The organism is Kineothrix sp. MB12-C1 (assembly GCF_030863805.1).
Classification (GTDB): Bacteria; Bacillota; Clostridia; order Lachnospirales; family Lachnospiraceae; genus Kineothrix.
The window spans coordinates 173,014-230,684 of the sequence record NZ_CP132957.1; the positions used below are offsets into that span (position 1 = coordinate 173,014).

The following is a 57,671-nucleotide window of genomic DNA, read 5'->3' on the forward strand; positions in this document are numbered from 1 at the left end:
GATAAGCCGCCGAGGAAAGATTATCATAGTCGGATAGGTCCTTAGCTTCTCGTATCCCTCGTAAGATTTCCTCTTCTGTCTGGGAATCGATCCATACCCGTTTTCTTTGTTTACCACTTACTCCTGCCTGCTGTTCCACAAGACGATAAATATATTCTCCTTCTCTTCCGGAGTCTGTACACACATATATAATATCTACCTCTTTGCGATTTAACAGCCCACTTACGATGGCAAACTGCTTCTTTACATTCTCAATCACTTCGTATTTGAATTCCCTGGGGATAAAAGGAAGCGTATGTAATGTCCATCTTTTATATTTTTCATCGTATGCCTCCGGGTAGCTCATCGTTACCAGATGGCCCACACACCATGTGATGATCGCTTCTTCAGATTCCATGTAGCCGTCTCTGTTGCTCATATTCAATTTTAATGCTTTTGCAAATTCTCGTGCCACACTAGGCTTTTCCGCAATATATAAACTTTTTCCCATGAAACTTTTAAAAACTATCCTCTCTTGCAACAAGCCCTTGCCATAAAGATGACAGGGCCTGTTATTATTCAAGTTATCCTACTTTAATTTGTAACTGTTACGTAACTTTATCCTATTAATTTGACTTCGGTAATTGTCTAAGCAATTCTTCCACTTTATCGGGAGGCATTGGTCTGCCCATAAAATATCCCTGAATATTATCACATTCTATCGACTGTAGATATTCGAACTGCTCCTTAGTTTCCACACCTTCCGCTACTGTCTCAAACCCCAGCTTTTTCACCATATAAATAATGGATTCCGTAATTATCTTTGAATTTTTATCGGAAACAACCGTATCGATGAATGTCTTGTCAATCTTCAGCGTATCAATCGGCAGCCCCTTCAAATAAGAAAGCGAGGAATATCCTGTCCCAAAATCATCGAGAGAAATACGGATACCATAATCGCGCAAAGCAATCAGCTTATTCGTAATCTCCTTAAGGTCATCGATAAGTACGCTTTCCGTAATCTCAAGCTCTACCTCGGACGGCTTTACATGGTAGCGCTGCAGCGTTTTTATCAATTTGCTGACAAAGTCTGAACGTTTATATTGAATGGACGATATATTCAGCGACAGAATCAATTTGTGCTGATATTTCTTCTTCCATTCTGCAAAAGTACGAACGCTTTCCTCAATCACCCATTCGCCAATCGGTACAATAGAACCATTCTTCTCCGCAATCGGTATAAATACAGATGGACTAATCATATTACCATCCTTGTCCCTCCAGCGAATCAATGCCTCTACACCGCGGAGGCCTCTATCCTTTGCATTATACTGCGGTTGAAAATACATCATAAAACTTCTGTCAAAGATAGCCTCTTTCAGCTTGTTCTCAATGCTGATATTCTGTCGAAAATCATCCACCATAGGCTCGTTAAAATATTGAATAGAATTCTTCCCCATGGCTTTTGAACGGAACATAACAATTTCGGCACAATTAATCAATTCCAGTGTTGTTTTCGTCGCTTCCGGATATTCCGCCACGCCCATACTAACCGTAATGCTAAGATCCAACGCATTACTGAGGGAAAAAGGCCATCGCAAACGCTCACGAATCATCCGGTATATATGTTCCACACTCCTTGAACCGCAAGGATCATAAACAGCAATACAATAAATATCACTATTAAAATGTGATACAATGACGTGGCTGCTCGAAAAACTATTGAGGAACTGACCGAATTGCTGTATGATTTCATCGCCGGTCACGATGCTGAACCCATCGTTGATTTTGCGAAAATCATCGATGTCTATGAACATAACTGCCACACACTTGCGCTCTTCTTCCGCTTTTCTGACAAAATCACCTAAAAGGCGGACAAAATAATTTCGATTATACAACCCTGTCATAATATCGTAGTAAGCCATATAGGTTAATTCTTCATGCTGATTCTTGAGTTTTGTTATATTTTGAAATCGGATTACTTTTTCTTTTGGTTCTTTCTTTTCATTATAAGTTACTACTGTCTCACATTTCACCCATAAGTTCTTTTCTTTCATGCGGACTACGGCACTTTCATTTCTGCGGCTTTTCTTTTCAAGAAACAGAAGTTCCTTCAACTTCAGTATATATTTATCTTCAATACAATCATATAATTGCTTAATATCCTTCTGTTCCTGTATTTCTATAGGAAAGAAAAGTTTCCAATTACCGAAAGTCCTTATAATATCATCTTCAAAACTACAATATAAAAACGCGCTGCTCGATGTATTACAGAGCATTTGAAACATCTTCTCATCGACACTTAATTTCTGGTCCATGGCACTTAGCAGTTCAAACTGATACTGTAATTCATCCATTTATAGTCACCCTTCCCAATACCTCTATGCCCTCTCATACCTCTCTTATTTTTTAGAAATATACCCCTGTGCTTTTAAAAGCTCTGCGCAAAGAACTGCACCCCCTGCAGCACCACGCACCGTATTATGCGATAAACCGACAAACTTCCAATCATAGACACTATCTTCTCTCAAACGTCCTACGCTTACCCCCATTCCATTTTCGTAGTCTACATCAGATGTAACCTGAGGACGATTATCCTCTTCCAGATATTGAATAAACTGGCTGGGTGCACTGGGAAGTTTTAATTCCTGAGGTACTCCTTTGAAATTAACGAGTTTTTCAATTAACTGCTCTTTTGTCGCTTTCTTCTTTAGCTTTACAAAAACAGCCGCTGTATGCCCATTTAAAACGGGTACACGGATACACTGGCAGGTAATAACAGGAGTGGTCGCCGGAACAATCTCTCCGTCCTTAATCTCTCCCCAGATTCTAAGAGGTTCTTTCTCACTCTTTTCTTCCTCTCCTCCGATGTAGGGAATGATATTGCCTACCATTTCCGGCCAATCCTGGAAGTTCTTGCCGGCACCTGAAATCGCCTGATAAGTCGTTGCTACTACTTCATAGGGCTCGAATTCCTGCCATGCAGTAAGAATCGGTGCATAACTTTGAATGGAGCAGTTAGGCTTTACTGCGATAAACCCTCTTGTTGTTCCTAATCTCTTTTTCTGGAACTCAATCACATTCATATGCTCCGGATTCACTTCCGGAATTACCATAGGAACATCCGGTGTCCATCTATGTGCACTGTTATTGGAAACTACAGGAGTCTCTGTCTGCGCATATTCTTCTTCTATTTTCTTAATCTCTTCTTTTGTCATATCTACTGCACTGAATACGAAATCAACGCCTGAAGCTACTTTTTCTACTTCATTTACATCCATTACCACAATATTTTTAACAGCTTCCGGCATCGGTGTAGTCATCTTCCATCTTCCACCTACAGCCTCTTCATAAGTCTTACCTGCAGATCTCGGACTCGCTGCGATTACCGTCACTTCAAACCATGGATGGCTCTCTAATAAAGAGATGAACCTCTGACCCACCATTCCGGTCCCGCCTAAAATACCAACTTTTAATCTGTCGCTCATTTTTATTCTCCTCATCTTTCTTAAGATTTATACTTGATTCTTTTATCCTAAAATTGTTATTCTTAACCTTTTATTTCCAAATCATTGACCTTAAACATATTATAATTCTTTATGCTATTTATTTCCACCTATAAACGAATAATTATTCTCGGAAACTACTTTTCTCCTTATACTTATTCATCCATCCACCTTTTTGACAGAAACTCGCGATTACTATCGAGCACTTTTTCCATTGCGTCTTTTCCCGGTGCCCCGATGGTCAGCCTTTTCTCCACACATGTCTTTAAGCTTATCGCGTCGTAAACATCATCTTCGAATACCGGGCTGATTTCCTTTAACTCCCCGATACTCAAGGCGTCAATACACGTATCTTTGTCGATACAATAAAGAACGAGGCGGCCTACAATTTCATGTGCATCGCGAAATGCCACACCTTTTCCTACCAGATAATCTGCTGCGTCCGTAGCATTTGTAAATCCATTCATCGCACTAACCGCCATCGACTCTCGATGAAACTTCATCGTCTTAAGCATACCGTTAAACAAAGCAAGACATCCCTTCACCGTATCAATTGCATCGAAAGTCAATTCCTTATCTTCTTGCATATCCTTATTGTAAGCAAGCGGAATCCCTTTCATCACGGTCAAGATAGAAACCAGGGAACCATACACTCTGCCAGTCTTTCCTCTGATCAGTTCTGCAATATCCGGGTTTTTTTTCTGAGGCATTATACTGCTTCCGGTAGAATATGCATCATCGATTTCTACAAAATGATATTCATTTGAATTCCAGATAATAATCTCTTCACAAAAGCGGCTTAAATGCATCATGATAGTGGAAAGTGCCGATAACAATTCAATCACATAATCTCTATCCGAAACAGAGTCCATACTGTTCAGAGTCGGTCCCTCGAAGCCCATAAGCGATGCGGTATAATTCCTGTCGAGAGGATACGTTGTTCCCGCTAAAGCACCGGATCCCAAAGGACAATAATTCATCCTCGCATAAATATCCTTCAACCGAAGGCTATCCCTTCGGAACATTTCAAAGTAAGCTCCCATATGATGGGCCAGCGTAATAGGCTGCGCTTTCTGCAAATGGGTAAAACCAGGCATATACGTATCTAAGTTATTATCCATGATAGTATGCAGTGTCGTCAAAAGTTCATAAACTTCTTCTGCAATATGAAGCACTTCCGCCCTTGTATAGAGCTTCATATCGAGCGCTACCTGATCATTACGGCTTCTTCCCGTATGAAGCTTCTTGCCCGCTTCACCGATTCTCTTAATCAGGTTGGCTTCTACAAAACTATGAATATCTTCGTATTCCTCTGTAATTGTAAGACTTCCTTCCTGTACATCATGTCTGATGCCGGTCAGTCCTTTCACAATGATATTCTTCTCTTCTTCTGTAAGAATACCTTGTTTTTCCAGCATCACCACATGTGCGATGCTCCCCTCTATATCTTCTTCAAAGAATTTTTTATCAAAGGAAATGGAGGCGTTGAAATTATATACAAGCTGATCCGTTTCCTTCGTAAAGCGTCCACCCCAAAGTTGTGCCATGGCATTCACCTCCATCGTCGTTAAATCTGTTTTTGATACTAACATATTTTCTTTATTTTTTCAATCTTTTCCGTCTTCAAGATAGCGTAAATTTACTGTAGGATTTAATTGGGTAGAGAATCCCCTTGATGTGTTTTAGATTTAACCTCTTTTCACAATATACCTACTTTCTATTCTTTTTACAATCCCCAAATGTGGTTTTTAAAATAAGCTATCTTTTTCACTTCTGGAAAGGGAATGCTATGAGTTATCCTTTCTACATAGCGTTGTTCCTCTGTCAGTCGCTTGCTTTCCGATCGAAACATCTCGCTGCTTAAATAGATTCTTTCTTCTGTACCCACTGCTATGGGCAACTCCTGCTTTTGCATTCTCACCAACTCCAACATATTTCCTTTGTTTGCTTTATAAATCCTTAGCTTTGCCATTTGGTGAACTCCATGCTTACTCCACCCTAATGGTCTGGAACTCATCCTGTCTGCGTAGATATGGCTCACATGTCCTTCTGCACTGCATCCCACTTGTGTTTCTTTATTTCTCAAACCCTGCATGATCCCATCCCAATGCCCTAGGATATAAGCCATACTACTTTCTACCTTTTTCCTTTGTGCTTCGTTTTCTGTTATATTCAGGATTTTTTCAAAGGTCTCGGATGCCATCCATTTCGCTCTCTTGTGTATGGCACCATACAGTTCACTTCTTGCATCCTCTGACGAATCCATTAAATGCGAAGTTGCTGCTGTGATATATTTCTGCATATGGAATTTATCCAGTACGAAGGTTGATCCGGCTATAAATTTACGTCCGCTTTTTATCCAGGCTGCACCATCTCCATTAATATAAATCTGTTTTATGGCATCCATGTCATAGGTGGCGCTGATATACTCATAAATCTCTCGCCAGAACTGTTCTACTCCTTTGCTTCCCTCATATATGCCCCCAAAGTACTTCGGATTGATCAGCTTAAACCTTTCGCTTTTAGGCGCTTCTGATTCCGCACCTTCATATACATAGGCTATTTTAGGCATACTGGTGTTGCTTCGAGGTTTCGTGATATCTCCCTTTTTCTCGAGATACTGCAATGACACATGATCTTCATCTGCATCAATATAAAGATAGGAAACCTGTTTTTTATTCTCTATTTTTTCTGGTTTTGTATGAAATTTCAGATCATGTATCTTATTTTTTACTGTCTGTTTGCTGACTTTTTCGGAAAGACTGGCTCTGATTCCTCCTTTGCGATAGCTACTGTCGACCGCTTCCTCAAGCATCTGCGCCTGTGCATCTTCTGTCATCCTTACATGGCTTTCTAATCCCATGATCCGATCTAGCAGATATTCACAGGCTCCAGTCTTCTTGTTCTTAAACAGTGTCTTGCAATATCTCACAGTTCCAAGGCTGGTAATCAGGGATGTTTCATCTCGTCTGCTTATGACCCAGTTTCTCCTTCTGTATCCGCTGTTTCTCAGTTCTTCATCCATACTTTCAAAAGTCTCCGCAATCATGTCCAGTCCTAACTGTACTACACTATCTGTAATTCCATAGATAAACTCTGCTTGTTGTTGAGGATCTTTCAAAAACTTTTCCAGAACTCCTGTTAAATTTTTTGCCCCATTTTCTTCAAACTGTTGTATACTTTTAATCATAGAGAGCACCTTCCTTTGTGTCCGATTTTTTCTTAGTCGTTAAAATCATAACACAAAGAGGCGTTCTCTTTTTATTCAATTAATATCCTACAAAAACTTTACCCTAGCCGTCTTCAACCATGCATAAAAATTACATACTTTGTCAAATTTCAACGGTATGCGGCACACCATTTCTCTTTCTTCATATAATAAGATATATCTAGCAGGAGGTCTTAATCAAAAATAACTTTATGAGCAATATAATCTTAGAATTAAAAGATATCTGTTATTCTTATCATAATTTAAATGGCGAAACTCCCGCCTTATCACATATATCCTTTCAAGTGAAGCAAGGGGAGTTTCTCGCAATTGTGGGACCGAGCGGATGCGGCAAATCTACTCTTTTATCGATTATCTTCGGCCTGCTGGCTCCGGAGAACGGCGAACTCATCTTTTCCGTTAATTCAGGAGAAATGCAGGCGGCAAGACACCAGACAGCAGGCATTTCTCCCCAGATCGGCTATATGCTTCAGCACGACCACCTTTTTGAATGGAGAACCATTTATCAGAACGTTATTCTCGGTTTGGAAATCAATAAACAACTCACCCCTGAGAAAATAGATCGGGTACTCGAACTTTTAAGGGATTATGATCTTTATAAATTTAAAGATAAAAAACCGAGCGAATTATCCGGCGGTATGAAGCAAAGAGCCGCTCTTATCCGTACTCTCGTTCTGGACCCTGAATTGCTTCTTTTAGATGAGCCATTCAGCGCACTCGACTATCAAACCCGCCTCTCCGTCTCTTCCGATATCTGTAATATTATTCGTTCTACCGGCAAGACAGCAATTCTAATTACCCACGATTTGTCAGAAGCTATCAGTCTTGCTGACCGCATACTCGTTATGTCAAAGCGTCCCGCTACCATTAAGTGTGATATCCCGATTCACCTGACGCTTTCCGATCATTCTCCCTTAGCTTCTAGAAACGCACCGGAATTCCGGGAATATTTCAATCAATTATGGAAGGAGATTTCCGATGAAACCTATACTCAGGACGCAAAAAACACTAAGTAATCAGGAGAAATATGAACGTTCTCATAAAAGACATCATTGTATCGTTACCTTGGCACGTATTCTTATTCTCGTTGTATTCCTCACTCTCTGGGAAGTTTCTGCCAGAAAAGGGTATATTGACTCTTTCTTTTTCAGCAGCCCGAGCAATGTGGCTCTTTGCTTTATAGATATGGTAAAGGATCTATCCTTTTTTTCTAATACCGGCATTACTTTACTCGAAACGATTATCAGCTTTGCTCTCGTTTTTATTATAGGAATCGTTTCGGCCACTATTTTGTGGTATTCCAAACGGTGTTCGAAAATCTTAGAGCCTTATCTCGTCATTTTAAATAGCTTACCGAAATCTGCTCTGGCACCTTTGTTCATCGTATGGCTCGGCACCGGAATAAACACCATTATTGTCGCAGGAATCTCTGTGGCGGTCTTCGGTTCCATTATCAATCTTTATACCGGTTTTAAACAAGTGGATGAAGAGAAAATTAAATTGATCTACACACTGGGAGGCAAAAAGAAAGATGCCTTTTTAAAGGTTGTCCTTCCCGGTTCCGTTCCTACTATTTTAAGTAATATGAAGGTGAATATCGGCCTTGCCCTTGTGGGCGTTATTATCGGCGAATTCCTCGCCGCAAGAAGAGGACTTGGATATCTGATCATATATGGTTCCCAGGTATTTAAGTTGAATCTGGTCATAACCTCTATTATTATCCTTTGCTTTATTGCAATGGGACTATACCAAATGATCCAGGGATTGGAACATTATTATAAGAAAAAAATATAATTTATAAAAAAGTACAGGTTAACGAAAAGAAATTTATAATTTTTATGAAAATATGTTGACAAAAGTATGGGGAAATAGTAAGTTAATAATGGTACAAAAAATTACACGTAAATAAAAGGAAAGGAGGACGAAGTTATGACGAATTTATACGATAAGTTTTTACTTGCTAATGCAGCAGGCGTACATCAATTAAATAGCCGTTCTAATGGAATTGCCTCCGGTAATATAGATTAGATGATTATTGATAATGAATTATCAATAATTAATCGTAAGATACTCATATTCTGTTTACTGATGCGGTTCAAATTTATTTGACCGCATTTTTTATTACTTTATTATGAGTTATTCACTGCTATTACCCCATTGCGTCTTTTATTAAAAGCCACGGCATTTCCTGCCGGGGCTTTTTTATGTAATAAAAAAATTCTTTTAGAATTCTTAATAAACATCCATGTATTATGAGGAGGAACATTATGGAACCAACGCAACACAAGAAACTATCAACCTATATCTTCGAGCATAAATTTACCTATCTTTTCGCTATCCTATGCATGATTATCAGCGTATCGTTGGATTTATTGTCTCCCCAACTCACTAAACGCATTATCGATGATGTCATTATCGGCGGCCAGACTTGGCAGCTTAAATATTTATTGACGGGTATCCTCATTATCGGTATCGGTCGGTGTATTTTTCAATATGTGAAGGAATATCTCTTCGATGTGGCCGGTATCCGTATTGCCGCCAAGATGCGGCGTCATCTCTTCGATCATATTCAGTCGCTGAGTGCCGATTTCTTCGAAAGAACCAATACCGGAGAACTTATGGCGCGTATTAAAGACGATATCGATCGAATTGGCGACGGTCTTACCTTCGTGGGAATGCTTATTATTGAAGTTGTAATACATACATCCATCGTCCTTTTTTGTATGTACAATTTGGATATGAGACTGGCCCTCCTCCCTACTGCCTTTATGATTGTTGCAGGAAGCATCGCTATTGCTATGGAGAAGAAGCTAGATTCTGTCTATGGGGCAATTATTGAAGAAAATGCTATTTTAAATACAGTAGCGGAAGAAAATCTGGCAGGTGTGCGTACCGTAAAGGCATTCGCCAGAGAAAAATTTGAAATCACTAAGTTTTTGTCTCATAACAAGAAATATTATGAACTTAACATGAAGCAATCCAAAATATTCGTTACATACTATCCTTATCTTTCTTTTATCACGAAGCTTCTTCCTCTCCTCGTTCTTTTATTCGGCGGTATGCTCGTTATGAAAGATGAGATTTCCCTCGGTTCTCTCGGTGCCTTCGTGGAGTACTCCATGAATATCGTATGGCCTATGGAAATGCTCGGATGGCTGACTAACAGCTTCTCTTCCGCTGTCGCCTCCAATCGCAAATTAAATAAGATTTATGAAGAATCCCCCTCTATTAGAGAAAAGGATACTCCTATCTCATTGGAGCAGGTGGCCGGAAAAATCGAATTTTCTCATGTCTCCTTTTCTAAAAAGGATGCCAATACTTCAGCGAATATCGATATTTTACAAGATATTTCCTTTTGTGTGGAGCCGGGAAAAACAATCGGTATCATGGGAGCTACCGGAGCCGGTAAAAGTTCTATCATCCATCTTCTTCAGCGTTTTTACGATGTTACAGATGGACAGATCCTTATTGATGGCACGGATATTCGGGATATGAATCTGAAACAGTTGAGGGGATGTATTTCCCTCGTTATGCAGGAGGTTTTCCTCTTTTCCGATACAATTAATGAAAATGTGAAGTTAGGAAAAAGAGATTTCCTCGACACTGCTGCTGTAAAAATGGCTTCCTTCGAAGCGCAAGCCAGTAATTTCATCGAGCGGATGGATAAACAATATGATACCGTTATCGGCGAACGCGGTGTAGGGCTTTCCGGCGGACAGAAACAGCGTATCAGTATCGCCAGAGCTCTCGCTAAAAAGAATCCTATTCTCGTTCTGGACGATTCCACCTCCGCCCTCGATATGGAGACGGAACAGATGATCCAACAAACATTAAAAGAACTGAATTCTACAACAAAACTAATTATTGCTCACCGCATCAGCTCTGTTGTCCATGCAGACGAAATCATCGTTCTTGAGAACGGAAGCATTAAAGAACGCGGTACCCATAAAACATTGCTCGCAGAAAAGGGACTTTACTATTCCACCTATGCAGCACAATATGAAGGAGGTGAACAAAATGCCCATTAATTCCTTTAAAGATGATGAACAAACGATAGAGGTCAACAAACTGAAGACGCTCACAAGGCTTCTTTCCTATCTCTTACAATATAAGAAAGAAATTTTACTCGTGCTTATGATTATGGCATATTGCGTATTTGTTTCTCTATTAAATCCCTTGATTATGGAATCGGCTATCGACAATTATATTTCTGTCGGTAATATGTCCGGGCTTTATCGACTTATAGCCCTTGCCCTTACTTTGAATATTTTAATGGTAGCCGGAATTAAGATCCGTATGTATATTATGGCAAAAGTATGTAACAATATCCTCGTTACCATACGCCAGGATTTATATAGCCATATTCAGACGCTCGATTTTCATTTTTTCGACAGCCGTCCTACCGGAAAGATACTCGCCCGTATTATCGGTGATATCAATTCTTTAAAAGATGTACTTTCCAACTGTGTCACCACATTAATTCCTGATTTTATAACGATACTTGCGGTAGTGATCATTATGTTCGTGAAGCATCCGGTATTGGCTGCTGCTTCCCTGATCAGTACCCCGCTTATGGGACTTGGGCTTTTTCTTATTCAATATCATTCCCATAAAAGATGGCAGATTTTTCGAAAAAAGTCTTCCAATCTGAATGCATTCGTACATGAAGACTTTTCAGGAATTCGTATTATCCAAAGTTTCACTGCGGAGGAGGAAACGAAGCAAACCTTTGGGGAACTTGTAAAAGAATACAAAGATGCCTTCATCTCTGCAATTCGCCTCAATGACGCCTTCGGTTCTGTTATCGACTTTTGTTGGGGTGTCGGTACGGTAATGCTTTATTTTACAGGTATTATTATTATCGGTACAGACAAAGTATCTATCGGTACCTTCATCGCTTTTGGTACGTATATTTCCATGTTCTGGCATCCCATTATGAACTTGAGTAATTTCTATACACAGCTTATTACGAATATTTCAGGAGCAGAGCGCGTGTTCGATATTATGGACACGAAAGCAGAAATTACAGATGCTTCTTCCGTTATCGACATTCCCTCTATCGAAGGCGAAGTACGTTTTGAACATGTTTCCTTCTCCTATGACGGAAGCACTAAAGTATTAGACGATGTGAGCTTCACTATTAAGCCCGGAGAAACGATCGCTCTTGTAGGCCCTACCGGAGCCGGTAAAACGACTATTGTCAACTTAATCAGCAGATTCTATGATGTACAGCAGGGAAATGTCTACGTTGATGGATATGATGTGAAAAAAGTCTCCATAGAGAGCCTTAGAAGACAGATGGGAATTATGACACAGGATAACTTTTTGTTCTCCGATAGCATAAAGGATAATATTCGCTATGGCAAGCTAGATGCATCCGATGAGGAGATTATAACTGCAGCGAAAGCTGTTCATGCCCATGAATTCATTTCAAAACTGGAGAAAGGCTATGATTACGAGTTGTCCGAAAGAGGTGGCGGGCTGTCCGGCGGACAAAAGCAGCTTCTCGCCTTTGCCAGAACAATGGTATCCATGCCTAAGATACTTATTTTGGATGAGGCCACTTCCAGTATCGATACACAGACGGAACTTCTCGTACAGGCGGGAATTGAAAACCTTTTGAAAGGAAGAACTTCTTTTGTTGTAGCACATCGCCTCTCTACCATCCAGAAAGCAGATCGTATTTTCTACGTGGATAGCGGACGTATTATCGAAGAGGGTTCCCCTGCTGAACTTATGAAGAAAAAGGGACATTATTATAATCTATACATGTCGCAGTATCACTACTAAAGCTACAGTTCAGACTTCGGCTAAACAGTAACCTATATGCACAATGCAGTATTCAAAACAGGAGGCCCTTTTCAGGCCTCCTGCTCTTCTTCATTCCAAGTGACAATCAGTAAGAGCATTCCCTCTTCTACTGTTATCTCTCCTTCTTCTCCTATAAATTCATTACTAATACCGATGGGATAATCATTGGTTACCGTTATCTGATCCAGCAAATATTTCATCCCTTTAATAGTTACCCCTTTTGCCTCTTTTCCAAGAGCAAACAAGGATAAATATCCATCCATACTTTTCGCAAACTTGACAGATTCATCCTTTATCACTGTTACCATTACGTTGGCATCCATCATATAGCCTTTTTTACCATTGTTCTTCAAATAACTGAGGCATTGAATATTGGCGATAGTATGCTCCAACCGTCCTCCCATCGCTCCATAAATTAAGAAGGTCTCATATCCCTTTTCGATACCTAGTTTAATGGCGGCCAAAGCATCCGTATCATCCTTTTCAGTATTTAACTCAATAACTTTTCCCGGATTCCTGCTTTTTATTTCTTCAATTTCCTCTTTCATACTCTCATCGATAGAATCCATATCTCCAATCAGAAAATCCGGTTCTATAGCAAGTAACTTACAATACAGATACCCTCCATCCACCGCAATGCATAAATCTTCTTTCTTTTTTTCTATCTCAGATAGGGTAAAATCTCCCGCTCCGATTATAATGCATCTTCCGTTTCCCAATCTGCTATCTCCTTTAATATGTTTTCTGCCATTGATAAGGCCCACCCCAATCGCCTATCATAATCGTCGTCATTCCAACCTCTGTAAAGCTTCTTGTCTCCAAATGATAGTTCATCTCTGCCTCAAAGGCATTCTTCTTCTGCACATTGCTATACATATAGCTGATCACATATTCCGTATGGGGATAATAACTTTCCGATTCCTTTGCCGGCTCGTAAGCAATTGCAGAGCGTTGTACACCGTCATCTTTCATCTGAGCTCCCCATACCGTAATGATACCGGCTGTATTTTCATTCGCCTTAAAATCCGGATATTCAAACGCCCACGCACCATTTTCCTGTCTCAAAATAACGTACTCTCTACTAACCGGAATATAGGTTGCACCTGTCCAATATTCCATCGTACCGTTGATAAAGGAATCACGGATTCCGGTATAAGTATCGGAAATGATAAATTCTTTCGCCGCTTCCAGATTCCCCGCATCGAACGCAAGGAACAGATCTGCAAAAATAGCTTGAACCTCCGCCTCTTTCTCCAAACAGAGAATTAAATTACTCCGGCTATCTGTCTCTATGAAGGAGTTCACCTGGTCCAGAATCGATTTATATTCTTTTAAGTGTTCCCTATTTATATGGAACTCCGGAACATCAACCATGGCAAATTGGGAAATAACCGTTTTTATTTCTTCCGAAGGATTCTGCGCATAAAGTTCAATAAGTTCCTTCATTATCTGTATATAAGAATTAAAAGTACCGAATTCAGCCTCTTCCCGTTCCTCTAAAAAGAAGGTTTTACTTTCGTCCTCTCTCAATTTACTCGTAATACGTTCATATACCGTGTGCATCAATGGAAGCGCATCCGCACTGTTACTATCCCGCTTCAATACCCCCAGAATCTTCTGGGCTGTTTCAAGCGTACACTGTCCGGCGTTAATTTCTGCCACCGCCTCATTTAAAATAGCAGTACAATAATATTGCAAAAGACCTTCATCCTGAGTGTTTTCCCATCCTTCCAGAAGCACTTGCTTCGCATGCATATTATCTTCAAGATCAAAGTAGGCCTTAGCCATATAACGATAAGCTTTTACAGAAGTGGAATCTATTTTCAACGCATTTTCATAGGAATCAATAGCTTCCCCATATGCTTCCTCCTGAGTATACCCTTCTCCCGCTTTTAACTCCCTATTCAGGCGAATAACCGGCAAATTCCAAATAATAGCGGCACCACCACCAATAACAGCCAATACACAAAGAAATAAGAACACTCGCTGCATCATGACAATTCGATGTCTTGCTTTTTTTCGTCTTGCCCTTTTCTCATTCACCGAAAGCCCTTGCATAGTTCTTCTTTCTTTTCCTGTATTAGTTTCTGCCCGTCTCATAACTTGCCCCCTATTTAATACCTGTACGATAAATTTTTCAACATTTTTCATACTACCATAGAAAACTTTCCTTGACAATGATATAATTTGGCTTATGAAGCGAACAATCTTATTAACGGACAAAAAAAATCATACGATAACTGCCGAATATGAAATCTTTCGCAGCAAAAGGAAAACATACTCTCTTTCCTTAAATGACAGCGGGATTTTACGGGTGCGTATCCCTATTCATGTAACTGATTATGAAGTGGAGCAAATTCTTCTCCAAAAGCAGTTTTGGATCACCGATAGAATTGCCGAATTTATGAAACAACAAAACAACCGGCCAAAGAATCACTTCACTCCAGAGCAACAGCTTGCCCTCGAAAAGCGTTATCGTCAGGCTGCCAGAGAATGGATTCCAAGCCGGGTCACCTATTATATGAATGCTTATCCCTATATTCTTCCTGCGCGGAATATGAAAATTACCATTCGAGACCAGAAAACACGCTGGGGGAGCTGTAGCAGTAAGGGGTCTCTATCCTTTAACTGGCGGCTCATGTTGGCACCACCCGGCATTCTCGATTATGTTATCGTACACGAACTCTGCCATCTTATACATATGAATCATTCTCAAGAATTCTGGAAATGTGTCGGAGATATTCTTCCCGACTATAAAGAACGCAGAAAATGGTTGAAAGACCATGGAAACGAATTAACGCTGTCCTAAGTTCACGGACAGCGTTAGTCATTATAATCGTCTTATTTAAATAGCTTCTCTTCTGCTTTTTTCTCTTCCTTTGAAAATCTCAGGAGTCTCTCTATCCTTGCGATTTCTCTTTACCTTATCGCCTTTTTGGTCCAGTGGCTTTTTACTGTTGCCCTTATCTGAGCGGCGTCTATCAGAAAAACCTTTATCTTTGATTCCTTCTCCGTTTCTTCTTCCGTCATTCCTGCGTCTGTTGTCGCCGCCTTTGCGAACGCCGAATCCAGAACCTTTCCTGCCGGAAAAACCACGCTCTTTTGAGCTGTATTTCTCGATTTTAATATCCTTAATATCATCACCCATCTTCATTTTCATAAAAGCTGCTGCTAATTCTAACGCACTATACTCGCCCTCAGCAAGTTTCTCTTCCAAAAATGCGACGGTTTTATCCATTTTTTTATTCTGCATCACGTCCAGTGCTTCATTCAGCACTTTCTGTGCTTTTACAGAAGTAATATCCGCTGCAGAAGGAATTGTTTTTTCTTTAATTTTAGTATGGCATATTCTTTCGATTTCACGTAGTTTAAACGATTCCCTGCCAACAACTAATGTAAAGGAACGGCCTGTTCTGCCCGCACGTCCTGTACGTCCGATTCTATGAACATAGTATTCGATATCATCCGGCACATCGTAATTGAATACAGCCTCAACATCATCTACATCGATTCCTCTGGCTGCTACGTCTGTAGCTATTAAGATATCAGTTCTGCCGCTTCTGAAAAGATTCATTACAGTATCTCGCTGGTGTTGGCTTAAATCTCCGTGAAGTCCTTCTGCTGCATAGCCTCTATCTTTCAAATGCTCTGTTAATTCATCTACCATTCGTTTCGTATTACAGAAAATAAGAGAGCGCTTCGGATGATAATAATCCATAAGGCGGCAAAGTACTTCTTCTTTATCTTTACGCTGTATTTGATAATATGCCTGTTTGATAAGAGGAATGGTCATTTCCTTCGGTGTTGTCTTCACATATTCTGCATCCGCATTCTGATATTCTCTCGTAATATCGAGAATAGGCTTTGGCATGGTCGCAGAGAAAAGAGCGGTCTGACGCTCCTTAGGCATATCCTTGAGAATCGTCTCGATATCCTCACGGAATCCCATGTTCAACATTTCATCTGCCTCATCAAGAACAATCATCTTTACCTGACTCGTCTTAATCGTGTGACGTCGCATATGATCCATCACTCTTCCGGGTGTTCCTACTACAATCTGAGTTCCACTGCTAAGAGCTCTGATCTGTCTGGAAATATCCTGTCCTCCGTATACGGGAAGTACCTTCACTCCATGCATATACTTAGCAAAACGTCTCATTTCCTCCGCTGCCTGGATTGCAAGTTCACGTGTGGGACAAAGTACAATTGCCTGTAATGCTTTATTATTCATATCAATGCTTTGAATTAAGGGAATTCCGAAAGCTGCCGTTTTACCAGTTCCTGTCTGTGCCTGGCCAATGATATCCTTGCCCATTAACATAACGGGGATTGCCTGTTCCTGGATAGGCGTCATATATTCAAATCCCATTTCTTCTACCGCACGGATGATTCTTTCATCAATTGCCGATTCCTTATAACTAACTTGATTTTCTGTACTACTCATTTAGCTCCTGTTCTGTCCGTATTGGACTTCTCTATTACATTTCACCATCATTTACTTTCGCAAAAAAAGACAACACTCGATTCAAAAGTGCTGTCTTCCAACTTACGAACTCTTTTACTATATCGCATTTTTTTTCTAAAGTCAAGTAATTTTAGAAAGTCACTTCACCATCCTGAGAAATCAACGATACGTTATTTATCCCCTTTAAACCATTCACTTCCCGGATGCACTCCGCTTCTTCTTTTACCTTTACTTCTATTACCATATTCAAGCTGTGCGCGTTCATATTTCTACTTTTTACCTTTATGTGGGAACTATACTCTTCGATAACTGACAAGATTTCTTCTTCACCATCAATATTATCGGAATCCACCACCAACATCATAGATACCTTTGCTACCGGAAGCCGTTCCAGCAATAGAATCAATGCGGTCAAGAGAAGAGATGTCACAATTGCTATTTCAAATAATCCTACACCGCATATAATACCTATACTTATCGACCAGAATAAAAACACCAAGTCCATTGGTTCCTTAATTGCCGTGCGAAATCTGACAATAGACAGCGCACCGACCATACCAAGAGATATTACTACACTCGATTGTATGGACAAAATAATAGCAGTAGTAATAACAGCCAGAGCCACTAAAGATATATTAAAGCTTTTGTTGTAAAAAGTCCTCTTTGTCGCTATTCTATAAATGGCAAAAATATAAACAGCAATTAGGCAGGCCACCCCGATTGAAAGAAGTACACCTCCAAAATTCATATTATCCGCCATCGATTGTACAAATGATTTTTTTAGCACGTCATTAAATCCCATTGCTTCTCATTCCCCCTATGTTATATTTTCTGCATAAATAATATTTTGAAAAAGTTTCCTGACGCAAATGCCCCGCTTGGAGGCTTCGATAAATATGGTCCGGCAAGTATTCATCGTACTTTACTTCCATTAAATGATAACCCGCCGGCATAACCGGCCTCGCGTACAGCTCGTCATCAAAAAAGCTATCCTTCCTATTGGAAGACCGAATATCTGTGTCAAAGGTAATTCGCACATTGCCATTTCGATAGGTATAAGGCTCTCTCTCATATTCTACAATTACCTTTGGCTCCAGCAGACGGGTACGCTGCTGTAAATAGAACTTTTTAAGCAGGGGAGGATCTGTTTTTTCAAAGGAAAATATCCGCCCTTTAAAAATGTCTTCGCATCGTTCCTTTGTCAGTTCACAGGATGTCTTGCGTATCTTTCCCCTCTCCTTCCTCTTTAACTCCAAAAGGATTCTGTCATCACTACCATTATAAATACGAATTCGGAATTTCTCTCTCGGACTGGTACCGTCTTCATTATCATAAAAGCAGGTATTCTTAATATCATCAAAATAAATACTTCTAATATTGTATCTTCCATCTTCTCTCACATAGGCATCGGGTGTGAGAAAGGGCCGTATACGACTACGAAGAAGGGCCATCTGAGATGAAGACACTACATACTTTATTTCCTGTCTATACTCCAGCGCCATCCTATTCTCCCCTTTCTTCCTGCCATATTCTTGTCGTCATATCCTTTTTGTATGTTCCATTCTCCATTTCCAGATCCGGAACTATTACTTTCTCATAAATCCCGCCATTGGAATGCCCTAAGATAACTTCCTCTCCCTTTTTCAGGTTGAAATTCACATTCATAAAACACTCTTCTCCGCTGTAATTCTTACAGCCCACCACAATTCGTTCCCCCGGTTCCAGTATCGTGACCTCCAGATAGTTCATATGTGATGTATTTTCTTTATCCATTAAGAAATAACCCGTTGTATTTATTTCCTGCTCTGAAATATTTCTCAAAGCGATATAGTCTCCTTCCTCGCTTTCCCTTATCTCTTCCAAAACAAGACCATTTCCGGACATCTTCGTGTAAAGCGATACGGTTACACTTCCATCTATTAACATCTTTTCATCAATAATAACTTTCTCTTTTGTCCAAATCGTTCCATTTATCTCCCAATGGGAAAATTCTCTTCCTTCCTGAACCATCGCAGAGAGAATAGTATTACACCCCGTGAAATATATTCCTGTAAATTCTGACTCCTTAAACTCTAGCGAGTTAATGAATACGCCATCTCCTGCATCCATATACACATGAAGATCGTAAGTATCGCCTAACTGCCATAACTCCTTAATGTTATTAATCAAGTTATCCGGAGTCACCTCTGCCCATGCGTTAATACAATCCATCTGCATTTCAAGGTAAACAGAACTGATTTCCGGTAAATCAGGATTATTGATACTCTCCTCAATATACTTTTCCATCTCATTTTTCCTTAAGGAATCCATTTCCTCAAGTACGCGCCTGACATTTTCTGCAGAAAAAGCACCATTTGCCAAATCACAAAGATAGCTGGCAAAATAAGCTCTGCAATCTTCCCTTTCCATCAGTGCTGTAAATAATGGAGCATAATTATTCTCCATTATTTTTACGAGCGTATCGTAGCTTTGGGATTCTTCCAATGTATCCCGCACGGAACCGAGCCCCATAGTTGTATCTACATCATACAGTAAGTATCGATATCTTCCGTCAAATACAGAATTCTCCAAATATTCCTCTTCTGCTGCCACATATCGATAGGCCTTCAAATTATTAAAGGGCCAGTCTTTATTAGCCAAATATACCTCAATACCATAATATTGCAAATAATTTCTTATATCAATATGATTTTTTAGCTCCTCAAATATGGAATCCTCGGTCAAATCGAGCATACTGTATTTATTATAAAGTTCTGTATATTCTTCGGCATATTTATTTGTAAGCTCATCGTCAGAATCAGTAATCATATTCATCTCACTGTCGCCGATTACTACCATTTCCCCATCGTATTTTCCATATTTCTGTTCAAAGTATTCCTTCTCATATGTAGAATGCATCCAATAAAGTCCCTGATAAACCCCATTGATATAAACAGACACAGGACGCACGCTCTGTGTATCCAAAAAACCGGCCTCTTTGGCAAGGGTCAATCCAAGCTCGTCCCTTATAAATCCTTCCGAACGATCATTTCCCGTATTACGTACTTTTAATCGCTTGTACTTTCCTATCACACTGTCATCTATTGACGAATGCAGATCGTCGAAGAAAGCATAGCGGAATTTATTCTGTATATCATACTCGCTTCTTGCATATAGTTGAAAGGACTTCTGCTCCGACTGTCTTGTGAAATTACCTGAAATTCGAATTCCTCCGTTCTGGGAAATAATCCTTTTCCCATCTTCGAACATCTCAATATAAACATCTCTCTCACTATCTCTTCCCCGAAGATTATAATTAGCCGGCGTATGATACTCAACTTCTTCCTCCGGATGTTCTAACAGCCAATCTTCCCGCAGCTTCCCCTCTACAAAGATACCTCTTTCCTGTCCATATAAATCATCCGCTTCAGCACTTACACTTATCACGAGTGTATTATAACGCTGGTCGATATTTTTTCCTACAAAATAAGTGTTTGTATAAATCTTTGACTGAGTCCCATCCTCGAAATCAATACAATATTTAAACACAGTGACTGTTTCCTCTTCCCCCGCCACTAAAGTGATAGGCTTCTTATATAAAAGAGTACCTTCTTTACCCTTTTGCGGTGTGGAGCCATCCATCGTGTATAAAATCTGCCCTTTCTCTCTCGTCATCAACACAAGCATTATATCATTCTCATAAAATCCACTTTTTATAGAAATACTGATTTCTGATACTTCCTCTTCTGCTTGCTCCTCATTCTCAGTCAGTATTTTATTTTCGCCTTGCATATCCATTATAAGGAAGAATACAAGTATAATCATAAGTAAGGCAGAGCATATATAAATCAAACTTTTCCCCTTAATAATAAAAACCCCTTTCTTTTATATAATTACCACCCCCACTTAGCCGCCCGTTCAAATTCTATTCCTTTCTTCCATATATTTCAATGCTATTTATGATAAATTAATTATTTTTTAATTATATTTTAGTATTTTCTCTTTTTTACTGCATAATTATTGTTTTCTTGATACACAAGATAACTTCCCAGTCCTATACTTTTAATCCTTAATAATATCCCATTTGATATGTGAATCATATACATTACTTAATGCATATTTATACTGATGATTCATTGACATACCACACCTCCTATGATAAATTTAACAATATGCTACTTTAAGGGGGTAAACTATGCTAGATACATTACAATCAATTGTCACTTCTCTTAACGGATTTTTATGGGGTCCTCCCATGATCATTTTATTAGTAGGAACTCATCTTTTCCTCACCATCCGTACGAGATGTATTCAGAGGAAAACTTTACTGGCCATTAAACTATCCGTAACAAAGGACGAAGACTCGACCGGAGACATTAGCCAATTCGGTGCTTTAACAACTGCTCTGGCCTCTACTATCGGTACCGGAAACATTATCGGCGTGGGTACAGCTATCGCCCTTGGCGGTCCGGGTGCCGTTCTATGGTGCTGGCTTACCGGCGTATTCGGTATCGCCACCAAATATGCGGAATCGCTAATCGCTGTTAAATATCGTGTACAAACGAAGGACGGGAAAATGCTGGGTGGTGCCATGTATGCTCTTGAACGCGGATTACATATGAAGTGGCTCGGCATCTTATTTGCTTTTTTCGCTGCTCTCGCTTCCTTCGGTATCGGAAGCGGTGTACAAGTCAATGCGATTGCGGAGGTAGTGGAAAACAACCTACATATCGACGGACTCATCGTAGGGATTTTAGTTGCCGCACTGACTACACTCGTTATTTTCGGCGGAGTAAAAAGTATAGCTAACGTATGCGAAAAACTCGTTCCTTTTATGGCTGTTTTCTATGTTCTCGGATGTATCATTATTTTATGCCTCAACTACGATTACATAATACCTGCGGTTAAGACCATTGTTGAACTCGCTTTTACAAAAGGTGCTGCTGCCGGGGGATTGGTCGGTTCCGGAATTATGACTGCCGCAAGATACGGTATTGCCAGAGGACTTTTTTCGAATGAATCAGGCATGGGTTCCGCACCTATCGTAGCAGCTGCCGCGCAGACGAGGAATCCTGTTCGACAAGCGCTTATTTCCTCTACGGGAACTTTCTGGGACACAGTAGTCGTATGCCTTATGACAGGACTCGTTTTAGTAAGCAGTATTATGAAAAATCCTTCTATCGACGTATCCGGTATTGATAACGGTGGACAGCTTACTACACTCGCATTTAACCAGATTCCGATTTTAGGTCCGATTATTCTTGTATTCGGTATTATTACCTTCGCCTATTCTACAATTTTAGGCTGGTCTTATTATGGCGAACGCTGTACTGAATATCTTTTCGGCAAGGCAGCTCGTATTCCCTACCGGATTCTTTATATTATAGTTCTTGTTGTCGGCCCGATTATTAGCCTTAATCTCGTCTGGGATATCGCAGACACATTGAATGCCTTGATGGCCATTCCTAACTTAATTGCCGTTCTTTTATTATCCGGTGTTATAAAAAAGGAGACTGACCATTATTTGAAGCATTTGGATGAAAAAGATAATAGCGAAATCCCTATTGTAAATAAATAATTGTTTTAAGGAGAATTTATATGACTAGTAATGAAATAAAAATCTTAATTTCTATGTCTCTTTATATGTTAGGTATTATCGGTATCGGTTTGTTTTTCATGAAAAGAGCGAATAAAAATAGTGAAAACTATTTCCTGGGCGGTCGTTCTCTCGGCCCTTGGGTCGCTGCTATGAGCGCAGAGGCCTCCGATATGAGCGGATGGCTTCTAATGGGTCTTCCCGGCGTTGCCTATTTCACCGGAATTGCTGATGCTGCCTGGACAGCTATCGGCCTCGCTCTCGGTACTTACATCAATTGGCTCATCGTAGCTAAGAGATTGCGTCGTTATTCATCTATTACCAACGATGCTATTACACTCCCCGACTTTTTCAGCTCCCGTTACCATGAAAGCAAGAAAGTTATTATGACGATTTCTTCTCTTTTCATCCTTATTTTCTTTACCGTTTATGCCTCGAGCTGTTTTGTAACTTGCGGAAAACTTTTCTCCAAGTTATTCGGAACTTCTTACCAATCAATGATGATTTTAGGAGCTATATTCGTTATTGTTTATACCTTCCTTGGCGGTTTTCTTGCCGAAAGTGTTTCTGACTTTGTTCAAGCCTTTGTTATGATATTCGCCCTTTCAGCGATACTGGTTCTCGGTGTTGTAAATGCAGGCGGAATTGCTTCCGTAGTTACCAACGCACAAGCAATTGACGGTTTCTTCAATTTCTTTACTACAGCATCCCCTTCACTTGATACTGACGGAGTGCAGCAAGTTGCGAATGGTGCTGCTTTATTCGGCGAACCTGCTACCTATGGCTTCCTCACCATTATTTCTACTATGTCCTGGGGACTTGGTTATTTCGGTATGCCTCAGGTACTGCTTCGCTTCATGGCGATCCGCAAAGCAGAAGAACTGAAAAAGTCAAGGCGTATCGCCACTGTATGGGTACTTATCTCCCTTTTCTGTGCTGTTTCTATCGGTGTGATCGGACGAATTCTTTTCCCGGCCGAGACATCTTTATTGACGAGCAGTGGCGCGGAAAATATTTTTGTCGTATTATCCCAGAGTTTGCTTCCCCCTCTGTTAGCAGGCATCGTTATGGCAGGGATCCTTGCCGCAACTATTAGCTCTTCGGATTCTTATTTGCTGATTGCAGCTTCGGCCTTTTCTAAGAATATCTATCAGAGCATTCTGAAAAGGGACGCTACCGATAAGCAGGTCATGAAAATATCGCGCATTATCCTCATTGTTATATCCGTAATCGGTATGATAATTGCTCTGGATGAAAACAGTGTTATATTTAAAGTGGTTTCCTTTGCCTGGGCCGGCTTCGGAGCAACTTTTGGCCCCTTGCTCTTATTCAGCCTCTTCTGGAGACGTACTACGAAGGAAGGAGCTATCGCAGGTATGCTTTCCGGAGGAATCATGGTGTTTTTCTGGAACTTGATAGTGAAGCCTTTTGGAAAGTCGATCGGGGGTACCTTAGGTGGCATTCTCGGAATCTACGAATTACTGCCGGCATTCTTAATCTCCTGCGCATTTATTATTATTTTCTCCCTTTTAAGCAAAGGACCTTCCGGAGAAATAATTAAAGAGTTTGAGTTGGCACGAAAAAAAGACTGAGGTCGGTGCATCTTTATTTGTCTTTAATGATTGCATTATAATTGAATTGTATTTTGCACTTATAGATATATTAGCTTACGATATTATTGTATATAAATCGAAAGAAAGAGGATATATGCGGCCACTGCGAGCCCTTATATATCCTCTTTTTATATCCTTTTAATATTTATTATGAATGTTGAGTAATTGATTGTTGGTTGTCGAAAGCCTTACCTCTGTCACATTGGTTTTCTTTCCGGTGCGCGCGGCTTGTATTTTCTAAATGAAACCGGAAAGATATTGGCAAGGAACGGGGCGGCAGCTAGGTACATCCTTGTACCAATCTGCCTAAACACCGCCTCCATGCGGTGTTTGCCCTGCCTGCCCTATGATTTCATTAAGAAAATCTGGCGCCGCTTGCCGACGGAAAGAAAACCAACATGTCAGAGGTAAGGCTATTTCTACATATCGAATAAGAAAGTTTCTGTTTCTCATCATTCTCTAAATAATTTAAGGGAGAATATAAGAAAGAAATAGTGAATAGTCGGCTATTCTATAACGTAAATTATGCCTTCACGGTCCGAATATGGTACGAAAAGGGAGAACGCAGCACCATAGCACTTCTTAGTGTGTACTTCAAAGAAACAGTAAGGTGAGGCATGGATGCCGAGCCAGCCCCGCCACGACAGGACGTCGTGTCAGGGGCGCTTACGTCCATTTCCGACTACCTTTTGTACACACATAGAAGTTCTTGGTGCGAAGTGTTCTTTCATACCACGTTCGGACCGTGAAGGCAGTCACAACCTTTATCCAGTTTAATCTTTACCAATACCTCTATATAGAAAAAGACCCGCCTCCATCAAGCTGTTACATCCAACAACTGACAGAAGCGAGTCTTTTCTTTATTTATATATGCGCACCACCGCATATATAATTCTTATTTGTAATTTACAATCTTGCCAAAGTCCGGTTTAAGAGCAGCTCCGCCTACAAGGCCGCCGTCGATATCAGGCTGTGTAAATAATTCAGGTGCGCTTGCTGCTGATACAGAACCGCCATACTGAATACGGATTGCTGCTGCAGTAGCATCATCATAGATCTCTGCAATGCAGTCACGGATTGCTTTACATACTTCCTGAGCCTGCTCAGTAGTTGCAACCTTACCTGTACCAATTGCCCAGATAGGCTCGTAAGCGATAACTGCCTCTGCTGCCTGCTCTGCCGTTACATTTAAGAAAGCAATCTTAATCTGCTGACGAATCCAGTCAATCGTGATGCCCTGTTCTCTCTGCGTCAAACTTTCACCACAGCAAACTATAGGTGTAATACCATGCTCAAATGCTTTTAATACCTTTTTATTTACAATTTCATCTGTCTCAGCAAAGTATTCTCTTCTTTCGGAGTGTCCGATAATTACATATTTTACTCCAACATCAGTTAACATCTTAGGAGAAATCTCACCTGTGAAAGCACCGCTCTCTTCATAGTACATATTCTCTGCACCGATATTGATATTAGAGCCTTTAGCCGCCTCCATCGCCGGAATGATGTCAATTGCAGGCACACAAAATACTACGTCTGCATCTTCTGTTGCTACTAAAGGTTTTAATGTATTTACTAATTCTACCGCTTCACTGGGAGTCATATTCATCTTCCAGTTTCCTGCAATAATTTTCTTTCTTGCCATTTTTATAATCTCCTGTTAATACGAACTTATCGCTCGCCTTTTATTATTTGTCGTTAGCTGCAGCAACACCCGGAAGTTCTTTTCCTTCGAGGAACTCTAAGGATGCACCGCCGCCTGTAGAAATATGTGTCATTTTATCGCCGAAACCTAACTGATTAACTGCTGCTGCAGAGTCACCACCGCCGATAATCGTTGTTGCATCTGTCTCAGCGAGAGATTTTGCCACTGCAATTGTGCCTTTTGCTAGAACCGGATTCTCGAATACACCCATAGGTCCGTTCCAAACAACTGTCTTAGCGGATTTCACAGCTTCTGCATAAACTTCTGCTGTCTTTGTTCCAATATCAAGACCTTCCATATCAGCAGGAATGTTCTCAGAATCCACTACGGATACTTCGATTTCTGCATCGATAGGATTGGGGAAGGATGCTGCAATTGTTGTATCTTCAGGAAGAAGAAGCTTCTTGCCAAGCTTTTCTGCTTTTTCCATCATTTCCTTACAATAATCGAGTTTCTCCAAGTCTACTAAAGAATTCCCTACTTCATAGCCTTTTGCTTTTAAGAAGGTAAATGCCATACCTCCACCGATAATAAGTGTATCACATTTCTCCAACAGGTTGGAAATAACATTGAGTTTATCCGCAACCTTAGCTCCGCCAAGAATCGCAACGAAAGGTCTCTCCGGAGATTCCACTGCGTTTCCTAAGAAATCAATTTCTTTCTGCATTAAGTAACCAACTACTGCAGTATCTACAAGCTCTGCTACACCTACGTTGGAGCAATGTGCTCTGTGTGCCGTACCAAAAGCATCGTTAACGAAAACATCACAAATAGAAGCTAATTCCTTAGAGAAAGCTTCTCCATTTTTCGTTTCTTCTATTCTGTAACGTGTATTCTCAAGTAAAATTACATCGCCATCATTCATTGCTTCCACTGCTGCTTTTGCATTAGGGCCTACTACTTCAGCGTCCGCCGCAAATTTCACTTCCTGTCCGAGCAATTCAGATAACTTTACAGCAACCGGAGCCAAAGACAGTTCCGGTTTCGCTTCTCCCTTCGGTTTGCCAAGGTGAGAGCAAAGAATTACTTTTCCACCGTCAGCGACCAATTTCTTAATCGTAGGAAGAGCTGCTGTCAAACGGTTCGTATCCGTAATAACGCCACCCTTAAGAGGAACGTTAAAGTCGCATCTGCAAAGTACGCGTTTGCCTTTTACGTTAATATCATCCACCGATTTTTTGTTTAATCCCATATTTATTTCCTCCATTTTAAGTTATAAAAATGTAATAAGGTCCGGTCCATAAGACCGGACCCTTATAGGTCTTCAATACCTTAAATAACGAACGATTAGCCTAATTCAGCGAAGTATTTGATTGTACGAACCATCTGCGATACATAGCTGTTCTCATTGTCATACCAGGAAACAACCTGAACAAGGTTATTGGAACCAACCATTGTCTGAGTAGCATCGAATAAAGATCCGAATGTGCTTCCAATAACGTCACTGGATACGATTTCGTCAGTTGTATAACCAAAAGATTCTGTAGCTGCTGCTTTCATAGCCGCATTGATTTCATCTTTTGTTACAGTTTTCTCTACTGTTGCAACTAAAATAGTTGTAGAACCTGTAGGTGTAGGTACACGCTGAGCGGAACCGATTAATTTGCCATTCAAATCAGGAATAACAAGGCCAATTGCTTTTGCAGCACCTGTGGAGTTAGGAACGATGTTGCAAGCGCCTGCACGGCTTCTTCTCTTATCGCCTTTTCTCTGAGGTCCGTCAAGGATCATCTGATCGCCTGTGTAAGCATGAACTGTTGTCATGATACCGGATTTGATTGTAGCAAGATCATTTAAAGCCTTTGCCATAGGAGCTAAGCAGTTTGTTGTACAAGAAGCTGCGGAGATAACCGTATCTTCTTTTGTCAATACTTCATGGTTTACATTGAAAACAACGGTAGGAAGATCATCTCCAGCCGGAGCGGAAATAACAACCTTCTTAGCGCCTGCTGCAATATGAGCAGATGCTTTGTCTTTGGATGTATAGAAACCTGTACATTCAAGAACTACGTCTACATCTAATTCGCCCCAAGGAAGTTCTGAAGCGTTAGCTTTTGCATAGATTGTAATTTTTTTACCGTTTACAGTAATGGAATCTTCACCATATTCTACAGCGCTTGCATATTTGTAATTACCCTGTGCTGTATCATATTTTAATAAATGAGCAAGCATCTCAGGACTTGTTAAGTCATTGATTGCTACCACTTCATATCCTTCTGCATCGAACATCTGTCTGAATGCAAGACGACCAATACGACCAAAACCATTAATTGCTACTTTTACTGCCATTTTAGATTCCTCCTAAAAATGTATTTGTTTATATTATTTTGCAACCAAAGTATCTGATTGTCAAAACTTTATCAGCAGATTCATTTTACCTAATTTGTCCAAATAATTCAAGTCGTAAATAAAAAATATTTCTTTTTTGTTTGTTTTTTTATAGTTTATTGGTATTTCCTTTCCACATCTTAGGAGAAATGCTAAATATAATATGGATATTCACTACCTTCACAGTTGCAATACAATTATCTCGTTGCCTTTTTCAAATATATCATATACACTTTATCTATAAACGAAAAGGAGGGACAAACTATGAGTATCTTGTCCGATTATCATCTTCATTCTTCTTTCTCAGGCGATTCCAATACTCCTATGGACGTTATGATCGAAAAAGGAATTTCCCTCGGCCTTAAAAATATGTGCTTTACCGAACATATGGATATCGATTACACCTATATAAAAGAAGAAGATATCGGTATGTTCGACTTAAATACCGATTCTTATCTTTTCGACTTGATTAAATATAGAGAAAAATATAAGGATCAAATCAATATTTACTTCGGCGTCGAACTCGGGCTGCAGCCTCACATCGCGAAAAAATTATCAAGCTATGTTAAAAGCTATGATTTTGATTTCGTTATCGGCTCTTCTCATATTTGCAATAAGAAAGATCCTTATTTCCCGCAATTCTATGAAGGCAGGTCCGAAGAGGAGGCTTACCGCGAATACTTCTCTTCCATCCTGGATAACCTTAAGGTCTTTCATAATTTTGATGTATATGGACATTTAGACTATGTAGTGCGCTATGGTCCTAATCGCGACAAGGATTATTCCTATGAAAAATATAAAGATATTCTGGATATCATCCTTATGCGCCTTATCGATATGGAAAAAGGGATTGAAATCAATACGGGAGGCGTCTCCTACGGTTTAAAAGAATTAAATCCATGCACCGGTATTATCAGGCGCTACCGGGAGCTTGGCGGAGAAATCATTACGATTGGTTCCGATGCCCATACACCGGAACGGATTACCAAAGCCTTTGATCGCGCTGCCAATATCTTAAAGGAGTGCGGATATCGATATTATTCGATATTTGCCGGGCGAATGCCTGAATACATCAAACTATAGCATATATGGAATTACCGCAGCTTATTTGCTTCACATGTAACTGTGAGGATACACTGAACAGTTAGGTTATTTTACAATCGTTCCGCCGCCCAGTACATAATTATCTTCATAAAATACCACAGCCTGTCCCGGCGTTATTGCCCGGACGGGCTCATCAAAGGTACATCTGACTTCATCTTCTCCCACTTTTTCTATCAGGCAGGGCGCTCCTTGGTGAGCATATCTGATTTTGGCCGTTACTTTCCTCGGCGCTGTTAAATCTTCCATCCCCATATAATTGATTTGATTGCAGATCAACTCTTTCGAAAAAACGTCTTCACTTTCACCAATCACCACTTCATTTGTTTCCGGGCGTATCTGCGTTACGAATACCGGGTGCCCCATAGAAAGGTTCAATCCTTTTCTTTGCCCTATCGTATAATGAGTGATTCCTTTATGCCGGCCAATAACTTCCCCTGTTACCGATACGAAGTTCCCTTCTCCCGGCACACATCCGTCCGCTTCTCTATCGATAAAGGCCGCATAATCATTATCAGGAATAAAACAAATCTCCTGACTATCCGGCTTGTGAGCTACCGGCATCCCCAAGTTCTTGGCAATTTGGCGGATTTCATCCTTAACATAAGCACCTACCGGCATTAACGTATGCGCAAGCTGGTACTGCGTCAGATTATACAGCGCATAGGTTTGATCCTTAGCTGCTGTCACCGAATTACAAATAGCATATCTTCCGTTCGTAAGCTTTGTTATCTGTGCATAATGTCCCGTAGCGATATAGTCTGCCCCGATATCCATACTTCTTTTTAACAAGGACTCCCACTTCACATAACGGTTACACGCAATACAGGGGTTAGGAGTCCTCCCGTGAAGATATTCCTCCACGAAATAGCTCATAACCCTATCTTTGAAATCTTGTTTAAAGTTCATGACATAATAAGGGATATCGAGAAACTGTGCCACCCTCCTGGCATCATCTACTGCACTGAGACCACAGCATCCGCCATTTTCCTCCACTTCCGCTTCATGCTCATCCTGCCAAATCTGCATGGTAACTCCGATTACGTCATAACCTTCTTCTTTTAACAAATAAGCCGCCACAGAGGAGTCCACTCCTCCCGACATGCCTACTACTACTTTCTTTTTCATGAATTAATATTCTTCCTCTTCTGCTTCTTCGTCTTCATGAATATCTGACTTAGGTGGCTCCAATCCCTCAATTTTAATATTATGCTTCTGCGCATAATCCCAAAGTGCTGCATGAATTGCTTCCTCCGCCAGTAAAGAGCAGTGCACCTTCACCGTCGGAAGTCCGTCAAGCGCTTCCATTACCGCCTTATTCGTAACTAATAAAGCTTCCTGAACTGTTTTGCCTTTTACAAGCTCCGTTGCCATACTGCTCGTAGCAACTGCCGCACCGCAACCGAAAGTTTTGAACTTGCAGTCATTGATAACCCCATTTTCGTCAATATCCAAATACATACGCATAATATCGCCACATTTTGCATTGCCTACCGTACCCACACCGCTGGCATTATCTATCTCGCCTACATTGCGTGGATTCTCAAAATGATCCATTACTTTTTCTGTATACATTATTTCATTCCTCCATATCTAATGGTAATCAAAATCCCTATTAAATACATGTAACAGTCCTATCCTCTCACTGTTACAAATACCTACAACCCGCTTCCGAATAATTCAGCTGTTTATTTTCCATGTTTTTTCATAAAATCCTCATACAGAGGAGACATAGCTCTTAATTTCTCCACAATGCCTTTCACTGTTTCTACTACTGTATCCATTTCTTCCTTCGTATTCTCTTCACTTACACTCAGCCGCAACGATCCGTGTGCGATTTCGTGAGGAAGTCCAATAGCAAGAAGTACATGAGAAGGATCGAGAGAACCGGAGGTACATGCAGAGCCGCTGGAAGCACAGATCCCCTTCATATCAAGCATTATTAAAAGAGATTCTCCTTCAATAAATCGGAAACTGTAATTCACATTATTAGGAAGGCGATTTACACTATCGCCATTTAGACGGCAATAAGGAATCTCCCGTGCGATCTTTTCTATGATATAATCACGAAGTTCCTTCTCCTTGGCTGTTCTTTCTTCCATATTGGCAAAAGCAAGCTCCACTGCCTTGCCGAGTCCTACAATGCCGGGTACGTTCTCTGTGCCCGCACGGCGTCCTCTCTCCTGCTGACCGCCATGAATCAAGGAGCGAATCTTCACTCCCGTACGAATATAAAGGAAGCCAATCCCTTTCGGCCCGTAAAACTTATGTCCGCTGGCACTTAACATATCTATGTTCATTTCATTTACATCGATCGGTACATGACCATAAGCCTGCACTGCATCTGTATGGAATAACACGCCGTGGGCCTTCGCAATCGCTCCGATCTCTTTAATAGGCTGTATCGTTCCGATTTCATTGTTAGCAAACATGATGGAAATAAGAATGGTATCCGGACGAATCGCTTTCTCCAACTCATCCAGCTTCAAAACGCCATTTTCATCCACACCCACATAGGTTACTTCATATCCCTTTTTCTCCAGGTACTGACACGTATGCAATACTGCATGGTGTTCTATTTGAGATGTAATAATGTGCTTTCCTTTTTTTTCATATGCCTCCGCCGTTGCGATCAACGCCCAGTTATCCGATTCCGAACCTCCTGCCGTAAAATAAATCTCATTCGTCTTTGCAGATAAGGTGCCGGATATCTGTTCCCTCGCCTTTGTTACTACTTCTTTCGACTGACTGCCAATGGAATAAATACTGCTCGGATTGCCATACCCTTCTGTAAAATAAGGTAGCATCGCAGTTACTACTTCCGGTGCTGTTTTCGTGGTGGCTGCATTATCTAAATATATGAAATCACCCATGATTATATCTCCTTTCACAAGTTGAAAGAAGCTGATTCTTTCAACTGTTCTACTCCTTTTTCAATTCCTAGTAACCCGCTACGGATTCAGTATTTTCACTATAGCACTCCTCTTATGTTCTGTCAATAAATCAAATTGCATATATTTATAAACAAATCAATTCATTAAGGTACTACATGAAGAAAAAGAATCCCCTCATCCTTGGAACTTTTATTTTGACCATTACCGGCTTTATTAGCCGTTTTATCGGCTTTTTCTACCGTATCTTCCTCTCGCGCGTATTCGGAGCCGAGGGCATGGGGCTTTACCAGCTCATTTCTCCCGTGCTCGCATTAACTTTCTCCGTCACAGTATCCGGCATGCAGACTGCTATTTCTAAGTTCGTAGCGAGCGAAACAAGCACCCGCGACTACAAGTCTTCGTTTCGTATTCTTCTCGTTGGATTCTTCATCGCCATGGCCCTTTCCTTCGGCTGTATGGCGTACATCTATACCTTCTCAGAAATGATTGCTGAGAAGCTGTTGTTCGAGCCGCGTACAGCGCCTCTACTTCGCATTATCTCTTTGTCCATTCCTATGGCTACCGTACATTCTTGTATTAACGGCTACTTCTACGGAATTCGTAAAACCTTCGTTCCTGCTATGACGCAGCTTGTAGAACAGGTAGTTCGCGTCGGAAGTATCTTTCTTCTATATGAAATCTTCAAGTCACACGGACAGACTCCTACGATCAGCTTCGCAGTAGCCGGGCTCGTTATCGGTGAAAGTGCCTCTATGATCGTATCCCTCGTAGCTATTTATCACCGGTTCTATGCGCTAACCAACACTTATGGTATCCTTTCCAAGGTAAGGCAGTCTTTTTATGTCTATTTTAATGATACCAGACGACTCCTTTCCCTTGCAATACCGCTTTCATTAAATCGTACAATCATTAACTTTCTTCAAAGTGTAGAGGCCATCTACATTCCGCAGAGACTACAGCTTTATGGCTACGATAACGCTAAGGCACTGAGTGTATACGGGGTCTTAATGGGAATGTCCCTTCCTCTCATTTTATTTCCCTCTGCCATTACTAACTCTATCTCCGTACTTCTGCTCCCTCTCGTATCGGAGGCCGATGCGGTAAACAATCAGAAGGCAATAAAAAAAGCAGTAAGAACTTCCATTAAATATTGTTTCTTATTGGGATTTTTATGCACCGGAATCTTTCTGGCATCCGGACGGTTTATGGGAATGCTCCTGTATGAAAGCCACCTCGCTGGAACTTTCATTCTCGTTTTAAGCTTTATCTGTCCCTTTATGTATGTAGCAAGTACCTTGAATAGCATTCTAAACGGACTCGGAAAAACAGGCCTTACTTTTACATACAGTATGCTCAGCCTTATCTTCCGTCTATTTTTTGTTTTCTTCTCCATTCCTGTTTTCGGCATCCAAGGATATTTGATCGGCCTTCTCGCAAGCCAGCTTCTGCAGACCTCTCTTTGTGTCTTCGCCGTAAGAAAATACTTAAGAGACTGATTTTAACAGTTGCTTAAATATTTTCCATATATTATAATTCGTATTATATGTGTAATATTTCGTAACTATTTAGCAGGTCTGCGCATTTGCTTCGCTGACCGCAAGAATTATTCGCATATTTGGAATGTTAATGAAGACTGCCGCCACCCGCGGCATGGGAGGTACTTGAATGTCATTTGAATTTGTACAGAAACTGCCGACCCCGGACGAAATCCGAAGCGAATTCCCCGTACCGGCGAGACTGAATGAACTGAAAAAAGAAAGAGATGCCCAAATCCGTGATGTGATTACAGGCAAAAGCAATAAATTTCTCGTTATTGTTGGCCCTTGCTCCGCAGACAATGAAGATGCTGTTTGCGAATATGTAAGTCAACTTTCTAAAGTAAATGAAAAAGTAAAGGACAAGCTGATTCTCATACCCAGAATCTATACGAACAAACCGCGCACTACCGGTGAGGGGTATAAAGGAATTATCCATCAGCCCGACCCTGAGAAAAAACCCGACTTTCTGGCCGGTCTTATCGCGATGAGGAAGATGCAGATTCGCGCCATCGAGGAATCCGGACTAACCGCTGCGGATGAAATGCTTTATCCTGAAAACTGGCGCTATCTCTCCGATATTCTTTCTTATGTAGCCATAGGTGCACGCTCTGTGGAGGATCAACAGCACAGACTGACTGTCAGCGGCTTCGATGTTCCCGCAGGAATGAAGAATCCTACCAGCGGCGACTTCTCCGTTATGCTTAATTCCGTACATGCTGCCCAGCAGCCTCATTCTTTTATATACAGGGGATGGGAAGTCAATACTTCCGGTAACGATCTGGCACATACCATTTTACGTGGCGCTGTAAACAAACATGGAAGGAATCTTCCTAACTACCATTATGAAGATCTCAATACCCTTCTTGAACTATACGGTGAAAGAGATCTGAAACACCCCGCTTGTATCATTGATGGCAACCACAGCAACTCCAACAAGCTATTCAAAGAGCAGGTAAGAATTGTAAAAGAAGTGATGCATAACCGTAAGCTGAACAAAGATATTTACAAATTGGTAAAGGGTGTTATGATTGAAAGCTATCTGGAAGAAGGTTGTCAGAAGATTGGGGAAGGCATCTACGGAAAATCCATTACCGACCCTTGCCTCGGTTGGAAAGATACGGAAAAACTTATCTATGATATCGCAGAATATGAATAATTCAAAATAACTTTGTATCCCAATAGGTTGAAACCCTATTGGGATATTTTGATATGAGATATAATAAGAAACTTTATTACCGAAAATAGACGAAGCAACACTTCCCTTCTCAAAACATCTTCAGAAATCGGGACAGAAGTATAGGATTCACATAGCTCTCTATTAGGCTTCCGATAAAAATAGCCACTAAAATGATAGTAAGCTGAAGAAGCTTCTTCATATAATATTGCTGGCGCATTCCATACCCATTCTCATATACCTTGTGGGGATAATAAAGCCCCGCACAAATCTGCCAGCACCATCGCATAAGCATAAGGTAGGCAGGAACGAGTAACAGATATTGGGGGAAGGTACCGGCTATTATAAGAAAAATACCTTTGATTCCATACCGCATGGCTGCTGTAGATAAAAATATCCCAGCCATCATCCCCATAAATCCAGCATATAAAGAAACGCTGAGTATACCTACGTAAGTAGTTGCAAGCAGACATAAAAACAGCATTGTCTTGAGCCTTCCCTTCAAAATATAAAGTAAAAATGCACTGCCGTTAATGTCCAAATATTTCAATCTGTTCAAGGAAGCCGCTCCGAGCAAATCCATTTCTCCAAAAAAGATGTTTTTCCATATATTAATCATAAGTATTCCTATAAGAAAGCCACACAAAAACAAATACAGCCAGCTTATATGCCGGCTGTATGTACCTGTCCTTTTATACACCTGTTACACCGTCACACATGAATTTATACAATATATGTATGACGGTATATATCAATTCCATTTATTTAGAATATTTATGTAACTGTGAAGAAATCTTACAGTTGCATATTTGTAATAGTTCAGTTCCCTCAAAGTTACCGATATTTATCTTTATAGGTCATAATCGCTGAAATCGTTTTGGAATCTTCTATTTTCCCTGAATAGATCATCTCACAAAGTTCTTCCACCGAATAAGCTTCTACATGAATAAACTCATCCTCGTCCAGGTGCTGTTTGCTCTCTATCAAGTTATGGGCAACATAGATATCTATTTTTTCGTTGCAAAATGCCACCGTAGTACGAATCGTAAGCAGTAACTCTAAGTCCTTCGAACGATAGCCGGTCTCCTCTTCCAATTCCCTGGCGGCGGCATCCTTCGTCGGTTCCTCAGGTCCGTTCAATCCCCCGGCTGGAATCTCCAAAGTATATCGTTCCAAAGCGTTACGATACTGGCGTACCATAAGAAGTTTACCATCTTCCTTAACCGGAATTACAGCAGCCGCCCCTTTATGGCCGATAAAATCCCATTTTACAATATTTCCATTAGGAACTTGTATCGTATCCTTATAAAAGTCCACAATAGTCCCTCGATATACCAACTCACGGTTCAGCCTCTTGAATTCTTCTGCCATAGCTTTCCCCTTATGCTTGTTGCGCCAACAACATCTCTACGCTTACTAACTTCACGCATAATACGAATAAATCAGTTGCTGCACGGAGTTCCTCCGGAGTGGGGAATGTAGGTGCCAAACGAATATTGCTGTCTCCCGGATCCTTTCCATAAGGGAAGGTAGCTCCTGCCCCTGTGAGAACTACACCGGCTTCTTTGCATTTTGCGACAATTTTCTTCGCACATCCATTCAGAGCTTCAAAGGAAATAAAATATCCGCCCTTTGGCTCTGTCCACTGAGCTATTTCAAGTCCACTGAGCTCGCATTCCAATACCTTAAGTACCGCCTCGAACTTAGGACGTATAATCTGTGCATGTTTCTTCATATGAGCTTCTATACCATCGAAGTCTTTAAAATATCTTACATGACGAAGCTGGTTTATCTTATCGTATCCTATCGTCTGCATTGTCATAGACTTGCGCATATCATCGAGATTTTCTTTGGAAGATGCGATTGCCGCAATCCCTGCCCCCGCAAAACTAACTTTAGAAGTGGAGCAGAATTCATATACGATATGGGGATTTCCTGCTTTCTCACATTCAGCCAGTATATCCAGAATATGATCCTGTTTCTCTTCATACAAATGATGAACGACATAAGCATTATCCCAGAAAATTCTAAAATCTTTCGCCGCCGGTTTCAACGCCGCAAATCGCTTCACGGTCTCCTCAGAATAAGAATATCCCTGGGGATTAGAGTATTTAGGCACACACCAAATTCCCTTTACCGCCTCATCTTCGCTCACAAGCTTCTCCACAATATCCATATCAGGGCCCTGCGGAGTCATAGGTACCGTAATCATCTCTATCCCGAAATGCTCCGTTACGGAAAAATGTCTATCATATCCCGGTGCCGGGCACAAAAATTTAACCTTACCCAATTTACACCAAGGCGTACTTCCTAGCACACCGTGTGTCATAGAACGTGAAATGGTATCGTACATAATCGATAAGCTCGCATTCCCGCATACAATTACATTATCCGCATTAGCCACTCCCATCATATCGGCCATCAATTTCTTCGCCTCAGGAATGCCGTCCACTAAACCGTAGTTTCTGCAATCCATACCTGCCGCCGTCTTATAATCGGAAGAAGAATTAAGAACATCCATAATATCCATTTCCATATCGAACTGGGAAGCTGCCGGTTTACCTCTTGACATATCAAGATTTAATCCTTTGCTCTTCGCATCTTCATATTCTGCCTCTAATGCTGCCTGTAACTGTAATAGTTCTTCTTTACTTAAGTCTTTGTACGATTTCATTTCTTCACCATCCTATTAATAATCCATGTAAATTGTATATTTATCCTGCTCATTCCGCATTGGATAATCGTATACAATCATACATCTCGTTTATTCTACTACAAGGTATGCAATAGCACAAGAACTTTTTATAAAAAAATTAAGAATTAGGAAAAGGCATTAAAAAAAGCGGTAAACTTAAACTTGTTTACCGCTTCTTACTATTCTTTGTTTCATACTATACGACATTATTTCGCGTAGTCTATTACCCTTGATTCTCTGATTACATTGACTTTAATCTGACCGGGATATTCCAACTCTGCTTCAATCTGCTTGGAAATATCTCTAGCTAATAATATCATATCAGCATCCGTAATCTGATCAGGAACTACCATTACTCGAACCTCTCTACCCGCCTGTATAGCAAAAGATTTGTCAACACCTTTGAAATTGTTTGTAATATCTTCTAATTGTTTCAATCTGCTTGTATATGTCTCTAAGGTTTCTCTTCTTGCACCCGGTCTTGCCGCCGAAATCGTATCGGAAGCTTGTACCAAACATGCAATGAGAGACTGTGGTTCCACATCTCCATGATGTGATTCCACCGCATTAATTACAATAGCTGATTCTTTGTATTTCCTACAAAGCTCAACTCCAAGTTGAATATGAGAACCTTCCATTTCGTGGTCAACAGCCTTACCGATATCATGCAGTAAGCCTGCTCTCTTCGCCATTCTGACATCGAGCCCCATCTCCGCTGCTAAAAGCCCGGATAACTGAGCTACTTCAATCGAATGCTTTAAAGCATTCTGACCATAGCTGGTTCTGAATTTCATTTTACCAAGTAATCTTACAAGTTCAGGATGGATACCATGTACACCCACTTCAAGCGTTGCGGCTTCACCTTCCTCTTTTATCATTACTTCAACTTCTTTTTGCGCCTTTTCAACCATCTCTTCAATTCTTGCCGGATGGATACGTCCATCTACAATTAATTTTTCGAGAGCAATTCTTGCGACTTCACGTCGAATCGGATCAAAGCCCGATAAAATGACCGCTTCCGGCGTATCGTCAATAATAAGGTCCACGCCTGTCATCGTTTCGAGAGTTCTGATATTTCTTCCCTCTCTACCGATGATTCTGCCTTTCATTTCGTCATTCGGAAGCTGTACAACGGATATGGTGGTCTCAGATACATGGTCTGCCGCACATTTCTGAATGGCTGTCACCACGTATTCCTTCGCTTTCTTATCTGCTTCTTCCTTAGCTCTGCTTTCCATTTCTTTGATCATTACAGCAGATTCATGTTTTACTTCATCTTCAACAATTTTCAATAAATAATCTTTTGCTTGTTCGGAGGTTAAACCTGAGATTCTTTCTAGTTCCTGTAGTCGCTGTTCGTTGAGTTGAGAGATTTCTTCGCGCTGTTTCGCCAAAGATTCCTCTTTTGCAATCAAGCCTGCTTCCTTCTTTTCGATAGCTTCTGATTTCTTATCGATGTTCTCTTCTTTTTGCTGGACTCTGCGCTCATAACGCTGCGCTTCCGCTCTTCGCTCTTTAATTTCTTTGTCGAGTTCATTTCTCGTACGAATGGACTCTTCTTTCACTTCGAGCAAAGATTCGCGCTTTTTCGTCTCAGCAGTCTTCAAAGCTTCATCAATAATTTCCCTTGCCTTATCTTCCGCATTGCCAATCTTAGACTCCACAATCTTCTTGCGATAAGATGTTGCGACAAATGCCGACACCGGCACAGAAATAATCAGAGTTGCAAGCACTGCTATTACAACATACATGTACAGGAGCACCTCCTTATTTAATTTTCATTGTACTGTTATCTAATATAGAATGTGGTAAATCTAATACATTCTAATAAGCGATTTTACAACAGTTAAATTTTAAACTTAAATTGGACTTATGTCAAGTAAAAGTGCTCTTCTTATTGTATCCGTTCCAAAACCCTTTCTATATAAATATGCCGCAAGCTTCTGTTTTTCCTCGTTAGATGCACTCTTTGCATCATATTTCTTTTTTTGCAGAAGTTCTACTGCCATAGAAATTTCATCCGGCTCATTTCCTTCTTCCTTCCGTTTATCGAAAATTTCGTCGATAATACGCTTATCAATTCCTTTTTTCAAAAGATCCTGTTCTATCCGTCTCTTACTTTTTGTCTCACAATGATATTCGACAAAGTCTTCACAGTAACGTCTGTCATCCACATATCCATAAGACTTTACATAGTCGAGCGCTTCATCAATAAACTGCTGTATATATTCTCCTGTTTTCAACTTATCCCTAAGCTGCTTTTCCGTATAGTTTTTGGACTTTAGAAGGTTCATACAACGAAGCTTCGCCCGTTTAGGGAGTATATTTTGACAAATTTCCTTATAGGCAGACGCTTCTATCTCGGTCTCTTCTTTTATGGAAAAAAGACGTAATTCGCCTTTGTAAACAACAAAGGCGAATTCATGGTCAATATATACTTTTACTCTTTTTTTATCGAGTTCTTCTATCTTAGTAACAATCATTATTTTTTACTCAGCTTTTTTCTTTTTCTTCTCTGTGGCTGTCTCTTCACTTCCTGTTACAGGAACTTCCTTTACCAGTCCATAGTGCTCTCGCACTTTCTGTTCCACCGTCGCAGCAATCTCCGGATTATCCTTTAAATACTGTTTCGCATTCTCCCTGCCTTGCCCTATCTTCGTACCATCATATGCATACCAAGCTCCGCTTTTATTAATGATATTTATCTCCGCTGCCAAATCAAGAATATCACCTACGGTAGAGATTCCCTCGCCGAACATAATATCGAATTCTGCCTCTTTAAAAGGAGGAGCCACTTTATTTTTAACGATTTTCACTCTCGTTCTGTTACCTACGATTTCCCCACTTTGCTTCAACGATTCAATTCTCCTTACATCGAGACGGACGGAGGAATAGAATTTCAACGCACGGCCGCCGGTAGTAGTCTCCGGATTACCGAACATAACACCTACCTTCTCACGAAGCTGGTTGATAAATATAACGGTACAATTAGATTTACTGATAATTCCTGTCAGCTTTCTAAGTGCCTGAGACATCAAACGAGCCTGAAGGCCTACATGGCTATCTCCCATATCTCCATCTATCTCAGCCTTGGGAACGAGAGCTGCTACGGAGTCCACAACAACAATATCGATGGCTCCGGAGCGAACCATAGTCTCTGTGATCTCCAGCGCCTGTTCACCGTTATCCGGCTGCGAAATATATAGATTATCCACATCCACGCCAATCTTTTTCGCATAGGCAGGATCCAATGCATGTTCTGCATCGATAAAGCCTGCAATTCCGCCTCTTTTTTGCACTTCTGCTACCATATGTAATGTAACTGTCGTCTTACCGCTCGATTCCGGTCCGTATATCTCTACTACTCGTCCTCTGGGAATTCCCCCCAATCCAAGAGCGATATCGAGGCTAAGGGCCCCTGTTGGAATCGTCTCAACGTTCATCTGCACGCTGGGATCTCCCAGCTTCATTACCGCACCCTTGCCGTACTGCTTCTCTATCTGCACAAGGGCGGCATCCAAGGCTTTTAACTTTTCTTCTTTTTCCATCTCTTTTCTCCTTCATCTATCATTAAAAGGTAACTGTCAGTACTCTCACAGTTACATGTTCATAGACATAATCAGAACGTAGGTTCTTCACAATTAATAGAATAAAACAAATGTTCGATTTTGTCAATATCTTTTTCTGTTTTCACTTTTGTATTTTCTGAATCTTAGCCGAAGCGGCGGATATGCACTAAAATACCACTATGTATTCGCGAATAGTTCTTTCTACTAAGATATCATATTGAATATTCTTGGGCGATGAAACCGCAGTTCCGGGGAATCGGGAACCGCTTGACCGGAACTGCGGAACCACCTTATGCGAGTTTACTCGCTCATGTTTTTGTCTAGTCCATATATCTCTCGCATTGATATATCCTTTGAAGGATCAATGCTTTGGATATTGATTTTATATGCATCATAAACAATACGATCCAGAATAGCATCAGCCAGAGGACTGGATTCACCACCTAACTGTTCATACCATCCTTCCTGCAGATACTGGGAGCAGAAAATCGTAGATGATTTCTTACGTCTCCTATGCAGAAGTTCAAATATATCTTTTTGTTCATTGTCAGTTGGCTTGAGCAAGAGCCATTCATCAATGATAAGAAGAAGTGGATTGGCATATTTAGCCATGACCTTTTTGTATGTACCTTCATTTCTTGACATCTCTAGCTCGATCAAAAGATCTGGGAGACGCACATATTTAGTATTGTAATACTGCTTACATGCTTCCATACCGAAAGCGCATGCCATGTAAGTCTTACCACTGCCTGTTGCACCAGTAATAAATAAGTTACGGTGTTCAGATATGTATTCGCAAGCAGCAAGTCTCTTTATGAGTTCTCTGTTCAGCTTGCGTCCTGAAGTATAATCGATATCCATGATACTTGCTTCCGTCTGGTCGAATCCAGCGTTATGAATCAGTCTTTTTAGTCGGTTATTCTTACGACTGCTGAATTCGATATCGGTCAGCATGCCAAAGCGGTCTTCGAAGGAAACTTCTTTCATCTTTGGATCATTCAGCTGATTGCGAAATGCATCTGCCATAGAACTAAGGCGCATTTCAATTAATTTATCAATCGTACTTTGGTTTGTCATAAGTGTTTACCTCCGATAATAGTCGGCACCTCTTGTGATGCCATACTTGTTTTGTGTGTCTGCTGGTTTTGTTTCAGAATCAGCGTCAACAGATTTGTCATGCCCTGCAGTGAGTATGTTTTTAATACTTTTATAGCTGGGTGCCGCTGTATAGCTGAGAGCCTTTTCACAAGCAGCTTCTAATCGCTCTACTGAGTATTTATCAGCAAGTTTAAGAAGTCCCATACAGCCTTTATAAGTCTGTTGTTCCACACGTTTGGAGGTGAGGATTGCATCCACTACCTTGTACGTATTGTTACCGATCCGCTCGCCCCACTTCCGGAAACGGTCACCGTTCCATTCCAGATATTTCTGGTGGTCTTCTGGCATATGTTCCAGTATTGTATCATACTGACCTTTTCTGCCATGAAGTCTTTTGTGGGAAGCTATGCGGTTATGGTTGTAGAAAATTTCAATTGTAGTATCTGTTACCCTGACATCTACCTTTCGTTTAATGTATTCATATGGAACCGAGTATAGCATTCCGTCAATGGATATGTGATAATTAAACTGAACGGTGACCTGTTTCCAGTCCGCCAGTTCAAAAGAGGTAGCAGGTAGGGGAGCCAGTAATGGCAGTTCTTCGTCGCGGAAGAGTTCCAATCGGCTACCTTCTTTCTTTTGAAAGAGCCGCTTATTGAATTCTTCTAACTTTTGACGAATCACACGATTCAGTTCCGCAAGTGAAAAGAACTGTTCATTACGTAATGCAGCAATAATCCAGGTGGAAATATTTCCGACGGATCCTTCTGCATTTGGCTTGTCCTTAGGTGCCCGGACTCTGGCAGGTATAATGGCTGTTCCATAGTGCTCAGCCATTTCCTGATAAGTGGCGTTGATTCGTTGATCATTCCAGTTGTTATTGTGTATCACAGCTGTTTTACAGTTATCTGGGACGAGGATCTTAGCGACACCACCGAAGAACTGATACATATGAATATGAGCTCTGATCCAGGCTGGCTGCTTTTCATCAATAAATGCTTCCGCATAGACATACTGGCTATAAGTCATTACACCTACAAATACATAGGCGTTGATGATTTCACCTGTATCTGGATCAATGATGTGAGCTGGATATCCAGCCCAGTCCACTTCCACCTGTTCGCCTGGCTTACGATTAATGTGCATGGTTGCACGGTGTTTCTGTTCGTCCTGCTGAATGTAGTAGCAGAACTGGGAATACATCAAAGGCTCATCGCCGTTTAATCGGCAGTCCTCCATGTATTCGGTCCAAAGGAGCTTTTTGCTTACTCCATTGCGAAGTAGCTCTTTACGGATGTAGGCATAGTCGGGCATACGCTTATTCGATGATTCGATATGCTTACCCTTTTCTGGGAAAAGAATTCCGGCAAGTACTTCGTCAGTTTGATTCTTATCAAGTGGCCATGAAACATCTAATTCTTTGGCTTTTTTAAGAACACTATTGACGGTTTTCTTAGAGACACTGCAACTATCTGCAATGCTCTGTTGACTGAGATGAAGACTATGAAGTCTCAATATCTCGCGATACTTGGTCATAATGATGACCTCCTTATAATGAATTTACACCGGACTGGTGCATGCTTTCATTATAAGACTTATATGCTTAAATGGTTTACCCAACACCGGAATGTTGGTTTCCATTAAAACGGAATAACGGTTTCCGGATTCCGGACAGATGGTGTAATCAGTTCCGGATTATTCAATCATATTTCCCCTAAAATAACAAGGAAACATCAAGTACTCGTATATTTTCTAGCTTATCTCTATAATATAAATTTGGCAAGAATTATCTTCATCCCAAAGTTCAGAAAAACATTCAAATTCCTTAAATCCTATGCTCTCATAAAATGAATTGGTTTTATCGTAACTCTCATAGTACCCCTTTCGTACTGTCTTCTTCTACTTGAAAATTTTTTCTAAAATAAGAATAACGGCATGATCTATATTCGAACCACACCGTTAAGGAATCTTTCAATATCTTTGCATATACATTTCATAGTCCTTATAGGTTACTGTCAGATAACCTTCGCCAAAATTCATCCCAATTTCCATACCGAGGGGAGTATAGAAAATAATAGAGGTATTTATATTCGACAGATAATCAATAACCTCCTGGTCAGACATCTTGTTCAAAAGACCCACGTCGCCGTTCTGGTTCTGACTCTTCTTTCGAAATATAGAAACGAATTCGGAATTCAAGTCTAAAATACTGTTATTATTAAGAACCACTCCGTTTTCCATGTCGATATTGATACAGTAAAGTCCATGATCCTGCCAATAATCGGTATAAATTTCTTCATGAAATACGACGCTCATGACCGCTTCGTCCATATAGGTAACATAGCCTTCCGCATACACTGCAAAAACTTCATCTTCCATCATATATTTGGAATACTCTTCAAAATATTCCTCGAAATATTCAGTTTCCTCAGCAATAACGCGATTTAAGATATCCTTATTCGGTACTTCTCCTACAATAACAGGATAATCTACCGTGATCATTACAAGATCACTATTTCCTTCATATTCATAATTGTCCCATTCGATGGAATATGTTAAGTCAGCGCGGATGGCATCTTCCACTTCAGCATAATAATCCTTAGAGTTATTTCCTTCCGGCACATTAGCATCAGGCTCCGGTTTCACATAGGGAATCTGTGCTGACGGAGGAACTACCTCATTCTCATATCCTCCATAAGTCTGCTGTCTTTGCCGATCGCTCCACGCTACTACGCTTATTAAGCAGAATATCGTAGCCAGAAATGCAATAAGCAATACGACAACAGAAGCCACCGCCACAATAATCAAAGCAATATGGTCTGAATTCTTCTGGTAAGGGCAGCCCGCGCATCTATGTTCATAAGGAATATTTACATTCCTGCGATAAGGTTGAGGTTGAGGCGCGTAAGGTCTTACCGGAATGTCCGTATTGCCTCCCGGAGCACTCCAATATCTATTATCCTCATTTCTTCGTCCGCCCTGCGGGCCACTGAAAATTCCGTTATCAAACCTTCCGCTTCCATTCGCTTCTTGTCCCGGTCTCTCCATACCGCTGCCCTCCCCGTAATATTCTCTCCCTGCCCTTTATTGTAACAGTTCTGTACCGAATAGTTACCTATTTTCTTCTTTCCGCATCGTATTCTAAGATGCATTGTCTGATTAAAATTAATGCAGAAGATACCGTCGTTTCCCTTATTTTCGCCCGATTTCCCCTGAACTGATATTTCTTTACTGTTGTCTTTCCGCATACGCTGCAAGCGATATATACGAGCCCAACCGGTTTCTCCCCGGTTCCGCCCTCCGGACCTGCAATACCGGTGACTGCTACCGCTACTTTTGCTTTAGAAGCTGCTGCAGTTCCTCTGGCCATCGCCACGGCTGTTTCCTTACTTACCGCTCCCTTTTTATCGAGCAAAGATTTCTTAACACCAAGTATCTTCCTCTTAGACTTATTCGAATAGGTGATATATCCTGACTGATATACTTCCGATACTCCGGATACATTTATCAGGCGGCCGGCCAACAGTCCGCCGGTACAAGATTCTGCTGTGGATATATTAAGTTCCCTTTCCTTCAATAAATCTGCAACTGCCTTTTCCAGAGACGTATCCTTGTCCATCGTATAGATGTGCTGACCGAATCGTTCCTCCAATTCCTTTAATACAGGATTCATCAGAAGCTTCGCCTCTGCTTCGTTCTTAGCCTTCGCAGTTACACGAAGATGTACTTCGCAGTTCTTGGCATAAGGAGCGATGGTTGGATTGCTTTGACCGTCAATTAAGTCCTTAATTACCGTTTCCACCTTACTCTCTCCGACACCGCAGATTTTTACAGTCTGGGAGAAAATGGTTTCTGACTTCTTATCCGATAAGTAGGGAATAATTCCCGTCTCGAACATCGGAACTAATTCGTTGGGTGGTCCGGGAAGAAGGATCATTACCTTACCTTCCTCTTCCATAATGACACCCGGCGCTGTTCCGTTTGCATTATCCACTACAATGGCTTCCTCAGGCATCATCGCCTGCTTCCAGTTATTCTCGGTCAATTCTATTTTTCTCTGTTTAAAATACCCTTCAATCTGCCTTCTTGAAGGTTCATGCATCAAAAGCTTTCTTCCCATAACTTTTGCAGCAGCTTCCTTCGTCAAATCATCTTCTGTGGGACCGAGACCACCGGAAAGAACAACGATATCCGAACGTTCAAGCGCAGTCTTTATTGTAGCCATCAGGCGCTCCTCATTATCTCCTACCACACTCTGATAGAAGCAGGATAACCCTAAATCAGCACACCGTTCCGACAAATAAGCAGCATTCGTATTTACAATGTTCCCAAGAAGTAATTCTGTTCCTACCGATATCAATTCTACTATCATTCTATTCTTCCTCTGTAACTGTTCAGTACCTTCACAGTTACGAAAGCAACGATTGCTTTGTGAAAATCCATTAAAATCACCTTCAGTAATGGCTTTCTTAATTTTATAAGTTAATTATACCATGATACCTACGGATTACTACGCACTTTGTGCTCCCGCAATCCTAAAACACATGACCTTTTGACCCTGGTATTATACCATATTATTTAACATCTTTCATGATTTCTTTATTTTTCACAAGATAATCGATTAAAGATACTACCGTAAGGATAAGCGCAATCCACATCACAATCGCTGTGAGCAGAGAAAGCGGCGCCAGATTCGCAATCATAAGACAAATCATGAGCATCTGGAACGTCGTTTTAAATTTCCCCCAATAGCTGGCTGCAATGACTACTCCGTTGTCGGAAGCAACCAGGCGGAATCCGCTAATAATAAACTCCCTGGCAATAATAATAATAACAATCCATGAAGGTATTTGTTTCAACTCCACAAGGCAAATCAATGCGGAACAGACTAAGAGCTTATCCGCTAACGGATCCATGAACTTCCCGAAGTTCGTCACCAGATTATTCTTCCTGGCCAAATAACCATCGAGCCAATCGGTAAAACTTGCGACAATAAAGATGGCAAGCGCAATCCACCTGCTCCATTCTCCCGCAAGAGGCATCATCATAAATACTACAAAAAAAGGAATCATAATTACTCTTAAAATAGTTAGTTTATTCGGTAAATTCATCACATATCTCCCCTATCAAATCATATTCATAAGAACCGGTTACTTTTACTTTCACAAAATCTCCGCTCACAAGCGTCTGACTCGTATTGATGAATAAATAGCCATCCACATTAGGGGCATCCTTATAAGTTCTCGCTACATAAGCGTCCTCATCCGCTACCTTGCCCTCTATCATGGCATAAAGCACTCTTCCGACCATTCGGTCTGCAGCGTCAAAAGCAATCTCCTGCTGCAGTTCCATAATCTGCGCTTTTCGTTCCTCTTTTATTTCTTCCGGTACCTGATTCTCCATAGTCGCTGCCGGAGTATCTTCTTCCGGCGAATAAGCGAATACACCGAGGCGGTCAAACTCCATTTCCTCCACAAAATCCATTAATACTTCATGGTCTTCTTGCGTTTCCCCGGGGAATCCTGAAATTAACGTCGTTCTTAAACAAATATCCGGAATATTTTCTCTCAACTTTTCAACAATCGCCTTGATTTCTGCCTGATTAGTTCTTCTTCCCATACGTCTAAGAACCGTATCCGCTCCATGCTGAATGGGAATATCGAGATAATTACATACCTTCTCTTCTTCTTTTATGACGGTAATGAGTTCATCTGTAATTTCTTCCGGATAGCAATAAAGAACACGAATCCAATAAATACCGGTAATCTCACTTAATTTACGAAGCAGCTCCGGCAATTTCTTCTCCCCGTACAAGTCCATACCGTACAGAGTCGTTTCCTGAGCTACGAGTACGAGTTCTTTCACGCCGCCGTCTGCAAGTCTATTGGCTTCTGCCAATAACTTCTCCATCGGTACGCTTCGATAATCGCCTCTAACTTTCGGAATAATACAATATGTACAGTGCTTTTCGCATCCTTCCGCTATCTTAAGATAGGCGTAATGTCCTCCGGTCGTAACCATTCGCTTCTTATCTCCAAGAGGCGGCGTATCTAACGGTTCGATATGGCTCTCGCCCTTTCCTGCAAGCACCGCTTCCACAGTCTCCACAATCTTATCGATAGCCGCCGTACCCAGGATTGCATCCACTTCTTCAATTTCATCCTTAATCTCCTGCTGATAACGCTGTGCCAGACAACCGGTTACAATTAATGCTTTCACCTGTCCTGTTTTCTTATACTCTGCCATTTCCAGAATCGTATTCACGCTCTCTTCCTTAGCATCCCCGATAAAACAGCAAGTATTAACTACAATAATCTCAGCCTCTGTCTCATCGTCTGTAAAAGAATACCCTTTTTCGGACAACATCCCGAGCATGACCTCGGAATCAACCAGGTTTTTATCACACCCAAGTGATACAAATAATATTTTCATGTATACTCCTTAAAATGAATATGCCCGCAGATTACGGGCATAAAATTTATCCTTAGTTATTTTCAAACTCCGAGTCTTCCTCGCTTAAAATTTTAATTTTCCCCTGATTCAATTCCTCTACTGCAAGGGATAGCGGTTTTTGCCCGTCATCTTTTACAAGAGACTCCTCTCCGGCAATTAACTGTCTCGCTCTCTTCGATGTTGCCATAACGATAGAATATCTGCTGTTTACTACCAGCGCCTCTCCCGGCTCTACCTCGCTATTTACTACTTTCATTAAATCGGAATAAGATGGATGTAACATTAATTTTCTCCTTTCACAAGAGCTTCAAGCTCCTGTCTCATATTTTCTATCAATTCTATATTTCTAAGCGGAGCGTTATGTGCCGCTTCGATCAATTCATGTAGTCTTCTCGTACATTCCTTCAAATCGTTATTTACTATAATATAATCATACTCTTCTATGCCCTTTGCCTCTTCACTGGCACGAATCAAGCGCTTTTTAATTACTTCTGCCGTCTCCGTTCCCCTTCCCTCCAGGCGCTTTATAAGTTCCTCCGCACTTGGCGGCATTACGAACAACAAAAGTGCTAACGGGAATCTTTCCTTTATCTTAAGAGCTCCTTGTATTTCGATTTCCAGAATCACATCTTTACCTGCTGCAAGCTGCTCTTCTACATATGCTTTCGGTGTTCCATAGTAGTTTTCACAATAAGAAGCATATTCAATCAATTCATCTTGTTTTATTTTATCTTCGAAGGCGTCCTTTGTTACGAAAAAATATTCTCTTCCATCTTTTTCGCCTTCTCTTGGCGCACGGGTCGTCATCGATATGGATAAGGCATAATTATTATATGTTTGCAAAAGCTGCTTCATTAAAGTTCCTTTGCCTGCCCCTGAAAAACCGGATACTACCACTAAGATTCCTTTACGTTTCATCTGTATCTCCCATTTCTGCCTGTGCTCTATTCGCAATCGTCTCCGGCAGAAGTGCCGACAGCACTAACTGATTATTCTCCATAACGAGCACCGCTTTCGTTTTTCTCCCCTGTGTCGCATCAATTGCCATTCCGTTTTCTTTGGCGCCTTGCACCATGCGCTTTACCGGCGCTGAATCCGGACTGACAATGGCTATAATTTTTCTTGTATTTACAATATTTCCAAAACCAATGTGAATCAGCTTATTCATAATATGTATCCTATTCTATATTCTGTATCTGTTCGCGAACCTTTTCTATCTCAGTTTTTAATTCAATGGCACGATTAGATATTTCCAAATCATTCGCCTTGGATAAAATCGTATTGGCCTCCCGGTTCATCTCCTGTGCAATAAAGTCAAGTTTTCTACCGATGCTTCCGCCTCCTAACAGCGTGCTCTTCGTCGTTTCAATATGACTTTTTAAGCGTACTAATTCTTCATCCACACATACCCTGTCTGCGAAGATAGTGACTTCCATTAACAGCCTGTTTTCATCAATTTGAGTATCTTCCAAAAGGTCTCTCACCTTTTCCCTCAACCTATCCTTATATTCCGTAATAAGCTGCGGAGAACGCTCCGTAATAAATGCTACATGTGCCAGCATATTATCGAGTTTATTGCTCAAATCGATTTTAAGATTTTCGCCTTCTGCAATTCTGGTCTCCACGAAGTTCTGTGCCGCACCTTTCAGGGCCTTTTGAAGAACCTTCCATATTTCTTCTTCATCCGGACTTTGCTCTTCCATGGCGAGTACTTCCGGATATCTGGAAAGAGAAGATACACGAATATCATTATCCAGATTGAAATCCTCCGCAATTTGTTTCAAATACCCCATGTACTCGGTGGCAATATCTTTATTATATCGAATGCAGACGTTATTCTCTGTAAAATCTTCATAAAGAATAAAAAGGTCAACTTTTCCCCTTTGAATATAGTTCTTAAGCTCGGAGCGAATTGCCGCTTCGAAAAAGTTAAGCTTCTTGGGCATCTTAATATTTACATCCAAATACCTGTGATTTACGGACTTCATCTCTACCGTAATCTTACGGTCGGCTTCCGCCACTTCGTACCTGCCAAATCCTGTCATACTTTTAATCATAGTCTTGCCCTCTCCAACCGTACTATTTTTGCATACTTCTTGTTATTATAAAATACCAATTCCACTCCGTCAAGATGAACCCTCGGAAAGTTTGGTTGAAATAACAGGCAAAATATTGTAAAATCTTATCCATAGCACTTTTATTACGTAATAAAGCGAGGTTAAATATTATGGCATTCGATGGAATTACCATTGCCAACATTGTAAAAGATTTAAACGACAGCCTGATTGGCGGACGTATTTATAAAATTGCACAGCCGGAAAGCGATGAACTTCTCCTAACCATTAAGAATAACGGCGGCCAGAAACGCCTCTTTATTTCAGCGGGAGCTTCTCTTCCCCTTATCTATCTTACCGATGCCAATAAACAAAGTCCTATGACAGCACCGGGCTTTTGTATGCTGCTTCGTAAACACATCCAGAATGGAAGAATCATAAAAATCAGCCAACCCGGCCTGGAACGTATCATCCAAATAGAAATCGAACATTTGAATGAGCTTGGGGATCTGTGTACGAAAAAGCTTATCATTGAAATTATGGGCAAGCATAGTAATATTATTTTTACGAACGAAGAAAATATGATTATCGATAGCATTAAGCATATTTCCGGAATGGTCAGCAGCATCCGCGAGGTTCTCCCCGGCCGCCCTTATTTCATTCCGGATACGATGGAAAAACAAAATCCTCTCTGCGTAGAAAAAGAGAGTTTTTTGGATACGATCAGCAAAAAAAGTATGCCTGTTCATAAAGCCATCTATAACTCTTACACCGGATTTTCTCCCGTAATTTCTCAGGAGCTTTGTTATCGTGCGAAGCTGGATGGCGATCGACCTGCATCTTCTCTAACTGCAGACCAGCTAAATGCTCTTTATGAAGAATTTCAGAAGCTCGTCGCGTTAGTTACAAAAGGAAGTTTCTTGCCCAATATCATTTATGAAAATGGCAATCCGATAGAATTCTCTGCCCTGTTTCTCACAATCTATGAAGAAGAAAAGGCAGTCTCCTTCTCTTCCATCAGCGATGTTTTAGAAAAATATTATGCACAGAAAAACGCCATTACAAGAATCCGGCAAAAATCGGTAGACTTGAGAAAGATTGTACAGACAGCACTCGAACGAAATGTGAAAAAGTATGATTTACAACTACGGCAGATGAAAGATACCGAAAAAAGAGAAAAATATAAGGTATACGGCGAACTAATCAACACTTATGGTTATGGAGTGGAACAAGGTGCTAAATCTATGCGCGCCCTAAACTACTACACCGATGAGGAAATCGATATCCCTCTGGATACCATGCTCACTCCTTCTGAAAATGCGAAGAAATATTTCGATAAATATAACAAGCTGAAACGAACTTATGAGGCTTTATCTGAATTAACTTTAGAGGTCAAAGAAGAAATTGCCCATCTGGAATCTATAAGTACAGCTCTCGATATCGCCCTTTTGGAGGAAGATCTTGTCCAAATCAAGGAAGAACTTATTGAAAACGGCTATATCCGCAGAAAAGGCGGTTCCAAAAGAGAAAAGATCACAAGCCGGCCATTTCATTATATTAGTAATGATGGCTTTCATATTTATGTAGGAAAAAATAATTATCAAAATGAAGAAATTACTTTCAAAATGGCAATAGGAAATGACTGGTGGTTTCATGCCAAAGGAATCCCCGGTTCTCATGTCATCGTAAAAACAAATGGGGAGGAACTACCTGACCGAACCTTCGAAGAGGCGGCCAGACTCGCTGCTCATTATTCCCGGGCCAAAGGTCAGGATAAAGTAGAAATCGATTATACGGAAAAAAAGAATATTAAAAAACCAAGCGGCGGCAAGCCCGGTTTTGTTGTATATTATACGAATTATTCCATGATTATCGATTCTGATATTAGTTCCTTGCAACAAATCAATGAATAAAAAGAGGTTTTAAATGCAATTAAGAAAATTAGATTCACAGGAGATTCTCTCCATTTATACCGATCATTCCGTAAGGCATTTTCCCAGAAACGAACGTAAGCCAATCTCTTCCATTCGCCGGATGGCAAAGGAAGGAATTTATACGGGATATGGACTTTTCGAAAAAGAAGGCGAGCTTTTAGCCTATGGTTTTTTCACCATTCTTCCAGATAAAAAAACAATTCTTTTAGATTATTTTGCCGTTATGGAGCAATATCGCAGTTGCGGCATCGGCTCTTCTTTCCTTAAATATACGGAAACTGCCTTGGCGGATTATGATGGTATTTTAATTGAGTCGGAGAATCCGGATTATGCCGCGAATGAAGAAGAACGGCTGGTTCGAGACAAAAGAATTGCCTTCTACAATAGGAACGGAGCTATCTCTACCGGAATTTTGGCAAAAGCATTCGGCGTTCATTATAAAGTACTGTTTTTCCCGATTCTCTCAACGCCGGAGAAAGATAGTCTTTGCGACGATCTAAGAGCCATTTATCAGTATATGGTTCCAAAGATTCTTTATAAGACTCAAATCCATATTTCCTAATATATAAAAAGCGGTGAACATCGTCACTCACAATGTTCACCGCTTTTTCTATCTCATATTACTATAAGCTACTGCTCGTAAATAACGACTTCACATGCTCCACTTCTTCCTGAGTTGCTTTAGCCGCCGGTACATAATAAGATTTGTCTCTTGCGATCTGATACAATTCTTCCTGTGACTGTTCACAAGCATTTCTGAATTGTTTTAATGTCTGCTTTAATTCCTTATTGTCTGTCTGAGGAATCATTTCTCCGAAACGAACGAGTTCTCCGTTAATTCCTGCCAAGGTATCGGCTACCATTGTTTTTTCTTGCATCTTCTCACCCTCCTACTGTAAAAACTTCATAAGCTGTTGTTTGTTGTCCATTGCTGATTTCGCGCCCTTGTCAAAAAATTGCTTCACATTCGTATCCGTAGCGCATTCCGCATATTCTGTTAGTTTACAGTGTGTGGTGTCATAGCCGCCGATTAAATGGCGTAAATTTTGTAATTCCAATTCTGATAAGTTACTCATCTTTTACCTCCTGATAATAATAGTTTCACTCCTATTATTACCATGATGAATCTTTCTATTCAGACAATTATTTCAAAAATGATTCATAACGGTTCAGTACTCTCACAGTTACAATGAAGCTTACAAAATCCCCGTATGTTCCAATAAAATCTTAAGTCCCATGAAAATAAGTACCACTCCTCCTACAAACTCTGCCCGGGCTTTATACTTCACACCAAAAGTATGTCCCACTTTTACCCCGGTCATCGATAGGAGAAAGGTCAATATGCCGATAAAAGATACTGCAACAACAATATTTACATTTAAAAAAGCAAACGTAATTCCTACCGCCAACGCATCAATACTGGTCGCTACTGCTAATACAAACATTTCACGTGCTGATAAAGAATCATTGCATCCACCATCTACGCTGCAGCCCTCTTCTTTGCTGCTTTTGGATTCTTTTATCATTTTTAGACCAATAATCAGAAGTAGAATAAATGCTATCCAATGGTCTATCGCTGTTATTTTGTCTCGAAACTGTATTCCGAGTATATATCCTATTGCGGGCATAAGTGCCTGAAAACCTCCAAACCACCCTCCTACAATAGCTGCCTTTTTCACAGTTAGCTTTTCCATCGAAAGTCCTTTACAAATTGCTACCGCAAATGCATCCATCGACAATGCGATTGCCAATGTAAATAATGTAATAATGTCCATTTTTTCTCCTTTGTTTCCTAAATCGTCTTTACTAATTCGTCTTTCCTATAGAATAAAAAAACTCACAGACAGTAACAGATAGAATCTATCTGCTGCTGTCCATGAGTCTCATTCATTAAGGTAATACCAGATTTTCATCATTATGTTGATATTACCGCAGACTTGGCTACCGGAAATCTGCGAACTACTCCCTCATAGGGACGCCTTACATTCTATAGTAATTCATAAATTTTGTCAACTTCAATTCCCTTTAAAAAGATACAAGAATACAAATGCATATTTAAATGCCATCAGCAAGCAAATCAACCATAGCAGCTACACATTATTATCTCTTATTATATGGCCATCTTTGAACTGTTATTCCACATTTTATTCAATTTTTACTTAAATTTTGTATATTTATATTATATAATGATATTGGGACAAAAGGTATTTTGCCCCAATGATACCTATCATTTAAATACGAAAAGGATAAAACATACTATGACTCTTACTACTCTTTGCTATATAGAAAAAGATAATTCTTATCTGATGCTCCATCGCGTTAAAAAGGAACATGATATTAATAAGGACAAATGGATCGGCATCGGCGGTCACTTCGAGCCTGGGGAAAGCCCGGATGATTGCGTCATTCGAGAAGCTAAGGAGGAAACAGGGCTGACACTTACCTCTTATCGCCTTCGTGGTATCCTCACTTTTTTATGCGATGATATTACTGATTATTATATTTTTTTATACACTGCCGATGGTTTTACGGGCGATCTTAAGCCTTGCAACGAAGGTACTTTGGAATGGGTATCCAAAAGTGATATTCCTTTTTTGGATTTATGGAAAGGAGACCTTATCTTTTTCAAGCTTTTGGAAGAAAATGCTCCTTTCTTCTCTTTAAAGGTTCGTTATATCGACAATGTATTAATAGAAGCCGTTCTTAACGGCAAAGAAATAGAGATTGCTTCTTTATAGCAATCTCATTTTTCTTGCCGCCTTCGTAAGCAAATGTCCTTTGGGCAGCCCTTTTAAATCCGCTTCTTTCACCGCTTTAAGCTTAATTACGAGTATAAAGTAAACCGGTACTGCGATTATTACCGCAACTGCCAGAGCAATGAGATTCACGAAATACATAGAATCCATAAACAGCTCGAGCAAATATGTAATCCCTTCATAGACACCAAATGCCACCCCTCCCATTATCACCGAGGCGAATAAAGGTCTGGCAAAGGTCTTATCCATCTCTTGCTTATACTCCAGATGTTTCCTTAGGGAAATCCCATTCAGTATACACATTAAAAAGGAGTACACCATTGTAGCGATCATCACACTATATACGCCCAAGTCTGTGTACCATAAAACAGATACGAGTACCGCCGTCTGCAATACGAGAGCAACTGCCGCATTGGTTACCGGAACATTCACCTTCCCAATTCCTTGCAACACCGCATTCGTCAATGTGGAAAGTCCATAGAAAATGACCGTAACCGAAAGCCCGGCCAAAAGCATAGAGGCCAGTTCCAAAGATTCTAACTGAGGAAACAACGCAAGCACCAAAGCCCTTGCCAGCACTCCTATTCCTACTGCCGCCGGTATGGAAATCAGCATTGTCACCTTTACCGCTGATGCCACCTTCTTCTTCGTCTGTTTCCAAGCTCCCTGTGCATAGGTCGAGGCAATGGTAGGGATAATAGCCGATGACATCGCAGAAGCAATTGCAATCGGAATATTAGAAATTGTCACCGCTTTCGATGCCAAAACTCCATAACTTGTAGAAGCCAGCGTGACACTCATTTCCTTGAAAGTTACCATCATATCCAAATATATCTTTTGATTGACTGAGGTAGTCAAGTTGTAAATACAAGTACTCAATATAAAGGGAGTCACTACCGAAGTAATCAATCGGAAAATTTCCTTATAAGAATCCTCTGTCTGCGTACGGTCGCGGGATATCCTTCTTTGAATCATCTTACGATTCATTATATAGACTCCGAACATAAAAAATAAAGCGACCAGAACACCTACACCTGTTCCAAGGGCACTTCCTATCGCACCATACATCGCTTGCGTGCTCGCATCCTTCCCGCTGGCCAGAGCCACCTGTATAAGGAAATACGCCGCCCCCATGCTGACTACCGCATTCAGTATCTGTTCCATAATCTGCGAAACTGATGTCTGCATCATTGTTCTATGTGCCTGAAAATACCCTCGTAAAACGCCGAGCAGACCATAGAAGAAAATGGTAGGAGCAAAAAAGCGAAGCACCGTAACTGAATACCCCATTACGAGATAAGGAGCGCAAACAAACAGCACGAGACTTGCTAATCCTCCGACTACCATAACATAAATAATTGCACATTTAAAAATTCTCTGTGCGTTACGATACTCTTTCAGCGCAAGTCTCTGTGCCAGCACTTTTGCAATTGCCGATGGAATGCTATAGGATGATACGAGTAAAATAATCGTATAAAATGTATATGCTGTCGCGTAATAACCGTTTCCTTCGTCTCCAATAATGGCTGTCAGCGGACTTTTATACAGCAATCCAATGATTCTGCATATAATGGATGCGGCAGCAAGTATTCCCGCTTGCATAATATATCCGTCTTTTTTCTTATTGTCAGACATTACATCATCCGTCCTTCTATCCTATCAGCCAATCATACATCTCCTGATATTTCTTCGCAGATACATGCCAGGAAAAATCTGTAGCCATTCCTCTGTCAACAATCTTATTCCATTCACGCTTTCTGTTATAATAAATATGTTCTGCATAGCGAATTGTTGTGAGCATCTCATGTGCATTATAATTAGCAAATGAAAAGCCTGTTCCCGTATTCTCGTACTCATTATAGGGCTCTACCGTATCTTTCAGCCCTCCTGTTTCCCTTACGATCGGCACCGTGCCATAACGAAGTGACATAAGCTGACTCAATCCGCAAGGCTCGAATAAAGACGGCATAAGAAAAGCATCACATGCTGCATATACCTTATGAGACATAGCCTCCGAATAATAGATATTGGCAGAAACCTTATTGTTATACTTCCAGTCGTAGTGGCGGAACATATTCTCATATTGTTCCTCTCCTGTTCCTAGTATAACGAGCTGAACTGCATCCTGACAAATCTCTTCCATCATGTAATGAATTAAATCAAAGCCCTTTTGGTCCGTCAGTCTCGAGACAAT

General features: G+C 40.7%; 51 protein-coding genes (2 of these 51 only partly in view). 13 read left to right on the forward strand and 38 right to left on the reverse strand.

Annotated elements, in window-relative coordinates:
• The 5 genes from RBB56_RS00905 to RBB56_RS00925 form a co-directional block, all read right to left on the reverse strand.
• On the reverse strand, positions 1–490 hold the 5' portion of the coding sequence (locus RBB56_RS00905; protein ID WP_306720505.1) for a DNA topoisomerase. Its footprint begins 1,541 nt before the window's first position; the window shows 490 of its 2,031 coding nt (coding positions 1–490); its start codon is at positions 488–490; its stop codon lies off the left edge, out of view.
• 115 nt (positions 491–605) lie between these two features.
• Positions 606–2,336: a putative bifunctional diguanylate cyclase/phosphodiesterase gene (locus tag RBB56_RS00910; RefSeq protein WP_306720506.1), complete on the reverse strand. Its 1,731-nt coding sequence runs from the start codon at positions 2,334–2,336 to the stop codon at positions 606–608.
• Positions 2,337–2,381: 45 nt separating this feature from the next.
• Positions 2,382–3,467, reverse strand: coding sequence for an aspartate-semialdehyde dehydrogenase (asd, locus tag RBB56_RS00915; protein ID WP_306720507.1), 1,086 nt, complete (start codon positions 3,465–3,467; stop codon positions 2,382–2,384).
• 173 nt (positions 3,468–3,640) lie between these two features.
• A complete protein-coding gene (gene argH, locus RBB56_RS00920; protein ID WP_306722058.1) occupies positions 3,641–5,032 on the reverse strand; it encodes an argininosuccinate lyase in 1,392 nt (463 codons plus the stop codon).
• Positions 5,033–5,211: 179 nt separating this feature from the next.
• A complete protein-coding gene (locus tag RBB56_RS00925) occupies positions 5,212–6,675 on the reverse strand; it encodes an ISLre2 family transposase (RefSeq protein ID WP_306719187.1) in 1,464 nt (487 codons plus the stop codon).
• A 230-nt stretch (positions 6,676–6,905) separates the two neighbouring features.
• On the opposite strand from RBB56_RS00925, the gene RBB56_RS00930 reads away from it, so the two are divergent.
• The 4 genes from RBB56_RS00930 (at position 6,906) to RBB56_RS00945 (ending at position 12,504) form a co-directional block, all read left to right on the forward strand.
• Positions 6,906–7,730 (forward strand): ABC transporter ATP-binding protein, encoded by an 825-nt coding sequence (locus tag RBB56_RS00930; protein ID WP_306720508.1) that lies wholly within the window; start codon positions 6,906–6,908, stop codon positions 7,728–7,730.
• Positions 7,693–8,508, forward strand: a complete 816-nt coding sequence (locus tag RBB56_RS00935) for an ABC transporter permease (RefSeq protein ID WP_306720509.1) — start codon at positions 7,693–7,695, stop codon at positions 8,506–8,508. Before RBB56_RS00930 ends, RBB56_RS00935 begins: the two co-directional genes overlap by 38 nt.
• Positions 8,509–8,981: 473 nt before the next feature.
• The gene (locus tag RBB56_RS00940) at positions 8,982–10,742 is read left to right on the forward strand and encodes an ABC transporter ATP-binding protein (protein ID WP_306720510.1); all 1,761 of its coding nucleotides are present in this window, start codon (positions 8,982–8,984) and stop codon (positions 10,740–10,742) included.
• Positions 10,732–12,504: an ABC transporter ATP-binding protein gene (locus RBB56_RS00945; RefSeq protein ID WP_306720511.1), complete on the forward strand. Its 1,773-nt coding sequence runs from the start codon at positions 10,732–10,734 to the stop codon at positions 12,502–12,504. The genes RBB56_RS00940 and RBB56_RS00945 overlap by 11 nt, the downstream gene beginning before the upstream one ends.
• Positions 12,505–12,575: 71 nt before the next feature.
• Here the strand turns inward: RBB56_RS00945 and RBB56_RS00950 are convergent, their stop codons facing one another.
• Positions 12,576–13,244 (reverse strand): thiamine diphosphokinase, encoded by a 669-nt coding sequence (locus RBB56_RS00950; RefSeq protein WP_306720512.1) that lies wholly within the window; start codon positions 13,242–13,244, stop codon positions 12,576–12,578.
• 13 nt (positions 13,245–13,257) lie between these two features.
• Positions 13,258–14,625: a tetratricopeptide repeat protein gene (locus RBB56_RS00955; protein ID WP_306720513.1), complete on the reverse strand. Its 1,368-nt coding sequence runs from the start codon at positions 14,623–14,625 to the stop codon at positions 13,258–13,260.
• A 94-nt stretch (positions 14,626–14,719) separates the two neighbouring features.
• On the opposite strand from RBB56_RS00955, the gene RBB56_RS00960 reads away from it, so the two are divergent.
• Positions 14,720–15,334, forward strand: a complete 615-nt coding sequence (locus RBB56_RS00960; protein ID WP_306720514.1) for a M48 family metallopeptidase — start codon at positions 14,720–14,722, stop codon at positions 15,332–15,334.
• Positions 15,335–15,370: 36 nt separating this feature from the next.
• Here RBB56_RS00960 and RBB56_RS00965 read toward each other — a convergent pair whose 3' ends face one another.
• The 4 genes from RBB56_RS00965 to RBB56_RS00980 all read right to left on the reverse strand — a co-directional run bounded on the left by RBB56_RS00965 (position 15,371) and on the right by RBB56_RS00980 (position 20,794).
• The gene (locus tag RBB56_RS00965) at positions 15,371–16,969 is read right to left on the reverse strand and encodes a DEAD/DEAH box helicase (RefSeq protein ID WP_306720515.1); all 1,599 of its coding nucleotides are present in this window, start codon (positions 16,967–16,969) and stop codon (positions 15,371–15,373) included.
• A 151-nt stretch (positions 16,970–17,120) separates the two neighbouring features.
• Positions 17,121–17,792, reverse strand: a complete 672-nt coding sequence (locus RBB56_RS00970; protein ID WP_306720516.1) for a DUF4956 domain-containing protein — start codon at positions 17,790–17,792, stop codon at positions 17,121–17,123.
• Positions 17,782–18,492 carry a polyphosphate polymerase domain-containing protein gene (locus RBB56_RS00975; RefSeq protein WP_306720517.1) on the reverse strand — a complete coding sequence of 237 codons (711 nt, stop codon included), beginning with the start codon at positions 18,490–18,492 and terminating at the stop codon, positions 17,782–17,784. Before RBB56_RS00975 ends, RBB56_RS00970 begins: the two co-directional genes overlap by 11 nt.
• 1 nt (position 18,493) lies before the next feature.
• Positions 18,494–20,794 (reverse strand): CotH kinase family protein, encoded by a 2,301-nt coding sequence (locus RBB56_RS00980; RefSeq protein ID WP_306720518.1) that lies wholly within the window; start codon positions 20,792–20,794, stop codon positions 18,494–18,496.
• A gap of 370 nt (positions 20,795–21,164) precedes the next feature.
• Between RBB56_RS00980 and RBB56_RS00985 the strand changes: the two genes are divergently transcribed.
• Positions 21,165–22,547, forward strand: coding sequence for an alanine/glycine:cation symporter family protein (locus tag RBB56_RS00985; protein WP_306720519.1), 1,383 nt, complete (start codon positions 21,165–21,167; stop codon positions 22,545–22,547).
• A gap of 20 nt (positions 22,548–22,567) precedes the next feature.
• Positions 22,568–24,157: a sodium/proline symporter PutP gene (putP, locus tag RBB56_RS00990; RefSeq protein ID WP_306720520.1), complete on the forward strand. Its 1,590-nt coding sequence runs from the start codon at positions 22,568–22,570 to the stop codon at positions 24,155–24,157.
• A 916-nt stretch (positions 24,158–25,073) separates the two neighbouring features.
• On the opposite strand, the gene tpiA is transcribed toward putP, so the two are convergent.
• From tpiA to gap, 3 genes are all read right to left on the reverse strand, one after another.
• Positions 25,074–25,823 carry a triose-phosphate isomerase gene (gene tpiA, locus RBB56_RS00995; RefSeq protein WP_306720521.1) on the reverse strand — a complete coding sequence of 250 codons (750 nt, stop codon included), beginning with the start codon at positions 25,821–25,823 and terminating at the stop codon, positions 25,074–25,076.
• Between the two features lie 43 nt (positions 25,824–25,866).
• On the reverse strand, positions 25,867–27,075 hold the full coding sequence (locus RBB56_RS01000; protein WP_306720522.1) for a phosphoglycerate kinase: 1,209 nt from the start codon (positions 27,073–27,075) through the stop codon (positions 25,867–25,869).
• 95 nt (positions 27,076–27,170) lie between these two features.
• Complete coding sequence (gap, locus tag RBB56_RS01005) at positions 27,171–28,172, reverse strand: type I glyceraldehyde-3-phosphate dehydrogenase (protein WP_306720523.1); 1,002 nt, start codon at positions 28,170–28,172, stop codon at positions 27,171–27,173.
• Between the two features lie 303 nt (positions 28,173–28,475).
• Here gap and RBB56_RS01010 point away from each other — a divergent pair, with 303 nt between their 5' ends.
• Positions 28,476–29,294: a histidinol-phosphatase HisJ family protein gene (locus RBB56_RS01010; RefSeq protein ID WP_306720524.1), complete on the forward strand. Its 819-nt coding sequence runs from the start codon at positions 28,476–28,478 to the stop codon at positions 29,292–29,294.
• A 66-nt stretch (positions 29,295–29,360) separates the two neighbouring features.
• Here the strand turns inward: RBB56_RS01010 and mnmA are convergent, their stop codons facing one another.
• From mnmA to nifS, 3 genes are all read right to left on the reverse strand, one after another.
• Positions 29,361–30,440 (reverse strand): tRNA 2-thiouridine(34) synthase MnmA, encoded by a 1,080-nt coding sequence (gene mnmA / locus RBB56_RS01015; RefSeq protein ID WP_306720525.1) that lies wholly within the window; start codon positions 30,438–30,440, stop codon positions 29,361–29,363.
• A gap of 3 nt (positions 30,441–30,443) precedes the next feature.
• Entirely contained in the window at positions 30,444–30,887 is a 444-nt protein-coding gene (gene nifU, locus RBB56_RS01020; RefSeq protein ID WP_306720526.1) for a Fe-S cluster assembly scaffold protein NifU, read from the reverse strand.
• Positions 30,888–31,000: 113 nt separating this feature from the next.
• A complete protein-coding gene (gene nifS, locus RBB56_RS01025; RefSeq protein WP_306720527.1) occupies positions 31,001–32,185 on the reverse strand; it encodes a cysteine desulfurase NifS in 1,185 nt (394 codons plus the stop codon).
• A 176-nt stretch (positions 32,186–32,361) separates the two neighbouring features.
• Between nifS and RBB56_RS01030 the strand changes: the two genes are divergently transcribed.
• Positions 32,362–33,702: a putative polysaccharide biosynthesis protein gene (locus RBB56_RS01030; RefSeq protein ID WP_306720528.1), complete on the forward strand. Its 1,341-nt coding sequence runs from the start codon at positions 32,362–32,364 to the stop codon at positions 33,700–33,702.
• A 169-nt stretch (positions 33,703–33,871) separates the two neighbouring features.
• Complete coding sequence (locus tag RBB56_RS01035) at positions 33,872–34,900, forward strand: 3-deoxy-7-phosphoheptulonate synthase (protein WP_306720529.1); 1,029 nt, start codon at positions 33,872–33,874, stop codon at positions 34,898–34,900.
• A gap of 109 nt (positions 34,901–35,009) precedes the next feature.
• Here RBB56_RS01035 and RBB56_RS01040 read toward each other — a convergent pair whose 3' ends face one another.
• The 16 genes from RBB56_RS01040 to RBB56_RS01120 form a co-directional block, all read right to left on the reverse strand.
• A complete protein-coding gene (locus tag RBB56_RS01040) occupies positions 35,010–35,537 on the reverse strand; it encodes a stage II sporulation protein M (RefSeq protein WP_306720530.1) in 528 nt (175 codons plus the stop codon).
• 215 nt (positions 35,538–35,752) lie between these two features.
• Complete coding sequence (locus RBB56_RS01045; protein ID WP_306720531.1) at positions 35,753–36,289, reverse strand: NUDIX hydrolase; 537 nt, start codon at positions 36,287–36,289, stop codon at positions 35,753–35,755.
• A gap of 10 nt (positions 36,290–36,299) precedes the next feature.
• Positions 36,300–37,592, reverse strand: a complete 1,293-nt coding sequence (locus RBB56_RS01050) for an aminotransferase class I/II-fold pyridoxal phosphate-dependent enzyme (RefSeq protein ID WP_306720532.1) — start codon at positions 37,590–37,592, stop codon at positions 36,300–36,302.
• Positions 37,593–37,819: 227 nt separating this feature from the next.
• Positions 37,820–39,364: a ribonuclease Y gene (rny, locus tag RBB56_RS01055; RefSeq protein ID WP_306720533.1), complete on the reverse strand. Its 1,545-nt coding sequence runs from the start codon at positions 39,362–39,364 to the stop codon at positions 37,820–37,822.
• 108 nt (positions 39,365–39,472) lie between these two features.
• Complete coding sequence (locus RBB56_RS01060; RefSeq protein WP_306720534.1) at positions 39,473–40,096, reverse strand: regulatory protein RecX; 624 nt, start codon at positions 40,094–40,096, stop codon at positions 39,473–39,475.
• A gap of 6 nt (positions 40,097–40,102) precedes the next feature.
• Positions 40,103–41,161, reverse strand: coding sequence for a recombinase RecA (gene recA, locus RBB56_RS01065; protein WP_306720535.1), 1,059 nt, complete (start codon positions 41,159–41,161; stop codon positions 40,103–40,105).
• A 321-nt stretch (positions 41,162–41,482) separates the two neighbouring features.
• Positions 41,483–42,259, reverse strand: coding sequence for an IS21-like element helper ATPase IstB (gene istB, locus RBB56_RS01070; protein ID WP_306718873.1), 777 nt, complete (start codon positions 42,257–42,259; stop codon positions 41,483–41,485).
• Positions 42,260–42,265: 6 nt separating this feature from the next.
• Positions 42,266–43,816, reverse strand: coding sequence for an IS21 family transposase (istA, locus tag RBB56_RS01075; RefSeq protein ID WP_306718874.1), 1,551 nt, complete (start codon positions 43,814–43,816; stop codon positions 42,266–42,268).
• Positions 43,817–44,251: 435 nt separating this feature from the next.
• Positions 44,252–45,328 (reverse strand): hypothetical protein, encoded by a 1,077-nt coding sequence (locus RBB56_RS01085; protein ID WP_306720536.1) that lies wholly within the window; start codon positions 45,326–45,328, stop codon positions 44,252–44,254.
• Positions 45,329–45,395: 67 nt separating this feature from the next.
• Positions 45,396–46,652, reverse strand: a complete 1,257-nt coding sequence (locus tag RBB56_RS01090) for a competence/damage-inducible protein A (protein WP_306720537.1) — start codon at positions 46,650–46,652, stop codon at positions 45,396–45,398.
• Between the two features lie 202 nt (positions 46,653–46,854).
• Positions 46,855–47,391 (reverse strand): CDP-diacylglycerol--glycerol-3-phosphate 3-phosphatidyltransferase, encoded by a 537-nt coding sequence (gene pgsA / locus RBB56_RS01095; protein WP_306720538.1) that lies wholly within the window; start codon positions 47,389–47,391, stop codon positions 46,855–46,857.
• Positions 47,375–48,712 carry a 30S ribosomal protein S12 methylthiotransferase RimO gene (gene rimO / locus RBB56_RS01100; RefSeq protein WP_306720539.1) on the reverse strand — a complete coding sequence of 446 codons (1,338 nt, stop codon included), beginning with the start codon at positions 48,710–48,712 and terminating at the stop codon, positions 47,375–47,377. The genes pgsA and rimO overlap by 17 nt, the downstream gene beginning before the upstream one ends.
• 52 nt (positions 48,713–48,764) lie before the next feature.
• Positions 48,765–49,016, reverse strand: a complete 252-nt coding sequence (gene rpoZ, locus RBB56_RS01105) for a DNA-directed RNA polymerase subunit omega (RefSeq protein ID WP_306720540.1) — start codon at positions 49,014–49,016, stop codon at positions 48,765–48,767.
• Positions 49,016–49,651 (reverse strand): guanylate kinase, encoded by a 636-nt coding sequence (gene gmk / locus RBB56_RS01110; RefSeq protein ID WP_306720541.1) that lies wholly within the window; start codon positions 49,649–49,651, stop codon positions 49,016–49,018. Before gmk ends, rpoZ begins: the two co-directional genes overlap by 1 nt.
• On the reverse strand, positions 49,641–49,901 hold the full coding sequence (locus tag RBB56_RS01115; protein WP_306720542.1) for a DUF370 domain-containing protein: 261 nt from the start codon (positions 49,899–49,901) through the stop codon (positions 49,641–49,643). The genes gmk and RBB56_RS01115 overlap by 11 nt, the downstream gene beginning before the upstream one ends.
• Before the next feature lie 10 nt (positions 49,902–49,911).
• Entirely contained in the window at positions 49,912–50,790 is an 879-nt protein-coding gene (locus tag RBB56_RS01120) for a YicC/YloC family endoribonuclease (protein ID WP_306720543.1), read from the reverse strand.
• Between the two features lie 170 nt (positions 50,791–50,960).
• Here RBB56_RS01120 and RBB56_RS01125 point away from each other — a divergent pair, with 170 nt between their 5' ends.
• Positions 50,961–52,700, forward strand: a complete 1,740-nt coding sequence (locus RBB56_RS01125) for an Rqc2 family fibronectin-binding protein (RefSeq protein WP_306720545.1) — start codon at positions 50,961–50,963, stop codon at positions 52,698–52,700.
• Between the two features lie 13 nt (positions 52,701–52,713).
• Positions 52,714–53,283: a GNAT family N-acetyltransferase gene (locus RBB56_RS01130; protein ID WP_306720547.1), complete on the forward strand. Its 570-nt coding sequence runs from the start codon at positions 52,714–52,716 to the stop codon at positions 53,281–53,283.
• A 61-nt stretch (positions 53,284–53,344) separates the two neighbouring features.
• On the opposite strand, the gene RBB56_RS01135 is transcribed toward RBB56_RS01130, so the two are convergent.
• The 3 genes from RBB56_RS01135 to RBB56_RS01145 form a co-directional block, all read right to left on the reverse strand.
• Positions 53,345–53,599: a spore coat protein gene (locus tag RBB56_RS01135; protein WP_306720548.1), complete on the reverse strand. Its 255-nt coding sequence runs from the start codon at positions 53,597–53,599 to the stop codon at positions 53,345–53,347.
• A gap of 12 nt (positions 53,600–53,611) precedes the next feature.
• On the reverse strand, positions 53,612–53,797 hold the full coding sequence (locus RBB56_RS01140) for a hypothetical protein (protein WP_306720549.1): 186 nt from the start codon (positions 53,795–53,797) through the stop codon (positions 53,612–53,614).
• A gap of 120 nt (positions 53,798–53,917) precedes the next feature.
• Positions 53,918–54,496 (reverse strand): manganese efflux pump MntP, encoded by a 579-nt coding sequence (locus tag RBB56_RS01145; protein WP_306720550.1) that lies wholly within the window; start codon positions 54,494–54,496, stop codon positions 53,918–53,920.
• 483 nt (positions 54,497–54,979) lie between these two features.
• Here RBB56_RS01145 and RBB56_RS01150 point away from each other — a divergent pair, with 483 nt between their 5' ends.
• Complete coding sequence (locus tag RBB56_RS01150) at positions 54,980–55,459, forward strand: NUDIX hydrolase (protein ID WP_306720552.1); 480 nt, start codon at positions 54,980–54,982, stop codon at positions 55,457–55,459.
• Here the strand turns inward: RBB56_RS01150 and RBB56_RS01155 are convergent.
• Both RBB56_RS01155 and glgA read right to left on the reverse strand, forming a co-directional pair.
• On the reverse strand, positions 55,454–57,112 hold the full coding sequence (locus RBB56_RS01155; protein ID WP_306720553.1) for a putative polysaccharide biosynthesis protein: 1,659 nt from the start codon (positions 57,110–57,112) through the stop codon (positions 55,454–55,456). The two genes, RBB56_RS01150 and RBB56_RS01155, sit on opposite strands and share 6 nt — an antisense overlap.
• 16 nt (positions 57,113–57,128) lie before the next feature.
• On the reverse strand, positions 57,129–57,671 hold the final stretch of the coding sequence (glgA, locus tag RBB56_RS01160) for a glycogen synthase GlgA (RefSeq protein ID WP_306720554.1). It continues 903 nt past the right edge of the window; only the last 543 of its 1,446 coding nucleotides appear in the window; its start codon lies beyond the right edge, outside the window — the gene reads right to left on this strand; the stop codon is at positions 57,129–57,131.

Bases quoted from the DNA above. Each gene is read 5' to 3' on its own strand.
- RBB56_RS00910 (WP_306720506.1), bottom strand. From the start codon at position 2,336: ATGGATGAATTACAGTATCAGTTTGAACTGCTAAGTGCCATGGACCAG.
- asd (WP_306720507.1), bottom strand. From the start codon at position 3,467: ATGAGCGACAGATTAAAAGTTGGTATTTTAGGCGGGACCGGAATGGTG.
- argH (WP_306722058.1), bottom strand. From the start codon at position 5,032: ATGGCACAACTTTGGGGTGGACGCTTTACGAAGGAAACGGATCAGCTT.
- RBB56_RS00925 (WP_306719187.1), bottom strand. From the start codon at position 6,675: ATGATTAAAAGTATACAACAGTTTGAAGAAAATGGGGCAAAAAATTTA.
- RBB56_RS00930 (WP_306720508.1), top strand. From the start codon at position 6,906: ATGAGCAATATAATCTTAGAATTAAAAGATATCTGTTATTCTTATCAT.
- RBB56_RS00935 (WP_306720509.1), top strand. From the start codon at position 7,693: ATGAAACCTATACTCAGGACGCAAAAAACACTAAGTAATCAGGAGAAA.
- RBB56_RS00940 (WP_306720510.1), top strand. From the start codon at position 8,982: ATGGAACCAACGCAACACAAGAAACTATCAACCTATATCTTCGAGCAT.
- RBB56_RS00945 (WP_306720511.1), top strand. From the start codon at position 10,732: ATGCCCATTAATTCCTTTAAAGATGATGAACAAACGATAGAGGTCAAC.
- RBB56_RS00955 (WP_306720513.1), bottom strand. From the start codon at position 14,625: ATGAGACGGGCAGAAACTAATACAGGAAAAGAAAGAAGAACTATGCAA.
- RBB56_RS00960 (WP_306720514.1), top strand. From the start codon at position 14,720: ATGAAGCGAACAATCTTATTAACGGACAAAAAAAATCATACGATAACT.
- RBB56_RS00965 (WP_306720515.1), bottom strand. From the start codon at position 16,969: ATGAGTAGTACAGAAAATCAAGTTAGTTATAAGGAATCGGCAATTGAT.
- RBB56_RS00970 (WP_306720516.1), bottom strand. From the start codon at position 17,792: ATGGGATTTAATGACGTGCTAAAAAAATCATTTGTACAATCGATGGCG.
- RBB56_RS00975 (WP_306720517.1), bottom strand. From the start codon at position 18,492: ATGGCGCTGGAGTATAGACAGGAAATAAAGTATGTAGTGTCTTCATCT.
- RBB56_RS00980 (WP_306720518.1), bottom strand. From the start codon at position 20,794: ATGATTATACTTGTATTCTTCCTTATAATGGATATGCAAGGCGAAAAT.
- RBB56_RS00985 (WP_306720519.1), top strand. From the start codon at position 21,165: ATGCTAGATACATTACAATCAATTGTCACTTCTCTTAACGGATTTTTA.
- putP (WP_306720520.1), top strand. From the start codon at position 22,568: ATGACTAGTAATGAAATAAAAATCTTAATTTCTATGTCTCTTTATATG.
- tpiA (WP_306720521.1), bottom strand. From the start codon at position 25,823: ATGGCAAGAAAGAAAATTATTGCAGGAAACTGGAAGATGAATATGACT.
- RBB56_RS01000 (WP_306720522.1), bottom strand. From the start codon at position 27,075: ATGGGATTAAACAAAAAATCGGTGGATGATATTAACGTAAAAGGCAAA.
- gap (WP_306720523.1), bottom strand. From the start codon at position 28,172: ATGGCAGTAAAAGTAGCAATTAATGGTTTTGGTCGTATTGGTCGTCTT.
- RBB56_RS01010 (WP_306720524.1), top strand. From the start codon at position 28,476: ATGAGTATCTTGTCCGATTATCATCTTCATTCTTCTTTCTCAGGCGAT.
- mnmA (WP_306720525.1), bottom strand. From the start codon at position 30,440: ATGAAAAAGAAAGTAGTAGTAGGCATGTCGGGAGGAGTGGACTCCTCT.
- nifU (WP_306720526.1), bottom strand. From the start codon at position 30,887: ATGTATACAGAAAAAGTAATGGATCATTTTGAGAATCCACGCAATGTA.
- nifS (WP_306720527.1), bottom strand. From the start codon at position 32,185: ATGGGTGATTTCATATATTTAGATAATGCAGCCACCACGAAAACAGCA.
- RBB56_RS01030 (WP_306720528.1), top strand. From the start codon at position 32,362: ATGAAGAAAAAGAATCCCCTCATCCTTGGAACTTTTATTTTGACCATT.
- RBB56_RS01035 (WP_306720529.1), top strand. From the start codon at position 33,872: ATGTCATTTGAATTTGTACAGAAACTGCCGACCCCGGACGAAATCCGA.
- RBB56_RS01040 (WP_306720530.1), bottom strand. From the start codon at position 35,537: ATGATTAATATATGGAAAAACATCTTTTTTGGAGAAATGGATTTGCTC.
- RBB56_RS01045 (WP_306720531.1), bottom strand. From the start codon at position 36,289: ATGGCAGAAGAATTCAAGAGGCTGAACCGTGAGTTGGTATATCGAGGG.
- RBB56_RS01050 (WP_306720532.1), bottom strand. From the start codon at position 37,592: ATGAAATCGTACAAAGACTTAAGTAAAGAAGAACTATTACAGTTACAG.
- rny (WP_306720533.1), bottom strand. From the start codon at position 39,364: ATGTATGTTGTAATAGCAGTGCTTGCAACTCTGATTATTTCTGTGCCG.
- RBB56_RS01060 (WP_306720534.1), bottom strand. From the start codon at position 40,096: ATGATTGTTACTAAGATAGAAGAACTCGATAAAAAAAGAGTAAAAGTA.
- recA (WP_306720535.1), bottom strand. From the start codon at position 41,161: ATGGAAAAAGAAGAAAAGTTAAAAGCCTTGGATGCCGCCCTTGTGCAG.
- istB (WP_306718873.1), bottom strand. From the start codon at position 42,259: ATGACAAACCAAAGTACGATTGATAAATTAATTGAAATGCGCCTTAGT.
- istA (WP_306718874.1), bottom strand. From the start codon at position 43,816: ATGACCAAGTATCGCGAGATATTGAGACTTCATAGTCTTCATCTCAGT.
- RBB56_RS01085 (WP_306720536.1), bottom strand. From the start codon at position 45,328: ATGGAGAGACCGGGACAAGAAGCGAATGGAAGCGGAAGGTTTGATAAC.
- RBB56_RS01090 (WP_306720537.1), bottom strand. From the start codon at position 46,652: ATGATAGTAGAATTGATATCGGTAGGAACAGAATTACTTCTTGGGAAC.
- pgsA (WP_306720538.1), bottom strand. From the start codon at position 47,391: ATGAATTTACCGAATAAACTAACTATTTTAAGAGTAATTATGATTCCT.
- rimO (WP_306720539.1), bottom strand. From the start codon at position 48,712: ATGAAAATATTATTTGTATCACTTGGGTGTGATAAAAACCTGGTTGAT.
- rpoZ (WP_306720540.1), bottom strand. From the start codon at position 49,016: ATGTTACATCCATCTTATTCCGATTTAATGAAAGTAGTAAATAGCGAG.
- gmk (WP_306720541.1), bottom strand. From the start codon at position 49,651: ATGAAACGTAAAGGAATCTTAGTGGTAGTATCCGGTTTTTCAGGGGCA.
- RBB56_RS01115 (WP_306720542.1), bottom strand. From the start codon at position 49,901: ATGAATAAGCTGATTCACATTGGTTTTGGAAATATTGTAAATACAAGA.
- RBB56_RS01120 (WP_306720543.1), bottom strand. From the start codon at position 50,790: ATGATTAAAAGTATGACAGGATTTGGCAGGTACGAAGTGGCGGAAGCC.
- RBB56_RS01125 (WP_306720545.1), top strand. From the start codon at position 50,961: ATGGCATTCGATGGAATTACCATTGCCAACATTGTAAAAGATTTAAAC.
- RBB56_RS01130 (WP_306720547.1), top strand. From the start codon at position 52,714: ATGCAATTAAGAAAATTAGATTCACAGGAGATTCTCTCCATTTATACC.
- RBB56_RS01135 (WP_306720548.1), bottom strand. From the start codon at position 53,599: ATGCAAGAAAAAACAATGGTAGCCGATACCTTGGCAGGAATTAACGGA.
- RBB56_RS01140 (WP_306720549.1), bottom strand. From the start codon at position 53,797: ATGAGTAACTTATCAGAATTGGAATTACAAAATTTACGCCATTTAATC.
- RBB56_RS01145 (WP_306720550.1), bottom strand. From the start codon at position 54,496: ATGGACATTATTACATTATTTACATTGGCAATCGCATTGTCGATGGAT.
- RBB56_RS01150 (WP_306720552.1), top strand. From the start codon at position 54,980: ATGACTCTTACTACTCTTTGCTATATAGAAAAAGATAATTCTTATCTG.
- RBB56_RS01155 (WP_306720553.1), bottom strand. From the start codon at position 57,112: ATGTCTGACAATAAGAAAAAAGACGGATATATTATGCAAGCGGGAATA.